55 protein-coding genes (2 of these 55 cut by a window edge) are annotated in these 57671 nt (G+C 45.7%); 34 read left to right on the forward strand and 21 right to left on the reverse strand.

All coding sequences use genetic code 11. The annotated features are described in order from the left end of the window. The 3 genes in view from BT112_RS12070 to BT112_RS12080 are tightly spaced (at most 24 nt apart) and all read right to left on the reverse strand, a layout consistent with a single transcriptional unit that may run on beyond the window. Window positions 1–648, reverse strand: partial view of an ABC transporter ATP-binding protein gene (locus tag BT112_RS12070; protein WP_245777034.1) — the 5' portion only. 156 nt of this gene lie to the left of the window's left edge; the window shows 648 of its 804 coding nt (coding positions 1–648); its start codon is at window positions 646–648; the stop codon falls past the left edge of the window. A 24-nt stretch (window positions 649–672) separates the two neighbouring features. Beyond that, entirely contained in the window at window positions 673–1695 is a 1023-nt protein-coding gene (locus BT112_RS12075) for a FecCD family ABC transporter permease (RefSeq protein ID WP_072317635.1), read from the reverse strand. A gap of 11 nt (window positions 1696–1706) precedes the next feature. Next, entirely contained in the window at window positions 1707–2843 is a 1137-nt protein-coding gene (locus BT112_RS12080) for an ABC transporter substrate-binding protein (protein ID WP_072317636.1), read from the reverse strand. 254 nt (window positions 2844–3097) lie between these two features. Between BT112_RS12080 and BT112_RS12085 the strand changes: the two genes are divergently transcribed. Then, a complete protein-coding gene (locus BT112_RS12085) occupies window positions 3098–5035 on the forward strand; it encodes a M1 family metallopeptidase (protein WP_083564910.1) in 1938 nt (645 codons plus the stop codon). A gap of 71 nt (window positions 5036–5106) precedes the next feature. Here the strand turns inward: BT112_RS12085 and BT112_RS12090 are convergent, their stop codons facing one another. The 3 genes from BT112_RS12090 to BT112_RS12100 are packed head-to-tail and all read right to left on the reverse strand — an operon-like array spanning window position 5107 to window position 7166. Beyond that, complete coding sequence (locus tag BT112_RS12090; protein ID WP_072317638.1) at window positions 5107–5706, reverse strand: RsmD family RNA methyltransferase; 600 nt, start codon at window positions 5704–5706, stop codon at window positions 5107–5109. A gap of 1 nt (window position 5707) precedes the next feature. Continuing rightward, window positions 5708–6538, reverse strand: a complete 831-nt coding sequence (locus BT112_RS12095; RefSeq protein WP_072317639.1) for a DUF3822 family protein — start codon at window positions 6536–6538, stop codon at window positions 5708–5710. After that, entirely contained in the window at window positions 6516–7166 is a 651-nt protein-coding gene (locus BT112_RS12100; protein ID WP_072317640.1) for a hypothetical protein, read from the reverse strand. The genes BT112_RS12095 and BT112_RS12100 overlap by 23 nt, the downstream gene beginning before the upstream one ends. A 253-nt stretch (window positions 7167–7419) precedes the next feature. Here BT112_RS12100 and BT112_RS12105 point away from each other — a divergent pair, with 253 nt between their 5' ends. The 7 genes from BT112_RS12105 to recQ all read left to right on the forward strand — a co-directional run bounded on the left by BT112_RS12105 (window position 7420) and on the right by recQ (window position 15249). After that, window positions 7420–8847: an ATP-dependent DNA helicase gene (locus tag BT112_RS12105; RefSeq protein WP_072317641.1), complete on the forward strand. Its 1428-nt coding sequence runs from the start codon at window positions 7420–7422 to the stop codon at window positions 8845–8847. Window positions 8848–8886: 39 nt separating this feature from the next. After that, window positions 8887–9459, forward strand: a complete 573-nt coding sequence (locus BT112_RS12110) for a DUF4126 domain-containing protein (protein ID WP_072317642.1) — start codon at window positions 8887–8889, stop codon at window positions 9457–9459. A gap of 221 nt (window positions 9460–9680) precedes the next feature. Continuing rightward, window positions 9681–10409 (forward strand): 3-deoxy-manno-octulosonate cytidylyltransferase, encoded by a 729-nt coding sequence (gene kdsB / locus BT112_RS12115; protein ID WP_072317643.1) that lies wholly within the window; start codon window positions 9681–9683, stop codon window positions 10407–10409. Then, window positions 10400–11098 (forward strand): HAD family hydrolase, encoded by a 699-nt coding sequence (locus BT112_RS12120; protein WP_072317644.1) that lies wholly within the window; start codon window positions 10400–10402, stop codon window positions 11096–11098. Before kdsB ends, BT112_RS12120 begins: the two co-directional genes overlap by 10 nt. Window positions 11099–11248: 150 nt before the next feature. Then, window positions 11249–12328, forward strand: coding sequence for an iron-containing alcohol dehydrogenase family protein (locus tag BT112_RS12125; RefSeq protein ID WP_072317645.1), 1080 nt, complete (start codon window positions 11249–11251; stop codon window positions 12326–12328). Window positions 12329–12686: 358 nt separating this feature from the next. Further along, entirely contained in the window at window positions 12687–13019 is a 333-nt protein-coding gene (locus BT112_RS12130) for a single-stranded DNA-binding protein (RefSeq protein WP_072317646.1), read from the forward strand. Window positions 13020–13161: 142 nt separating this feature from the next. Next, on the forward strand, window positions 13162–15249 hold the full coding sequence (gene recQ / locus BT112_RS12135) for a DNA helicase RecQ (RefSeq protein ID WP_072317647.1): 2088 nt from the start codon (window positions 13162–13164) through the stop codon (window positions 15247–15249). A gap of 9 nt (window positions 15250–15258) precedes the next feature. Here recQ and BT112_RS12140 read toward each other — a convergent pair whose 3' ends face one another. Beyond that, a complete protein-coding gene (locus BT112_RS12140) occupies window positions 15259–16107 on the reverse strand; it encodes an AraC family transcriptional regulator (RefSeq protein WP_072317648.1) in 849 nt (282 codons plus the stop codon). A gap of 236 nt (window positions 16108–16343) precedes the next feature. Here BT112_RS12140 and BT112_RS12145 point away from each other — a divergent pair, with 236 nt between their 5' ends. The 11 genes from BT112_RS12145 (at window position 16344) to BT112_RS12195 (ending at window position 27704) form a co-directional block, all read left to right on the forward strand. Further along, on the forward strand, window positions 16344–17966 hold the full coding sequence (locus BT112_RS12145; protein ID WP_317039593.1) for a UxaA family hydrolase: 1623 nt from the start codon (window positions 16344–16346) through the stop codon (window positions 17964–17966). A gap of 84 nt (window positions 17967–18050) precedes the next feature. Next, window positions 18051–18806 carry an SDR family NAD(P)-dependent oxidoreductase gene (locus BT112_RS12150; protein WP_072317650.1) on the forward strand — a complete coding sequence of 252 codons (756 nt, stop codon included), beginning with the start codon at window positions 18051–18053 and terminating at the stop codon, window positions 18804–18806. A 43-nt stretch (window positions 18807–18849) separates the two neighbouring features. Further along, window positions 18850–19710 (forward strand): fumarylacetoacetate hydrolase family protein, encoded by an 861-nt coding sequence (locus tag BT112_RS12155; RefSeq protein ID WP_072317651.1) that lies wholly within the window; start codon window positions 18850–18852, stop codon window positions 19708–19710. A 74-nt stretch (window positions 19711–19784) separates the two neighbouring features. Then, complete coding sequence (locus BT112_RS12160; protein WP_072317652.1) at window positions 19785–20609, forward strand: amidohydrolase family protein; 825 nt, start codon at window positions 19785–19787, stop codon at window positions 20607–20609. Between the two features lie 35 nt (window positions 20610–20644). Beyond that, window positions 20645–22060: an alpha-L-fucosidase gene (locus BT112_RS12165; RefSeq protein ID WP_083564907.1), complete on the forward strand. Its 1416-nt coding sequence runs from the start codon at window positions 20645–20647 to the stop codon at window positions 22058–22060. 187 nt (window positions 22061–22247) lie between these two features. Continuing rightward, a complete protein-coding gene (locus BT112_RS12170; protein ID WP_072317654.1) occupies window positions 22248–23030 on the forward strand; it encodes an L-fucose dehydrogenase in 783 nt (260 codons plus the stop codon). 110 nt (window positions 23031–23140) lie between these two features. After that, a complete protein-coding gene (gene fucP, locus BT112_RS12175; protein ID WP_072317655.1) occupies window positions 23141–24445 on the forward strand; it encodes an L-fucose:H+ symporter permease in 1305 nt (434 codons plus the stop codon). 188 nt (window positions 24446–24633) lie between these two features. Continuing rightward, window positions 24634–24975: an L-rhamnose mutarotase gene (locus tag BT112_RS12180; RefSeq protein WP_072317656.1), complete on the forward strand. Its 342-nt coding sequence runs from the start codon at window positions 24634–24636 to the stop codon at window positions 24973–24975. Beyond that, on the forward strand, window positions 24975–25703 hold the full coding sequence (locus BT112_RS12185; RefSeq protein WP_072317657.1) for a (Fe-S)-binding protein: 729 nt from the start codon (window positions 24975–24977) through the stop codon (window positions 25701–25703). The genes BT112_RS12180 and BT112_RS12185 overlap by 1 nt, the downstream gene beginning before the upstream one ends. Window positions 25704–25735: 32 nt before the next feature. Further along, window positions 25736–27112: a lactate utilization protein B gene (locus BT112_RS12190; RefSeq protein WP_072317658.1), complete on the forward strand. Its 1377-nt coding sequence runs from the start codon at window positions 25736–25738 to the stop codon at window positions 27110–27112. A gap of 10 nt (window positions 27113–27122) precedes the next feature. After that, a complete protein-coding gene (locus tag BT112_RS12195; protein WP_175545791.1) occupies window positions 27123–27704 on the forward strand; it encodes a LutC/YkgG family protein in 582 nt (193 codons plus the stop codon). Window positions 27705–27816: 112 nt separating this feature from the next. Here the strand turns inward: BT112_RS12195 and BT112_RS12200 are convergent, their stop codons facing one another. After that, window positions 27817–28926, reverse strand: coding sequence for a TlpA disulfide reductase family protein (locus tag BT112_RS12200; RefSeq protein WP_072317660.1), 1110 nt, complete (start codon window positions 28924–28926; stop codon window positions 27817–27819). A gap of 194 nt (window positions 28927–29120) precedes the next feature. On the opposite strand from BT112_RS12200, the gene BT112_RS12205 reads away from it, so the two are divergent. The 6 genes from BT112_RS12205 (at window position 29121) to BT112_RS12235 (ending at window position 35828) form a co-directional block, all read left to right on the forward strand. Beyond that, window positions 29121–30017, forward strand: a complete 897-nt coding sequence (locus tag BT112_RS12205) for a LysR family transcriptional regulator (protein ID WP_072317661.1) — start codon at window positions 29121–29123, stop codon at window positions 30015–30017. Window positions 30018–30086: 69 nt separating this feature from the next. Continuing rightward, window positions 30087–31085: a YeiH family protein gene (locus BT112_RS12210; protein ID WP_072317662.1), complete on the forward strand. Its 999-nt coding sequence runs from the start codon at window positions 30087–30089 to the stop codon at window positions 31083–31085. A gap of 208 nt (window positions 31086–31293) precedes the next feature. Next, window positions 31294–32133, forward strand: coding sequence for an alpha/beta hydrolase (locus BT112_RS12215; protein WP_072317663.1), 840 nt, complete (start codon window positions 31294–31296; stop codon window positions 32131–32133). 1322 nt (window positions 32134–33455) lie between these two features. Next, on the forward strand, window positions 33456–34232 hold the full coding sequence (locus BT112_RS12220) for a LuxR C-terminal-related transcriptional regulator (protein ID WP_245777035.1): 777 nt from the start codon (window positions 33456–33458) through the stop codon (window positions 34230–34232). 265 nt (window positions 34233–34497) lie between these two features. Next, a complete protein-coding gene (locus tag BT112_RS12225; RefSeq protein ID WP_072317665.1) occupies window positions 34498–35157 on the forward strand; it encodes a helix-turn-helix domain-containing protein in 660 nt (219 codons plus the stop codon). Window positions 35158–35444: 287 nt separating this feature from the next. Then, window positions 35445–35828 (forward strand): hypothetical protein, encoded by a 384-nt coding sequence (locus tag BT112_RS12235; protein WP_139276164.1) that lies wholly within the window; start codon window positions 35445–35447, stop codon window positions 35826–35828. A gap of 70 nt (window positions 35829–35898) precedes the next feature. Here the strand turns inward: BT112_RS12235 and BT112_RS12240 are convergent, their stop codons facing one another. From BT112_RS12240 to BT112_RS12275, 8 genes are all read right to left on the reverse strand, one after another. After that, the gene (locus BT112_RS12240) at window positions 35899–36894 is read right to left on the reverse strand and encodes an aldo/keto reductase (protein ID WP_072317668.1); all 996 of its coding nucleotides are present in this window, start codon (window positions 36892–36894) and stop codon (window positions 35899–35901) included. A gap of 72 nt (window positions 36895–36966) precedes the next feature. Next, window positions 36967–37446, reverse strand: a complete 480-nt coding sequence (locus tag BT112_RS12245) for a c-type cytochrome (RefSeq protein WP_217652385.1) — start codon at window positions 37444–37446, stop codon at window positions 36967–36969. Between the two features lie 111 nt (window positions 37447–37557). Next, a complete protein-coding gene (locus tag BT112_RS12250) occupies window positions 37558–38877 on the reverse strand; it encodes a PQQ-dependent sugar dehydrogenase (RefSeq protein ID WP_072317669.1) in 1320 nt (439 codons plus the stop codon). 258 nt (window positions 38878–39135) lie between these two features. Next, on the reverse strand, window positions 39136–40230 hold the full coding sequence (locus tag BT112_RS12255) for a Gfo/Idh/MocA family protein (protein WP_072317670.1): 1095 nt from the start codon (window positions 40228–40230) through the stop codon (window positions 39136–39138). A 171-nt stretch (window positions 40231–40401) separates the two neighbouring features. After that, window positions 40402–42564, reverse strand: coding sequence for a xanthine dehydrogenase family protein molybdopterin-binding subunit (locus BT112_RS12260; RefSeq protein ID WP_072317671.1), 2163 nt, complete (start codon window positions 42562–42564; stop codon window positions 40402–40404). A gap of 18 nt (window positions 42565–42582) precedes the next feature. Beyond that, a complete protein-coding gene (locus tag BT112_RS12265; RefSeq protein WP_072317672.1) occupies window positions 42583–43044 on the reverse strand; it encodes a (2Fe-2S)-binding protein in 462 nt (153 codons plus the stop codon). Window positions 43045–43371: 327 nt separating this feature from the next. Continuing rightward, window positions 43372–43548: a histone H1 gene (locus tag BT112_RS12270; RefSeq protein ID WP_072317673.1), complete on the reverse strand. Its 177-nt coding sequence runs from the start codon at window positions 43546–43548 to the stop codon at window positions 43372–43374. Window positions 43549–43778: 230 nt separating this feature from the next. Next, the gene (locus BT112_RS12275; protein ID WP_072317674.1) at window positions 43779–45200 is read right to left on the reverse strand and encodes an aminotransferase-like domain-containing protein; all 1422 of its coding nucleotides are present in this window, start codon (window positions 45198–45200) and stop codon (window positions 43779–43781) included. A gap of 195 nt (window positions 45201–45395) precedes the next feature. On the opposite strand from BT112_RS12275, the gene BT112_RS12280 reads away from it, so the two are divergent. From BT112_RS12280 to BT112_RS12290, 3 genes are all read left to right on the forward strand, one after another. Further along, window positions 45396–46790 carry a GNAT family N-acetyltransferase gene (locus BT112_RS12280; RefSeq protein ID WP_072317675.1) on the forward strand — a complete coding sequence of 465 codons (1395 nt, stop codon included), beginning with the start codon at window positions 45396–45398 and terminating at the stop codon, window positions 46788–46790. A gap of 18 nt (window positions 46791–46808) precedes the next feature. Beyond that, entirely contained in the window at window positions 46809–47156 is a 348-nt protein-coding gene (locus BT112_RS12285) for a nuclear transport factor 2 family protein (RefSeq protein WP_072317676.1), read from the forward strand. A gap of 504 nt (window positions 47157–47660) precedes the next feature. Beyond that, window positions 47661–48242, forward strand: a complete 582-nt coding sequence (locus BT112_RS12290; protein WP_072317677.1) for a DUF1572 family protein — start codon at window positions 47661–47663, stop codon at window positions 48240–48242. A gap of 12 nt (window positions 48243–48254) precedes the next feature. Here BT112_RS12290 and BT112_RS12295 read toward each other — a convergent pair whose 3' ends face one another. After that, on the reverse strand, window positions 48255–49244 hold the full coding sequence (locus BT112_RS12295) for a helix-turn-helix transcriptional regulator (RefSeq protein WP_072317678.1): 990 nt from the start codon (window positions 49242–49244) through the stop codon (window positions 48255–48257). 104 nt (window positions 49245–49348) lie between these two features. Between BT112_RS12295 and BT112_RS12300 the strand changes: the two genes are divergently transcribed. From BT112_RS12300 to BT112_RS12310, 3 genes are all read left to right on the forward strand, one after another. Beyond that, a complete protein-coding gene (locus BT112_RS12300; RefSeq protein ID WP_072317679.1) occupies window positions 49349–50014 on the forward strand; it encodes a class I SAM-dependent methyltransferase in 666 nt (221 codons plus the stop codon). An 87-nt stretch (window positions 50015–50101) separates the two neighbouring features. Then, a complete protein-coding gene (locus BT112_RS12305) occupies window positions 50102–50452 on the forward strand; it encodes a DUF6176 family protein (protein WP_072317680.1) in 351 nt (116 codons plus the stop codon). Window positions 50453–50471: 19 nt separating this feature from the next. Beyond that, on the forward strand, window positions 50472–51290 hold the full coding sequence (locus tag BT112_RS12310) for a siderophore-interacting protein (RefSeq protein WP_072317681.1): 819 nt from the start codon (window positions 50472–50474) through the stop codon (window positions 51288–51290). Window positions 51291–51355: 65 nt separating this feature from the next. On the opposite strand, the gene BT112_RS12315 is transcribed toward BT112_RS12310, so the two are convergent. Next, a complete protein-coding gene (locus BT112_RS12315) occupies window positions 51356–51640 on the reverse strand; it encodes a zinc-binding dehydrogenase (RefSeq protein ID WP_083564908.1) in 285 nt (94 codons plus the stop codon). A gap of 194 nt (window positions 51641–51834) precedes the next feature. Here BT112_RS12315 and BT112_RS12320 point away from each other — a divergent pair, with 194 nt between their 5' ends. From BT112_RS12320 to BT112_RS12330, 3 genes are all read left to right on the forward strand, one after another. Next, on the forward strand, window positions 51835–52677 hold the full coding sequence (locus BT112_RS12320; protein ID WP_072317682.1) for a bifunctional helix-turn-helix domain-containing protein/methylated-DNA--[protein]-cysteine S-methyltransferase: 843 nt from the start codon (window positions 51835–51837) through the stop codon (window positions 52675–52677). Between the two features lie 112 nt (window positions 52678–52789). Further along, window positions 52790–53503: a 2OG-Fe(II) oxygenase gene (locus BT112_RS12325; protein ID WP_072317683.1), complete on the forward strand. Its 714-nt coding sequence runs from the start codon at window positions 52790–52792 to the stop codon at window positions 53501–53503. 2 nt (window positions 53504–53505) lie between these two features. Further along, entirely contained in the window at window positions 53506–53754 is a 249-nt protein-coding gene (locus BT112_RS12330) for an Ada metal-binding domain-containing protein (protein ID WP_072317684.1), read from the forward strand. Window positions 53755–53980: 226 nt separating this feature from the next. Here BT112_RS12330 and BT112_RS12335 read toward each other — a convergent pair whose 3' ends face one another. The 3 genes from BT112_RS12335 to BT112_RS12345 form a co-directional block, all read right to left on the reverse strand. After that, window positions 53981–55117 (reverse strand): alkaline phosphatase, encoded by a 1137-nt coding sequence (locus BT112_RS12335; protein ID WP_072317685.1) that lies wholly within the window; start codon window positions 55115–55117, stop codon window positions 53981–53983. A gap of 95 nt (window positions 55118–55212) precedes the next feature. Continuing rightward, window positions 55213–56940, reverse strand: coding sequence for a RagB/SusD family nutrient uptake outer membrane protein (locus BT112_RS12340; RefSeq protein WP_072317686.1), 1728 nt, complete (start codon window positions 56938–56940; stop codon window positions 55213–55215). A gap of 21 nt (window positions 56941–56961) precedes the next feature. Then, window positions 56962–57671 carry the final stretch of a SusC/RagA family TonB-linked outer membrane protein gene (locus BT112_RS12345; protein WP_072317687.1) on the reverse strand. 2578 nt of this gene lie beyond the right edge of the window, so 710 of the gene's 3288 nt are visible here — the last part of the coding sequence; the start codon falls outside the window, past its right edge — the gene reads right to left on this strand; it ends in the stop codon at window positions 56962–56964.

Below are 57671 nucleotides of genomic sequence, written 5' to 3' on the forward strand. Positions count from 1 at the left end.
AAGATCAATTTCGTGTGAAGAGTACAATATACTCTTTTGTGTTGTGTGGGCCAGGTCGCGGAGGAGCTTCAGTATATAGGTCTTGTGGTACACATCGAGGTGTGTAGTGGGTTCGTCGAGGATAACCAGTGAGGTATCCTGAGCGATAGCCCGGGCTATCATAACTTTTTGAAACTGTCCGTCGCTCAATGTATAACACTTTTTGTGCTGTAGAGTTTCGAGATGGAGCAGGGTAATGGCTTCCCTGACTTTGCGGGTATCCTCGGCAGTGAGATTGCCTATCCAGTTGGTATAAGGTTGCCTTCCCAGGGCAATGGTTTCGGCAACGGTAAGGTTGCGGGAAGGTATTTGTTCGGTGAGCACGAGGCTTATTTCCTGTGCCAGTCGGATATTGCTGTAGCTGTCCAGGGTTTTTCCGGAGAGGGTTAGTGTTCCGGACAGTGCGGACTGTATTTTGGAAAGCGTTCGCAGTAAGGTGGATTTTCCGATCCCGTTGGCTCCTATGACGGCGGTAAGTTCTCCCCGGCTGAGTTCGAACGATATGTCGCGGGCGATGGTCGTAGTTGCTTTTCGGGAAAGATAACCGATAGCGAGTTTTTCTGCCCGTAAAACCGGATGTCCGGTGATGGATGTCATAGCTGTGGTCATAGGAAGTCCCTTTTTTCTTTCGCTTTAAAAAATCATTTTTTTCTTTCGTACCAATAACCAGATCACTACCGGTGCTCCTACGATCGAAGTGATCGCATTGATGGGCATGGTATGTTCGCTTGCCGGCCACTGTGCGATAGTATCGCAGATGAGCATCAGTACTGCACCGTAAAGGATAACGGCAGGTAGCAGGATACGATGATTGGTCGTGTTAAAAACCTGCCGGGTAAGGTGCGGTACCGCAAGACCTATAAAAGCAACCGGTCCGGCAAAAGCGGTGATACTTCCGGCAAGGAGACTTGTTGCTCCTATGATGAGCAGACGGCTCTGCCTGATGTTGGTTCCCATACTTCGCGCATAATTTTCACCGAGTAGCAATGCATTAAGGCTTTTTAATGCAGCGATGCTCATCAGTATACCGGTCGAAAGGATTATGAAAAGCAGCAAAAGTTCATTCCAGCTCATATTTCCCAGGCTGCCGAAAGACCAGAAGATATACTGTTGTAATTTTTCGGCACTGCTGAAATAAGACAATACACCGACCACAGCAGAAGTTATACTCCCAAACATCAATCCTATAATGAGTATGGCCATCGTATCGCGCACTCTCAGGGAAACGGAGATAACGGCCAGGAGCACAAGAAAACTACCTGCTGTGGCAGCGATGGCAAAAACGGTACTGCTCAGAAACACCGAAATCCCCAGTGTGGCTGCTCCCATAATAAGTATAGCGACCCCGAGACTTGCTCCGGAACTTATACCCAGTACAAACGGACCGGCCAGGGGATTTCGGAACAGGGTTTGCATCAGCAATCCGCTTACCGCAAGCCCGGCGCCTGTCAGCACGGCCATAACGGCTTTCGGAAGGCGATAGTTCAGTACGATATAGGTCCAGGATGGTTTTTCGGTCTCTCCGCCAAGCAATACGGATAAGATCTGGGAAAACGGAATACGGACCGATCCCATGCTGATGTTCGTGAGAAAACACAGCAGGAGCAATAAGGAAAACAGTATAAATGGGATTTTGTATGATCGTACTGCAGGCAAACCGATTGTTTTTAAGGGTTCAGGGGCTTAAAGAAAAAAGGCTCGTAGTCCGGGAGCTTGTCCGGATGGAAAATGCGGATCAGGTCTTTCAGGATAATATCCGGACGATTCGGTCCCAGTTCAAAATACAGCATACCGATGCCATCCCCTTTGGTCTTGCTGTAGGTATATATGGTTTTATTCTGAAAGGGTTTGAACTGCGTATAATGCGGATTGGCTTTTTCCAAAGCCGTATAGCTGTCAAAAAGGGTAGGCGATATCCAGAAATCGGCCGGAGCGGCTTTGTCCAGCACACTTTCCATGCTGAGGAATAAACTGCCGGTATCTTCCGTATCGGCCCAGGGATAACTCCCCCCGGCATCTTTTATAAACTGTGCAGCCCAGCTTTTCCCTCCCGGTAATATCCACACGGCTTTGTGCATGGCTCCGCTAAGTACCACAGGCCTTTCTTTTATATCCTGCGTAAGTGCCCTGGCCCTGGAATATTCACTTTCGATATGAGCAAAAATACGGTCTGCCTCTGCCTGTTTATCAAAAAACGGAGCAAAGAATTTAATCCATTCGGCTTTTCCAAGTGGTGTTTCTTCCACCCAGTCCGCGTTGAAAACTACCGGGATTCCGGAGTTTTTTATCGTTTCGTAAGCTTTGTTATTCGTGTCCAGTGCAAAACCTATAACGACATCCGGCTGTAGATCAAGCAGCATCTCGGTATTGATACTTTCGTTATTTCCAAGCTCTTTGACGCGTCCTTCGTCGACATTTTTCCTGGTTTTTTCGGAAGAAATATATTTTGTGGAGGGAAAACCTGTTAGCCGGTCTTCGACCCCGAGGGCTTCGAGGGAAGGAATATGCGTAGTGGAAGTAACCACGAGACTTTGTATCGGAACATTTATTTTAAGATCATAATCAAGATTTTCCGGTACATCGGCCCCTTTTTCCGTAAGCAGATAAGTAATTCCTTTTTTGGCATCGGGCCAGGGCGTACGGACTTCGACAAGCGTATAGCCATCAAAACGGGTAATACGGAATCCTTTTGCATATTTTATGGAAACCTCTGTTCCTTCCGGAGCAGATTCCTGTTGTTTTTCACCCTTACAAGAAAACAGTAAAAGGCCGAAAAACAGGCAAATGGTAAAGCTTCTTATCATAGTTCAAAAGTAAGATAAATTATGCAATATACCGGGATTTGAAGACAGGGCCAATGCAGGATGTGTGAAAAAAGCAGCAGGGTGATCTGGTTTCCCGGGTGGAAAAATACAATACTAACAAAAGTGTGCTTCGGAAATTCCGGAAGCGGAGTTAACCCTTTGTTAAATCTCTTACGTAGACTCCGAATGTTTGTGTATTTTAGCACGAAAGTTTCTAATTGACTAAAATAATCACTTAAACCACAAACGAAATGATGAGACACTTATTGGAAAAAGTCCTCGTGGTTATTGCTTTGTTCTCTATGAGTGCGTATGCACAGCAGCCGGGCGATAACAATCAGGGACTGTTTGACGAATTCATGTTTAACCGGGGGAATACATACCGATCTGCTTCGGGGGTTCCGGGACCGGAATACTGGCAGAACGGCGCCGATTATAAAATTGAAGCGGAACTCGATGACCAGACCAATTACCTGAAAGGAAAAATAACGATCACATATCATAACAATAGCCCGGAGCCTCTCGATTTTATCTGGCTTCAGATGGATCAGAACCGTTTTATGGAAGATTCCAGGGGAACACTGACTACACCAGTAGAAGGAAACAGGTATTCCGGTGATGTGGACGGAGGGTATAAAGTATCCGAAGTTTCCGCAAAAACCGGGCGCAGGGGTAAAACCTCTTCACGATATATCATTACAGACACCCGTATGCAGGTTTTCTTTAACGAACCTGTTCCCGCAAAAGGTGGGGAAGCCACGGTTTCGATGAATTTCGAGTTTAAGATCCCCGAAAAGGGGATGGACAGAATGGGGCGCCTGAATATGAAAAAAGGAGAAGTGTATTCTATGGCACAATGGTACCCGAGAGTCGCTGTTTTTGATGATATCAAAGGATGGAATGTGGAACCTTATCTGGGGGCAGGTGAGTTTTACCTGGAATACGGCGATTTCGATTATAAAGTTACCGTTCCTTACGATCATATCGTAGTGGGGTCCGGAGAACTGGTAAATGCGGGAGATGTGCTCACCAAAGAACAGCAGAACCGTATGAAAGAAGCTGCAGGAAGCGATAAGACCGTGTATATCGTAAAGCCCGAAGAAGTAGGAAATACTACAGTAACGAGGCCTAAACAGGATGGCAAAATTACCTGGCATTTTAAAATGAAAAACTCCAGGGATATTGCTTTTGCAAGCTCTAAGGCATTTATATGGGATGCGGCCCGTATCAACCTGCCAAGCGGGAAAAAGGCTATGGCCCAGTCGGTCTATACCGATGAGAGTGATGGCGAGATGGCATGGACACGCTCTACCGAATACACTAAAGCTTCTATAGAACACTATTCCAACATGTGGTACGAATATCCTTATCCGGTAGCCGTGAACGTTGCTTCCAACGTAGGCGGTATGGAGTATCCCGGAATTGTATTCTGTGGGTATAAGGCAAAAACTGCCGGGCTGTGGGGAGTTACCGATCATGAATTCGGACATATATGGTTTCCGATGATCGTAGGGAGTAACGAAAGATTGTATGCATGGATGGATGAAGGGTTCAATACTTTTATCAACCATTACAGTACCCTGAACTTTAACAAAGGCGAATACCCTTCAAGACTTGAAGCCAGAAGGCTCGTAGGATGGCTTACCGACAAAGGACGCGAAAGTATTTCCACCTACCCGGATGTGGTACAGAGCCAAAACCTTGGAATGGTTGCTTATTATAAGCCTGCCATAGGCCTGAAAATGCTGCGTGAGTATATTCTCGGACATGAGCGTTTCGACAATGCCTTCAAAGCGTATATCAATGCCTGGGCTTACAAGCACCCGCAGCCATCGGACTTTTTTAATATTGTGGAGAATGTTGCCGGTGAAAACCTGAACTGGTTCTGGAAAGGATGGTTCTACGGTAATGAAAATATAGATCTTTCCATGGATGGAGTACGTCCGGTAGACGGAGGATACCTGCTTAATTTTGGCAATCGTGGCGGACTTCCGATGCCCGTTGTTTTTGAAGTAACATACTCAGACGGAAGCAAGGAAACCAAGACATTGCCCGTAGAAGTATGGCAACGTGGTGCGGAGTGGACACACTTACTGCAAACTACCAAAGAGATCAGAAAAATAGAGATAGATCCCGGAAAAGAATTGCCGGACAGCAATATTTCCAATAATACCTGGCCTTCCGAATTTTAGGATTCGGAAGAATCGGTTATAAAGTAAAAACGCGGGATCCGAAGAGCCCGCGTTTTTTTATGCCTTTTTTGTTACACTATTCTAAGGGGAGATTTTTCCTGGTTTTCTTCCTCCTCATCGCTTTCATCTTCATCCGGCCATTCAAAAAAACTGAATACGCAGTTTCCGTATTTTCTTGCAAAACTGAAAAAGGGAAGGTGTTCCATATTAGTGAATTTGGAATGTTCGACAATGAGAAAACCTTCTTCCTCGAGGAGTTCATTGGCAAAGACCAGTTCGGGTATTTTTGCAAATTCCTCATGGGACATATCATAAGGCGGATCAGCAAAAATAATATCCGTGCCGGAACGCGATTTGTCGAGAAACCGGAAGACATCACTCCTGATCACCCGAAGGGGCATATCGAGCTCCTTTGATGTTTTCTGTATAAATTGTATACATCCTGCATGCATATCCACGCAGGTAATGGAATGAGCTCCGCGGCTGGCAAATTCATAACTGATATTGCCCGTACCCGAAAACAGATCGAGAACCGAAACGTCCTGAAGGTAGAAATGATTTTCGAGAATATTGAAAAGCGCTTCCTTGGCGACATCCGTAGTAGGACGTACAGGTAGTTTTTTCGGAGCCATTAATCTTTTTCCGCGGTATTTTCCCGAGATGATTCGCATGCTAAAAAGAATTTAAGGAAATAAATTCCCGGTGAGGTTCCAGTAATTCCAGTCCCCCGGTTTGTTGATATTTACAGTAATTTCTGCCGAAGCGGATGTTTCTGATATAAGTATATACCATGTCGAATAGCGGATCGCCTTCCGCGATATCCCCGAGGAAATATAGCGGGAATACTTCGGGATCGAGTTCGAGTTGCTCGGCCGTAAACAGGATGTAGTAAATGAAATCTTCTTTATTGGTGTAGTGAAATGTATTGTAAAGAAGCAGTTTTTTACGGTCTGTCACCACGATCTCAAAATGCTCTTTTTCTACATGCACATACATGGTAGTCTCTTCTTCCGTGTAGTTTTGCAACAGGCTCTCTACCAATACGGTAGAGAAATGACGGTATTCGAACTCTCCGAAACGGTCAAAAATGTAGTTATTGATATTTACAAAGGGAATATACACATTGATGAGCCCCAATGTTCCGATATCATCGTAGGTGATAAAATCGGTTTCGAATATCTTCACATTAAATTTCAGGTATTCTGCAAGGTGTTTCTCGCTGAAAATGGGTTGGGGAACCAATGCAGAAAGGTTATTGTCGTGTATGACATGTACCTTTTTAAAAGGTTGATCGAGAATGTCCGGTCCGTCGAATATTTTTTCGGTTTCCCTGAGCATGGCCTGCGGAGTACCGGCATCGGAAAAGGAGTGCCGCTCCAGGGCAAAGATGGTTTTGCTGAGACCGTCCAGGATACAAAAAGAAAGTCCACTCAAGCTTACCTGAATGGACAATTCGTTATAATTTGTTGTAGGATATGTGCTACTTTCTCTTTTTAGAGTCATAGATCATTGGCCAGTTACCTGTTGTTTTCACTTCATCCATAGAACCTACGATGATTTCCGGACCGTTAACATCATCCACAGAGATGACCTGCTTTTCTTTAGCAACGAGAGCTTTGGGCTGATCGTGGAGTATAACACTCTTATCTACTTTAGCTTCGAAAACAGCAGCCTGAAAACCACTTCTGCTTATTGTTCCGGCTTTCATGGCAAATTGCTCATCGCCGGTAGCATAAGGAACTTTAGCGAGGTTTTTATAACTGTCGGAGTTTTTAAACAGCGAATCTTTCACGGAAACAAAACCTAAAGTATCGATGATTTTTCCCTCTTTTGGCATGTCAATACGATATACCGGATCGTATTCTACCCAACTTGTGTCTCGTTGCGTAGTAATAGCGAATTCCGCAGTATCTATAAACGTAATCAGACTATTGAAATCTTTGGCGAATTTACCGGTAACAGCTCTGTATGCTTCCTGTGAATCCCTGATGTCTTTCAGTTTGTCAATAACCTTGGCATAACGTTCTTTTTTCACTTTATCAAATTCTATAGGGTCGTTAACGGACCTGTAAATTTTGTAGGCGAAGAAAATACTCAGAAGCCATAAAGCAATTTGTATCGCTGTTTTCATTTTAATCTTTTGATTTTAGTTTAAAGAGGTTTTACGCAAAACTACAATTTTTTTTTATTCGGAAAAGTTTTTCCCATTAAAAATGAGTTTGACTTTCAAAACTTGAAAAATTGTATAATATGATTACAAAAACTATACCTTTCCCGGTTTAATTCTTAAAAATCTTTATTTTTTTTAATAAGGTGATGTATGCGTATGATGATCTGGCTAATCCTAAATCAATTTGTACTTTTGGCAAAAGAAGTACTTTCGTATGGATGCACCTTTGTTTTATCGAACCGTAATCAAAACCTTTCCGCATAGTCCGACCCTGAAACAGGAGATGGCATTGCAACAGTTATCGGAGTATATTTTTTCGGTGTCGAAAGACAGGCTGTTCCTGCTCAAAGGATATGCGGGTACCGGAAAAACGACTATTATAGGTGCCCTGGTAGAAAATATGCGGGGCAATTTTAAAAAGACCGTTCTGCTTGCACCAACCGGAAGGGCGGCAAAGGTGATCACTTCGTACGCGGGCACCACGGCTTTTACGATTCATAAGAAAATATATTTTCCGAAGAAGGAAAAAGGTGGCGGAGTGAAATTCGTACTGCAGCCCAATAAACACAGAGACACCTTATTTATCGTAGATGAAGCATCGATGATACCGGACCTGCCGGGCGATTCCAAACTTTTCGAGAACGGATCGCTTCTCGACGATCTTATGTATTATGTGTATTCCGGCTACAACTGTAAATTGATGCTCATCGGGGATACGGCCCAGCTTCCCCCGGTAAATCTCGATATCAGCCCTGCACTCGATGAAAATACCCTTTCCTTACATTATAACAAGGAGGTGAATAAGGTGGAGCTCGATGAAGTCGTGCGGCAGCAACTGGATTCCGGTATATTGTATAATGCCACCAATATAAGAGAATGCCTGTCCGGGGACAGTTCTTTTGATTTTAAGTTCGAGCTCAGCGGCTTTAAAGATATGGTCAGGCTCACCGACGGGTACGACATTCAGAATGCCATAGATGAAGCGTATGGCCATAGCGGAAAGGAAGAAACAGCTATCATTGTCCGGTCAAACAAAAGAGCAAACCTCTATAATCAGCAGATCAGGGGGCGCATTCTTTTTCTCGATAACGAACTGGCCACAGGAGATTATCTTATGGTCGTGAAAAACAATTATTTCTGGGTAAAAGCAACCAGTGAAGCCGGTTTTATTGCTAACGGGGATATTATAGAAGTACTGGAGATCTTTGCGATAAAGGAACTTTACGGGTTTAAGTTTGCAGAAGTAAAAGTGCGTATGGTGGATTATCCGGATATGCCACCGCTGGAGACCGTATTACTGCTCGATACGATAGATGCCGAAACCCCTTCGCTGTCCTATGAAGATTCCAACAGGCTGTACCAGGAAGTGATGAAGGACTACGAAGAAGAAACCGCCAAATACAAAAAATTCCTGAAAGTAAAGAATAACAAGTATTTTAATGCTTTGCAGGTTAAATTTTCCTATGCGATTACCTGTCATAAAAGCCAGGGCGGGCAATGGGATACCGTATTTATAGAGCAGCCTTATCTGCCCGATGGTATAACAAGAGATTATCTGCGCTGGTTGTATACGGCAGTAACCCGTGCGAGGCGTAAAGTATATCTCATAGGATTTAAAGACGACTTTTTTATAGAAGAATGATTTCTTATTTTTGAGGATAGCTATTGAAAAACTCAGGGAATGGATACCGGAACAATTGTCAGTATTTTTTTGGGAGTCGGACTGGCCGCAAGTGTTGGCTTCAGAGTGTTTTTGCCACTTCTCGTACTGGGAATGGCATCTCATTTCGGTCTGTGGGAACTCAATGAGAGCTGGCGGTGGATAGGTAGTATCCCCGCGCTTACGATATGGGGTGTCGCCGTAATTGCCGAGATATTCGCATACTATATTCCCTGGGTGGACAACCTGCTCGACAGTATAGCTCTTCCGCTGGCCGGGATAGCCGGTACGCTTGCCGTGGTGTCTACCGCTGCCGGAATGGATCCTGCTATGACCTGGACCATTGCATTGATAGCCGGGGGAGGTACGGCAGCAGCCATTAAAGGAGCATCCTCTGCGACAAGACTGACCTCTTCCGTAACAACGGCCGGCTTTGGTAATCCGATCCTCTCTACTATAGAAACTATAATCTCGGCAGTCTTATCCGTGCTTTCCGTGCTGCTTCCCGTCATAGCTATTATTCTGGTGATTATTATTCTCTTTATGGTGTTGAGGTTTTACAACAGGATTCGGCCGGGGAGAAAAGCAAAATAACCGCTGGATAGGTTTAAAAGGGAGACAGCCCTAATTTCCCGTAAAACAGGATGCAATAATTTTCGGAACTGGACGGAAATAATTATTTTTGATCCTTTAAATCCGGAAATATCCGAACAGCAGTACGCTGTTTTTCTTTCAGAGAAACAGGCAGCGACGACCCGCAAACAGAATTTCGGGTTTTCTTTTTGATATAAATTCCGCTTATTCGACAATATCGTATGAAGATCATAGCTATGATACCGGCGCGTTATGCCGCTACACGTTTTCCTGCCAAGCTGATGCAGGACCTCAATGGTAAACCCGTAATTCTGCGGACGTACGAAGCTACGGTAGCCACGGGCCTTTTTGATGATGTCTTTGTGGTCACCGACAGCGATATCATTTATAAAGAGATTACCGGTAACGGAGGAAAGGCCGTAATGAGTATAAAAGAACATGAGTGCGGAAGTGACAGGATAGCCGAAGCCGTGGAAAACCTGGACGTGGATATTGTGGTTAATGTTCAGGGAGACGAGCCGTTTACCGAACGGGAAAGTCTCGGTAAGGTGATTGAAGTGTTTCGGGACGACCCCGATAAAGAGATCGATCTGGCCTCACTGATGACCGAGATCAGGGACTGGGACGAAATAAACAATCCCAATATGGTAAAAGTGATTGTCGATCACCGGAATTTTGCACTTTATTTTTCACGTTCCCCCATACCCTATCCGAGGGCAAAGGATGCAGGGGCAAGGTATTTTAAACACAAAGGAGTGTATGCATTCCGTAAAAGTGCGATTATGGATTTCTATCGTTTACCGATGCTACCCCTTGAAGCATCTGAAAAGATCGAAGCTATACGATATCTGGAATACGGGAAAAAAATAAAAATGGTAGAAACCGGGGTAGGAGGTATCGAAATAGATACTCCGGAAGATCTCGAACGCGCCAAAAAAGCATGGAAGTGAAATACAAAGGAATAAAAGTCATCGGTTTTGATGCGGACGATACGCTCTGGGTTAACGAAACTTATTTCAGGGAAACCGAACAGAAATTCGCCCGCCTGCTATCGCAGTACGAAACCGAAAACAAGGTAGATCAGGAATTGTTTAAAACAGAGATCAGTAATCTCGAATTATATGGCTACGGGATCAAGGGGTTTGTATTGTCTATGATAGAAAGTGCCATAGATCTTTCCAACGGGAAAATTAATACTGCAACCATATCGGAAATCCTGCATCTTGGAAAAGAGATGATCGCGAAACCTGTAGAACTGCTGGACGGTGTAGAGGATGTGCTTCGTGAACTCAGCGGGAAATACCGGCTCATTGTACTGACCAAAGGCGATTTGCTCGATCAGGAACGAAAGATGGAACGTTCCGGACTTTCGGAGTATTTTCATCATATCGAAGTGCTGAGCGACAAGAAAGAAGAGAATTATCAGAATCTGCTGGAACATCTGCAAATAAGCACAGGAGAGTTTCTCATGGTAGGGAATTCCCTGAAATCGGATGTGCTTCCATTGGTGAATATAGGGGCCAGGGCCATACATGTGCCTTTTCATACTACCTGGGTTCATGAAATAGTGGAGGCTGACGATAATAATGGTGGATATCATACCATCGGTAACATCCGGGAAATCCTGGAGTTTTTATAATCTCATTTTCCAGATACCGCATATTTAGGTTTTAGGACGGCTATCGGAAAACCGGAAATCCCTTGTCGGTGTTCAAAAGTGTAAAAAACATGAAAGAGCATTTCCGGCCAGGGAAAAGCCGGATAGTACAGAATAAAAAAAGCAAGACTTATGAATTTTAGAAATTTTCCAATGGTACCAAGAGTTGTTTTTGGCCGTGGAAGTTTTGACCAGTTGGACGAAATTATCAGTCCTAAAAGGAAAAGCGATAATGCCCCTTTTATCTTTCTGGTAGATGATATTTTTAAAGATACCGGACTCGAAAAGAAAATTCCCTTAAAGCATAACGACAAGATTATCTTCGTCAATTCCGATACCGAACCGAAAACTTTCCAGGTCGATACCCTTCGGGATACTATAGTACAGGAGTTCGGAGCATTGCCTTCCGGTGTTTTGGGGATCGGGGGCGGAACTTTGATGGACCTGGCCAAGGCAGTAGCCATAATGCTGGCTAATCCCGGATCTTCGGCCGATTACCAGGGATGGGATCTCGTGAACAAACCTGCGTTATATCATGTTGGTATCCCTACGATAAGCGGTACCGGAGCTGAAGTATCGAGAACTACCGTACTTACGGGACCGGAAAAAAAACTGGGGATCAATTCCGATTATACGCCTTTCGATCAGGTTGTATTGGATCCCGATTTGTGTACCGGCGTTCCCCGGAATCAATGGTTTTATACGGGTATGGATTGCTTTATACACTGTATTGAATCGCTGACGGGAACTTATCTGAATGCTTTCAGTCAGAGTTACGGGGAAAAAGCATTGGAACTTTGCCATGAAGTATTCCTCAATGGAGCACTCTCCGAAGAGGAATCGAGAGATAAACTGATGATGGCTTCATGGCACGGAGGGATGAGTATCGCGTATTCTCAGGTAGGAGTTGCCCATGCCATGAGCTACGGTCTGTCTTATCTTCTGGGAACAAGACATGGTGTTGGAAACTGTATTGTCTTCGATCAGCTCGAAGAATTCTACCCGGAAGGTGTCAAAAACTTCAAGCAGATGACAGACAGGTATGAAATAGAGATCCCCAGAGGATTGTGTGGCGCACTTAGTGATGCCGAATTCGATACTATGATCAATGTCTCCATGGGGATGGTCCCGCTATGGGAAAATGCTATGGGGAAGGACTGGAAAAAAGTTATTACACCCGGAAAACTCAGGTCAATGTACGAAAAGATGTAGTCGTATCGTACTACGGAACGTAATATTAGGTCCCCATGGCACAAAGCCATGGGGATTTTTGTTGGTAAGTCCTTTCTTCTCCATTGATAAAGCCTTTAAAAGCTATTTTCACCATACTTCACTTGTTTAGGTCTCAAACAAATAGAATTTCTCTAAAAAAATAATTCAAACGCATTTTTTGTAAATGACTGATATTTAGGTTTAAAAAAGTTTATAACCATTTGTACTTGATTTCAAACGGGTACAAACGAAAGTAAATGTTTATTAACCGACTATGAGATCCGGCGGGGTCTAAGTTTGTCCTGTCAAACCAATAGTGTCATTAATATCAACTGTTTAACTTTAAAATTATATTACAATGAATGCAATCAGAAACAAAGTACAATTGATCGGAAGACTGGGGCAGGACCCCGAATACGTAAACTTTAAGGATGGTGGCCGTATGGCCAGGTTTGCGCTGGCTATAGATGATAGTTACAAGAGTAAAGATGGCGAAAAGGTAGAGCGTACATACTGGCATAATGTAGTTGTTCGGGGAGGCCTTGTACAGGTTGTGGAAAGCTTTGTGTCCAAGGGAAAGGAAATTGCGATAGAAGGTAAGCTGGCTACGCGTTCCTGGGAAGATGATAAGGGCATCAAGCGGTATATTACCGAAGTCATCTGTAATGAGCTGCTCCTGCTCGGTAAGTAAAAGAAGCTCCGGAAATGCCCGTTATTTTGAAATGTAAATTTTACTTTAGCGGGCGTGGTTCCGGGGACCTTTCCGGGTTTATGAAATAATCCGGAACTTTGAAGCCATACTCCGGACACAAATTAACATCAAAGTATTATACATGATAGAGAAAAAGACCGTATATGAGTGCCTGAAAACCTATTTTGGTTATGATACGTTCCGCCCTAACCAGGAAGAAATCGTAACGGATATCTGCGAGGGTAGGGATGTTCTCGCTATTATGCCCACCGGGGGAGGGAAATCGCTGTGTTTCCAGTTGCCGGCTCTGATGCTGGAAGGAACTGCCGTAGTCATTTCCCCACTTATAGCTTTGATGAAAGACCAGGTTGACGGTTTGCGTGTCAATGGGGTGGAAGCGGCTTGTTACAACAGTAGCCTTTCTTCCGAAGCGCAATCCGGATTATGGGAAAGCCTGCGCGACGGAAACCTGAAACTTTTATATGTGGCTCCCGAGAGCCTGTCGCAGCTTATACCGTTGTTGTCCGGTTGTAAAATAAGTATGGTCGCGGTCGATGAAGCACATTGTATATCTGCCTGGGGCCACGATTTCCGTCCGGCCTATACCAGGCTTCACGATCTGAAAGACCATTTCCCCGGGGTGCCGGTAGCTGCTTTTACAGCAACGGCAGATGCTGCTACGAGAGAAGATATCGTACGGCAATTGAATATCCCTGCAGCAGTACGGTATATGGCTTCTTTCGATCGGAAAAACATCTGTCTTGAAGTCCGGCCGGGAACAGACCGTCTGAAACAGATTCTCAGTTTCCTGGACAACAGAAAGGAGGAGAGCGGAATTATTTATTGTACAAGCCGTAAATCTACCGAAAAACTTGCCGCCCGTTTACAAAAGAACGGTTATGAGGCAGGAGCTTATCACGCCGGCATGCCTCCTGAGGAACGTATTTCCGTACAGGAGGATTTTATCAACGACAGGATTCATGTGGTCGTGGCTACTATTGCCTTTGGGATGGGAATAGATAAGAGTAATGTGCGATGGGTTATTCATTATAATATGCCCAAAAATATCGAAGGATATTACCAGGAAATAGGACGTAGCGGAAGGGACGGACTCCCGGCACATGCGCTATTGTTCTATAGCTTTGCGGATGTCGTACAACAGCGGAAGTTTATAGACGATTCTTCAGCAAAGGACGTTCAGCTTGCCAAACTCGAACGTATGCAGCAATTTGCCGAAACGCTGCATTGCAGGAGAGGGACTTTGCTCAATTATTTCGGTGAGCAGTTGCCGCAGGATTGCGGAAACTGCGATGTATGTATGTCGCCTCCCGAATATTTTGATGGCACTGTACTGGCCCAGAAAGTATGTTCGGCGGTAGTGCGGTTAAAAGAAAGCGAATCGCTCGGAATGCTTGCCGATGTGCTTCGCGGAGCACAGAATGCAGCCGTTCTGGAAAGAGGGTACGATAAAATAAAGACGTATGGAGCCGTGAAAGAGGTATCCTGGAAAGATCTGCAACAGTATATTATACAGATGATCAACCAGGGGATACTCGATGTACGGTTTCAGGAAAACAGCAGGCTGGTCCTTACATCTTTGGCCAGGGAGATCCTTTTTGAAAGCAGACCGGTAAGACTGGCCAGATTGGTTCGTCCGGATAAAGAGACTTCCCGGAAAAAGCAGCAAAAAAAGAAGGAAGGAGAGACACTTTTCGGAAAACTTCGTGCCTTGAGATCGGAAATAGCCGTAGAAGAGCACGTCCCTGCCTACGCTGTTTTTAATGATGCCACTTTACGCGATATGGAAGAAAAACAACCGGAAGATACAGATGCTTTTGAGGGTATAACCGGGGTCGGGAAAATCAAAAAAGAGAAATATGCCGATCGTTTCCTCCATGTAATCCGTGTCTATAAAGCATCCCGGCAAAAAAAGCTTCCCACACACGAAGAAACCTATGTGTTGTATCAAAAAAACATACCGCCCGAGGCGATTGCGGCACAGCGCGAACTCCGTATAGATACGATTATGGGGCATTTGCTTAAAAAGAAAGAAGAAGAAGGAACTGCCATAGATCTTATGGAGTTTATGACACCCGAAGAGGTTACCGCTGTAGGTGAAGCCTTAAAGGAAATCGGTGATACGGATGCTTTGAAGCCGTATTTCGATCACTTTGACGGAAATATGCCCTATTGGAAAATAAGATACGGGCTGTACCTGTTGAATACCTGAAGACAAGGCTCAGCCTTCGCGGTACTCGGACGGGGAAACACCCTTACTCCGTTTGAAGATGCGGTGGAAATAAGAAAGACTGTTAAAACCGGAAGCATAGCATACGTCCGAGATCGTGAGCGAATTATGCGCATCGAGTAACGATTTACAGGCAAACCCCACACGGATATCATTCAGAAATGATACAAAGGACTTACCGGTCTTTGCTTTAAAATACCTGCAAAAAGCGGTTTTATTCATCCCGGCGTAAGAAGCGATATCAGCCAGGCTCAGTTCTTCATGAAAATGAAGCATGATATACTGGAGGATTTTGTTCAGTTTTCTGTCGCTCGAATTAAACTGGTCTATCCATGCCGGGGTGGCGAGATGAACCTTTTCTTTGTGCTGAAGATGGTACAATATTCGCATAAAATGTAAGGTACTTTCCTGTATGCCGCCTTTCAGGGTTTTCCGGAATATTTTAAAGGCTTTTTTACCGGGATCGGGGAAGAGTAATCCTGTGACGGCATGTTTGACCAAAGATGGGATATATCCGAATTCGACATTGTTTTCGAAGAAGCTCCTGATAAAGGGATCTCCGAAATGCACGACATAGGCTTCGGAGATTTCCTCATCATCCGGGTTTAGAGAGGCCGGAGACGATTCGAACATGTGAGGCAGGTGTGCTCCGATCAGGAAAACATTACCGGGCTGATACGGGCCTATATAGTCTCCTGCGTAGATCGTGCCCCGTCCCCTGGAGATGTAAACCAGTTCGTATTCCGGGTGGTAATGCCAGAGTTTCAAAAATTCTTTTTCCCGGTGAAGTGCAACTTTAAGATTTGTTTCCAGGTTTTTATGCAGGAAATGTAAATCCATATACCATTTTTTAACGACAATACGTTTTGAGCAAATATTGTACAATTGATGGCAAAGATATAAGAACTTTTCGTTACGAAAACTATTTACTTTTGATATTCGGGAAATGGTGTTTTCCTGAAATGGAGTCATAACGACTTATAATGGCATGATAAAGCCTCTTGAAGGAAGATGACATTTAGGGATAGTCCGTTATGCAGGTCTTATTTTTTAATACTATATTATTTTATATCCGGTTGGAAAAAATTTTAAGAATTCATCCGGGGGACAACGTTGTTGTAGCCCTTACGGATCTGGACAAAGATGCTGATGTTGTCGTAGCCGGAAAAGCGCTTCGATTGCGCGAGGCGGTTCCGGTAAAACACAAGTTTACACTCGAACCTATGCGGGAAGGAGATACTGTTTTTATGTATGGAGTTCCTGTAGGTAAGGTCGTAACGGATTTATCTGCCGGGAGCCTTCTCACTACGGAGAATACCAGGCATGTAGCCGCTCCTTATGCAATAGGTTTACAGAACTATACCCATGAAAAACCGGATGTAGATCGGTATCTGAACCGTACTTTCAACGGGTTTCACCGTAAGGACGGTCAGGTAGGTACCGGGAATTACTGGTTGTTCGTGCCCCTGGTATTCTGTCAGAACCGGAACCTGAAAGTGCTGCAGGAAGCTCTGGAAACCGAACTCGGTTTCCGGAAAGAAAATCCGTATAAGCTTCTCGTCAGGGATCTTGCGGATAAATTCAAAGGTGGGGAAAAGGAAGGTCATTACGAAACGAAAAAGAGCCCGAAACTCTTCCCGAATATAGACGGAATTAAATTCCTGCTCCACGAAGGAGGTTGCGGAGGAACGCGACAGGATGCGCAGTTGCTGGTAGATCTTCTTGCCGGATATATCCGGCATCCCAACGTAGCAGGTGCTACGGTGCTGAGTCTGGGGTGTCAGCACGCCCAGATGACGATGCTCGAAGAGGCTATCGCCAGGCATAGGCAGGAGCTCGGAAAACCTCTGTTGTTTTTTGAGCAACAGAAATATCCTTCGGAGCATGCGATGCTTCAGGATATTATCCGGGACACTTTCGAAGGCCTGAAGGAAGCCAATGAAAATTCGAGAAAACCCGCACCATTAGAAAAACTGACTATCGGGCTCGAATGTGGGGGATCGGATGGTTTTTCCGGAATTTCAGCCAATCCGCTGATCGGCGTTATAGCCGACCGGATCAATGCGCTTCGGGGTAAAAGTATCCTCTCGGAATTCCCGGAATTGTGCGGGGTAGAGCAAGACCTTATCGATCGTTGCGAACGAAAAGAAACAGCGGAGAAATTTGTCCGCCTGATGGAAAACTATGAAGCCAGGGCCCAGGAAGTAGGTTCAGGGTTTGATATGAACCCGTCTCCGGGAAATATCAGGGACGGACTGATCACCGATGCCATTAAATCGGCAGGAGCGGCGACGAAAGGTGGAAGAAGTGCAGTTGCCGATGTACTCGATTATGGAGAGTATGCAACCCGGGAAGGGCTGAACCTGCTCTGTACCCCAGGAAACGATGTGGAGTCTACCACAGGACTGGCAGGTGCAGGAGCCAATATGATTCTCTTTTCTACCGGACTGGGGACACCTACCGGAAACCCGGTATGTCCGGTTGTGAAAATTGCATCCAATTCTATGCTTCCCGAAAAAATAAACGATATTATCGACTTTGATGCGGGAAGACTTTTTTCCGAAGGGATATCTCAGGAACTGTTAGCCGATGAGCTTATGGAGCTGATTATAGCAGTAGCAGGCGGAGAGAAGCAGACCTGTGCACAAAAGTTACAGCAAGACGATTTCATTCCGTGGAAAAGAGGAATATCTTTGTAAAGACTCCGGATATATCACAGAGTTCGGAAACCTGGAGATTCCGGGGAGAGAATAGCCGTTGAATTCAGATAAAATTAACAGAATATGTCAAAAAATGTAATTATAACCGGAGGTGGATCCGGTATAGGAGCAGCGATAACCAGGATATTTCTCGAAAAAGGGCACAAGGTTTTTATGCTCGAGAGAAATACCGGGGGGGCAAAAGAGGCTTTTGCCGGAACCGAAGACACCCGGCTGCAGATTATTCCCTGTGATGTAAGCAACCAGGCACAGGTGGTAGAAATTATCAACGGGATAGCTGGTAAAACGACCATAGATATTCTTATCAATAATGCCGGGGTATCTCATATAGGTACGGTCGAAACGACTTCCGAACAGGATATGGATAACGTATTTGCCGTCAATGTAAAAGGAGTTTATAACTGTATCCATGCCGCTATACCTCACATGAAAAAGAACGGAGGAGGGGTCATACTCAATATGGCATCTATCGCATCTCATGTAGGGATAGCCGATCGTTTTGCCTATTCGATGACCAAAGGAGCCGTATTGGCCATGACATACTCCGTGGCTAAAGATTATGTAGCCGATGGTATTCGTTGCAACAGTATTTCTCCGGCAAGGGTGCATACCCCTTTCGTAGACGGTTTTCTGGCAAAGAATTACCCGGGAAAAGAAAAAGAGATGTACGATAAGCTTTCCAAAACCCAGCCCATCGGGCGAATGGCCAAGCCGGAGGAAGTCGGTAAACTTGCCTATTTCCTGTGTTCCGAAGATGCTTCTTTTACAACCGGTACCGATTATCCTCTGGATGGCGGATTTATAAGACTAAACAGCTAAGGAAAAAAAAGTTCAATTACATAAATTCATAAATACACAACGAATGAGATTATTCAGATTTGGACCGGAAGGCGAGGAGAAACCCGGAGTGGAATTGCAGGATGGCACTGCGCTGGACGTAAGCGCCTTCGGACAGGATTACGATGAAGATTTTTTTGCCGGAGACGGTGTCCGCAAACTGGGGGCCTGGTTAGAACAACACAAAGACAACTGCCCGGTAGTTGAGGGAGAATTCCGTTTCGGTCCTGTAGTCAAACGACCTTCCAAATTGATCTGTATTGGGCTGAACTATGCAAAGCACGCTGCGGAAAGCGGAATGGATGTGCCCAAAGAACCGGTGGTTTTCTTCAAAGCCACTTCTTCGATCACAGGGCCCAACGATCCGGTTATTATTCCGAGAGGTTCGGAAAAGACCGATTGGGAAGTCGAACTGGCCGTAGTTATCGGTAAAAAAGCTTCTTATGTGAATAAAGAAGAAGCTATGGATTATGTTGCCGGATATGCGCTGCACAACGACTACAGTGAAAGAGCTTATCAGCTCGAACGCGGAGGACAGTGGGTAAGGGGAAAGAGTTGTGATACTTTTGCTCCGCTCGGGCCATACCTGGTTACGGCTGATGAAAAACTCGACCCGCACCATCTCAATCTCTGGTTGAAAGTCAACGGAGAAACATTACAGAATTCCAATACTTCCGATTTTATTTTTGATATCCCTACGGTAATAAGTCACCTCAGTGAATTCATGACGCTGCTTCCCGGAGATGTGATCTCTACGGGGACGCCTGCGGGAGTGGGACTCGGTTTTCAACCACCGCGGTATCTCAAGGCCGGCGATGTGGTAGAACTCGGAATAGAAGGGCTCGGTTCCTCAAGACAGGAAGCTGTCGCTTATAAAGCAAAATAAATCCGGTAAAAGGCTCAGGAGATGTGTTTCCGGAGCCTTTTGTATAGTATCTAACACCTAAAAGATCAATCAGAATGTATATCGATTCACATCAGCATTTCTGGCAATATCACCCGGAGAAGGATGCCTGGATAGACAAAACCATGCAGGCCATACGCCGGGACTTTATGCCTTCCGATCTTGAGCCCGTTCTTCATGCCAATGGGGTCTCGGGATGTGTAGCGGTTCAGGCCAGTCAATCTGAAGAAGAAACGTCTTTTCTTTTGGAATGTGCCGATAAAAATCCGTTCATAAAAGCGGTAGTTGGCTGGGCAGATCTTCAGGGAGATAATATTAAAGAAACGTTACTCCGGTTTTCGGAGCATAACCGTTTTCGGGGTGTACGCCATGTCGTACAGGGTGAACCGGACGATTTTATGTACCGTCCGGCCTTCCGGAGGGGAATTGAAGAACTCGAGCCCCTGGGGCTTACTTATGATATTCTCGTTTTTGCCAGGCAATTGCCTGCCGCCATAGATCTCGTACGCCGGTTCCCGAAACAGCGTTTCGTACTGGACCATATCGCCAAACCGGTTATCTCTGCAGAGCCTGATAAAGCCTGGGCAGATCATATTCGTATTCTTGCCGGGCATGATAATGTGTGCTGTAAGGTGTCGGGGATGGTAACGGAAGCTACGGACCGGACATGGAAACAAGAGGAGTTTACACCTTTTATGGAGGTTGTAACCGAGGCCTTCGGAACAGACCGGGTCATGTACGGATCGGATTGGCCGGTATGCCTGCTGGCTGCATCCTATGCAGAAGTCATAAATATTGTCCGGGCATTTTACAGCGAAGATGAACTTCCTAAAGTTATGGGAAAGAATGCAGCGGATTTTTACGGGATTACAGCTATTTAAAAGTATGAACCAACCATAAATTAAAAACCCGATATATGAAAACTTTACGATGGACAGTATTGATCGTCTTATGGATGGCAAGCTGCAAACAAAAACCGGCGGCAAACACTACAACTGAAAAGGTTGTTCCCGAAAAAAGTGTCAATTACCTGGAGGAGTCCGAAGAAGATTTTGACGAACGTATGGCCTGGTGGAGAGACGCGAGGTTCGGAATGTTTATTCACTGGGGGGCTTATGCCGTTCCGGCAGGAAGGTACCAGGGGAAAGAAGTGGCAAGCGTGGGAGAGTGGATTATGCAAAATGCCAAAATACCGATAGAAGAATACGAAGAATATGCCCGGAAGTTTAACCCGACTTCGTTTGATGCCGAAAAATGGGTTGCTACAGCAAAAGATGCGGGAATGAAATATATGGTGATTACCTCAAAGCATCACGATGGGTTCTGTCTTTGGGATTCGGAGGTAACCGACTACGATATCGTGGATTATTCTCCTTACGGAAAAGATATTCTGAAGGCTCTTTCCGAGGCCTGTAAGAAGCAGGGCATAAAATTCGGGCTTTATCATTCTATAATGGACTGGCATCATCCCGATTCACATGCCGATACTTACGCAGGAGGAACGCCCTCGGAAAATAACGAAGCCCGTTTTGCAAATTACCTGGAAAATTACCTGAAGCCGCAACTCAAGGAACTGGTGGAAAATTACGATCCTGCAATTCTCTGGTTCGACGGGGAGTGGGAGAAAGAGTTTACACACCGCCAGGGACAGGAACTTTATCAGTACGTAAGGACGTTGAAACCCGAAATTATCATTAATAACCGGGTAGACAAAGGGAGAAAGGGAATGCAGGGCATGAATAAGGAAGACAGTGATTATGCCGGAGATTTCGGAACCCCGGAACAGGAAGTTCTGGCAGGGACCTCTGCGCTCGACTGGGAATCGTGTATGACCATGAACGATACCTGGGGGTATAAGACAGATGATAAGAACTGGAAATCTTCACAGAATCTTATCCGTCACCTGGTAGATGCTGCAGCCAAAGGCGGAAACTATCTGTTAAATATAGGGCCCGATGCGGCGGGTAATATTCCTGAAGCCAGTTTGGAAAGACTGGACGATATAGGGCGCTGGATGAAAGTGAACGGGGAAGCGGTTTACGGTACGGAAAGCCCGGAATCCGGTTTTGAAGAAGGAGACGATATACGGTTTACGGCCAAGAAGAGTACGCCTTTCTGTTATGCGGTGACCTTTAAAAGACCAGAGAATACTTTCCGTCTTAAAAATCTGAAACCCGAAGCCGGATCGGAAATCAGGCTGCTCGGATATGAACAGCCGCTGACATGGGATTACCAGGAAGATTCCGGACTCGCCATTTCCGTTCCCGCAACCGTTTTAGAGCAAGTAGGAGAGACACCTGCCTGGACATTTAAGATAGAGACCCGGAAATAGAATAGGGTAGCTAAAGGTCGGTTTTCTGTAATCAGGAAATCAAGGGCCCAAATTTTGCGAAGCATATCATGGGAGGAGAATAAAACAATATAAAATGCAAATGTTAAATCCTTAATATTAGGGTGTGGAAATTTTTTTTAAGCTAATTTTAGCCCTTAAATTGTGTCGGAAATAGGAAAATGAAGGTATGAACTTACATTTAGATAAAAAAGTGATCATCGTTACCGGTGGAGCCAAGGGGATAGGTTTGGGTATATGTGAAGTTTTGGCGGCTGAAGGGGCGATCCCGGTATTAGTAGGAAGAAATGAGGCAGATAACGAGAAGGCTGTGCGGGCTATTCTTGACAACGGAGGGCAGGCTGATTCGGTCATAGGTGAACTCACCGACCCGGAAGCCTGTAGGAACGCGGTAGCACAGGTAGTGTCCCGATACGGTAAAATAGATGGTTTGGTCAATAATGCGGGGGTTAATGACGGTGTGGGGCTCGAAAACGGATCGTATGAGCTTTTTACGGCCTCCATACAGAAGAACCTGACACATTATTACCTTATGGCACATCATGCCTTGCCCGAACTCAAAAAGACAAAAGGGGCAATTGTAAACATAGGTTCCAAAACATCGCTGACCGGCCAGGGCGGGACTTCCGGTTATGCTGCCGCTAATGGCGGACGTAATGCGCTGACCAGGGAATGGGCTGTGGAACTGCTGCCGTATGGAATCCGGGTCAATGCCGTGATCGTTGCGGAATGCTATACGCCCCTCTACGAAAAGTGGATCAATACCTTTCCGGATCCCAAAGAAAAGCTGAACACCATAACAGAAAAAATCCCATTAGGTCACAGGATGACTACCGCAACGGAAATTGCCGATGCCGTAGCTTTTCTGTTATCCGAAAAATCGAGTCATACCACCGGGCAGCTCTTGTTTGTCGATGGAGGCTATGTACATCTGGACAGGGCACTGACCTGAAAAAACAGGAAATAGTTTCCGGATGCTCCCCGGAGCATCCCCAAACCCGCTTATTAGATTACCCGTAATTACACCCAATATCAATCAATTTAATTAAAACTCATAACATAGTGAAGAAAGACACATTACCTCCTGTGGTTTCGCGGAAAAACCTCATTCCATTTATTTTAGTAACCTCTTTATTTGCCCTCTGGGGCTTTGCCAATGCGGTTACGGATCCCATGGTACAGGCTTTCAAGAAAGTCCTTGAACTCAGTAATTCACAGGCTGCCTGGGTACAGATGGCATTTTACGGAGGATATTTTTGTATGGCCCTGCCCGCTGCGCTTTTTGTCCGAAAATACTCTTATAAAACAGGAGTACTTATAGGGCTCGCTTTGTATGCAGGTGGAGCTTTGTTGTTTTATCCTGCAGCCATCACCGAAAAATTCTGGTTTTTTTGCCTGGGATTGTATATCCTGACATTCGGACTGGCTTTTCTCGAAACTACGGCAAATCCTTATATTCTTGCTATGGGAGATAGCAGGACAGCTACACAGCGACTCAACCTGGCTCAGGCCTTCAATCCGCTGGGACTGGTACTCGGCCTATTGGTAGCTCAGCAGTTTGTGCTCAGAAAGCTGCAATCTGTGGATGTGCAAGATTTCGGGGCGCTGGACGAGGCTTCCAAAGTGATGATCCGTACCTCCGATCTTATGGTAATACGCGATCCGTATGTAGCTCTCGGCCTGGTGATTCTCGCCGTATTTGTGTTCATATTTGTCAGTAAAATGCCTCAGGTCAAGGACGAAGGTGGTATTCCGGGGCTTGCCGATACGTTTTCCGGACTTTTTAAGAATAAAAAATATACCCTCGGCGTACTGGCCCAGGTACTCTATGTAGGAGCACAGATTATGTGCTGGACCTATATCTACCAGTATGCGGAAGCTATCAATGTGAGTAGTGATGATGCGGCTTATTACCAGTTTATAGCCTTTATTCTCTTCCTGGTAGGACGTGCCATAGGAACCTATATGCTTCGTTTTATGAGTTCCGGAAAGTTACTGATGTTATTCGCTTTCTTAGGGATAGCATTTGCTGCAGGAGCCATCTGGATAGAAGGAACTTTAGGAATATATTGTATCGTAGGAATATCTTTTGCCATGTCTTTGATGTTCCCCACCATTTACGGGATTGCTCTGGAAGGACTGAGTGAAGAAGAATCCAAGATAGGTGCAGCGGGTCTGGTTATGGCTATTGTAGGAGGTGCTTTGATGCCGCAGTTGCAGGCTCTTATCATCGATATAGGAGGTTCCGGGGTGGCAGATGTCACTATTGCCGGAGTACCTGAGGTTAATTTTTCGTTTATATTGCCTTTGTTGTGCTTTGTGTATATCAGTGTGTACGGAAAATGGGTACACAACAAGGTATATTAGTACACCGGGAACCAACCGAGGTGTAGTAGGCAGTATTCGGGAAGGCAACATAAGAATCGGAGAACACTATTGTATTTATGGGGCTTCGTAGCTCCGGACTTTGAATAAAACGGAGGAGAGAGACTGTGATACTACACGAACAGATAACTGAACTATAAATTGTGGAGAATCCCGAACAGTGAAAAAAGATGAAACGGTATTGTTTAGCTTTAGATTTAAAAGATGATGAACGGCTGATTGCCGAATATGAAACACATCATCAAAAAGTTTGGCCCGAGGTGCTGAAAAATATTTGTAAAAGCGGTATTATCGATATGGAAATATACCGTATTGAAAACCGGTTGTTGATGTTGATGGAGACAGATGACGGTTTCAGTTTTGAGCAAAAAGAAGAACTCGATGCGGCCAGTGAAACTGTTCAGGAGTGGGAAAAGCTCATGTGGAAGTACCAGCAGGCTATTCCGGGAAGCAAACCCGGTGAAAAATGGCGCCTGATGAATAAGATCTTTGATTTTAAAACAGCATTGTAATGACCGTAGGATTATTTGTCCCCTGTTACATAGATCAGCTATATCCCAAAGTAGGGAGAGATACACTGGAAGTTCTGGAAAAAGCAGGTTGTAAAGTCGTTTTTTTGCAGGATCCGTTGTGTTGCGGACAGCCTATGGCGAACAGCGGATATGAAAGCAAGACCCGGGATTTTGAAAAACCTTTTCTCAAAGTACTGCCCGAGGTAGATTATCTCGTAACGCCATCGGCCAGTTGCTCATATCATTTGTCCCATCACTTGTTGAAACCCTTTGTAGCAGCAGAAGAACTTGCCAAGGTAAAAGAACTGACGGAGTTTCTGCATGATATAATAGGACCGGATAAAATTCATGCTTCTTTTCCGTATAGGGTAGGTCTGCACCTGTCCTGCCATGGTTTACGCGGGCTCAATCTCGGTACACCTTCCGAGCTAAAGGTGCCCTATTATTCCAAAATAGAGAAAGTGCTTGCTGCTGTGGACGGACTTGATCTGGTGGTCCCTTCCAAAGCCGATGAGTGTTGCGGATTCGGGGGAAGTTTTGCAGTTTTCGAATCGGCCGTATCTGTAAAAATGGGATGTGATAAGATGAAGACGATGTCCGGGGCGGAAGTATCGTATGTTGCCGCAACCGACATGTCCTGTCTTATGCATCTCGAAGGTGTTTTTCGTGCCGAAGAAAGTACTATGAAAGTGATGCATATCGCAGAGATACTCAATGCAGGAGCGTAAACATTTTGTTTAACCGACGAAAGAACAAACTGATGAAAGGAACACATGCGAATCTGAGTAAGGGGTTTATAACCGGCTCCGAGAAGACGGACTGGCATAATAATGCACTCTGGTTTTTAAGGGCCAAAAGAGATATGCAACGGGATACGATTCCCGACTGGGAAAAATTACGAGCCACTGCCGCTGCAATAAAAGACCATACCCTGTCGCGTTTACCGGAATACCTCCAACGTTTCGAGGAAAATGCCATAAAGAACGGTATACAGGTACACTGGGCATGGGACGATGCTGAACTTCGTGAGATTACAGCTTCTATTCTCCGGGAAAACAACGCAAAATCCGTAGTAAAGAGTAAGTCCATGCTCACAGAAGAGTGCGGCCTGAACCCTTACCTGGAAAAAGAGGGATTCGATGTCGTAGATACCGATCTGGGAGAGCGGATCGTACAGTTGCGAAAAGAGCATCCGAGCCACATTGTGGTGCCTGCCATTCACCTGAAAAAAGAAGAGGTGAGTGATACGTTTCACGAAAAAATGAATACGGAGAAAGGAAATTCGGATCCCGATTATCTGGCTTCCGCCGCACGGGAAGCACTTCGTAAGGATTTTATGAGGGCCGATGCCGCTATTACCGGGGTTAATTTCGGAGTGGCTGAATCCGGTACGGTGGTAGTGTGTACCAATGAGGGGAACGCCGATATGGGAGTACACAGTAAAAAAACGGTCATTCACTGTATGGGGATGGAGAAACTGGTGCCCGGGTATAAAGAACTGGCGGTTTTTACGCGTTTGCTCGCGCGTTCCGCTACGGGACAACCCGTTACCGTTTTTACCTCACATTACAGAAAACCCCGTCCGGAAACTACCGAACATATTATTATAGTAAATAACAAGCGTACCGATATTTTTGAAGATCCGGAATTCCGGCAGGCCATGCGTTGTATCCGTTGTGGCGCCTGTATGAATACCTGTCCGGTGTACCGGCGCTCGGGCGGGCATTCCTATCACCATACTGTTCCGGGGCCTATAGGCAGTGTGCTCGCTCCTTTTTACGGGAAAGAAAAAAATAAAGATCTTCCCTTTGCTTCGACATTATGTGGCTCCTGTAATAATGTATGCCCGGTGAAAATAGATCTTGCAGGCCTCTTGTACCGGTGGAGACAAAAACTTACGGACGAAACATCACCCGACCTGTCCAAAAAGATAGGGATGGATATCGGGAGCAAAATACTAAAAAGCCGTACAACTTACAGCCTGGCGACCAGAGCCTTTCGCTGGGTCCCCGGAAGCGTACTGCAATCCGGCCTGAACCCTTGGAATGTCACGGCGAAAAACGGGCATAAAGAACGCATATTTCCGGATGTGCCCGGGGAGAGTTTCAGGGAATGGTACAAAAAAAATCAGGAGTAATCGCACAGAAATGATGAACAGTAAGGAAAGAATATTAAACACGCTGAACAAGGTTAGCAGGGACGCGCTTCCCAGACCCGAAATAGAGCTGCAGTATCCTCCTGAGGTTCTGGTGGAGGATTTTGTACGGATAGCAGAAGCATCGGGAACGGAGGTATTTCTCGCTACCCCCGACACGGTTGCCGATACCGTCCGGAAGTGGAGCAGAGGGGGAGACATACAGTCCTGTGTTCCCGGCTTACAGGATGAGTTTCCTTTGATATTTGACGAACAAATACCTTTCGACCGGGAGAAAATGCCGGAAGTCTTTGTTGCCGAAGCTGCTTTCGGGGTGATCGAAAATGCAGCGCTGTGGCTTACGGACAGCGAACTTCGTGCCCGTTTACTGGCTTTTATCCCCGAACGTATTGTCGTATTGCTCAAAGCCGGGTCTCTGGTGTCTACCATGCACCAGGCCTATGCTATTATCGCTGAAAATGATCCTTTCGGTTTCGGGCTCTTTATGGCGGGAGCATCCAAAACAGCCGATATCGAGCAAACCCTTGTAAAAGGGGCACAGGGAGCAAAAGAACTGGCCGTAATCCTGTATTGATTTAAAGAAGGAAAGACAAAAGGATTACCATACGATCAAAAAAAGCGAAGGCTGTCCGATAAGGTACAGCCTTCGCTTTTTTACTTATATGATGGTTTGTTCCGGAAACCGGTTACATTTCAAAAAGTTCAGCCAGTTTGGCATCGAGTGCTTCACCACGGAGATCTTTAGCGATGATTTTTCCGTTTTCATCAAGTATAAAAGTAGCGGGGATTGCCTTTACGTTATATAGCTGAGCTATAGGGTCCTGCCAGAACTTGAGGTTAGACACATGGTGCCAGGGAAGCTGATCTTCGGCGATAGCCTTTTCCCAGTCCTCTTTTTTTCTGTCGAGAGAAACACCGATGATGCTGAGTCCCTGATCTTTATATTTTTCATAAAGTTTTACGACATGAGGGTTTTCGGCACGACAGGGTTTGCACCATGCAGCCCAGAAATCTATGATCGTTATTTTTCCTTTGATATCTTTCAGAGCAAGCTCTTCACCTTCCGGAGTAGGAGCGGAGAATTCGGGAGCTGTAGCCCCTACGGAAACCTTGGTGAGGTTTTCTATCTGCTTGGCAACCCTTTCGGCAACTGCTGTTTTCTTTACGTCTTCGGACAAGGAAGAATAAAGTTCTTTGAGCTCTTCGGGAGTCTGCGACTGTGACATCAGCATTTTTTCCAGTACAAGAGCGGAAATATACGAATCCGGATGTCCTTCGACAAAATTAACCTCATACTCCTTGGCCTCTTCCTGGATATCTCCGTAAGTGTCCTGCAGAGTTGCAATAGTTACGGTATCTCTTTCCTGAGAAGCTTTCATCATTTGCTGACGCAATGCATTGATACGCTCACCGATACCGCGGGTACCTGAAATAAATTCGTAAAAATCATCATTAGACGGGGAACCACCCATCTTGGAGAAGTTGATACTGTCTTTATAAGCTTCTATTTCGATGTCTCCGTTTTCTACAATAACAGGAATGTTACCTACCTGGTCTATGAGAAGAAAGTGAATTTCAGGAGTGTCTGCTTTTCCCGTAAAGGTAAACTGCCCCTGCTGCACTGTTGTGGAATCGACATCCACCGGCTGGTTGTTTACATCCGCTTTTTTCATGAACACGGTTTTGCCGTCTTCCACACCGTCTATTTTAACGGTAATTGTGTAGCTGTCTTTATGTTGTTGGCCACAGGAAGCTGCAATTAGCGCCATGAGAAATAATACGCCGATCTTTTTCATTCATCTGTAATTTTAAAAGGTTTATGTGCAAAGTTAAACTTTCCGACCATAAATCGATGATGTTTAGGATAAAATTAAGTAAAGGGGTAGCATATCATAAATTCATAAAATGCATTTATTTTGGTCGATTGCTTTAATACCGGGAGATACGGTAAAAAATAACGTAGTAAAATTTAAATTTATACTTTTACATCATGCTTGATTTTCGTTTAAAGGTGTTTCATACCGTAGCCAGGCGGCTCAATTTTACCCGGGCTGCCCGTGAACTCTATATATCGCAGCCTGCCGTGACCAAGCATATCAAGGCCCTTGAAGAAGAGTATAGCACGCGTTTATTTGATCGTAACGGCACCAAAATACAACTTACCTATGCAGGTAAATTGTTTCTGCAACATACCGAACGCCTTTTTGAAATACACCGGAAACTGGAAATGTCTCTGCATGCCTTATCCGGTAAACATACCGGTAAATTGCGTATAGGAGCCAGTACGACCATTGCAAGTTATATTCTCCCGAGGGTGTTACCCGCTTTCCTGAAGAAATATCCGGATATGGAGATCGAGCTACGCTCCGGGAACACAGAACAGGTGGAGCAACTATTACAGGACAAAGCGGTCGACCTTGGGATCACCGAAGGATTTTCCAAACTTCCCGCTTTCAGATATACGTCTTTTCTGCGTGATGAGATTGTACTTACCACCGGTGCCGGACATCCGTTGACCAAAGAAGAAACGATAAATCCCGAAGTATTGAAAACACTTCCGCTATTGCTCCGGGAACCGGGTTCGGGAACTCTTGAAGTCGTAGAACACGCCCTTCGCGGAATTCGGATAAACCCTGCCGATCTTCGCGTGTCCATGCAACTTAGCAGTAGTGAGAGTATCCGCGAATACCTTTTGCATTCCGATAGTTTTGCCTTCTTATCCGTATATACTATTCTTCACGAATTGAGGAACGGGAGCCTGAGTATTATCGATGTAAACGGACTGGAGATCGAGAGGTATTTTTATTTCATGCAGTTGCAGGGACAGGCCGATCCGCTTTCCGGCCTGTTTATGGATTTCGCCCTTCATCATAACTACAGGTTATAATGCATAGCTATTAGTGATTTCCGAAATTTTCCGAAGACCCGGAACTTTGTATTCAGAAATCATAAAATCATGCACCACAAATTAAGAGACCGGCGGGTTCATTATAACGATTATCTCCGAAAAACACTGAACAAACGGATAAGTGTCCGGGAACTTGTATTTGCAGGACTGGCCATACTTTGTATTTCTTCCCTGGTATCTCCGCCTATGGCATTACTATTCGGGATACTGACCGCCTGGTTTATAGGACATCCTTACCTGCATCTGAATCATAAGATCACTCATTTTCTGCTTCAGGCTTCCGTAGTAGGACTCGGTTTTGGTATGGATGCCGGTAATGCCTTTAAAGCGGGGCAGGAAGGCATAATGTTTACCATAGCGTCCATTTTGGTGACACTGATCATGGGATATCTGCTATGCAGGTTATTTGCTATCGATAAGAAGACAGCCTACCTGGTAACGGTAGGTACTGCAATCTGCGGAGGAAGTGCTATAGCAGCTATTGCTCCCGTGATCCGTGCAAAAGAAAAACAGGTATCGGTAGCACTTGGCGTAGTGTTTATGCTCAATGCTCTTGCTCTTTTTGTATTTCCCCTCATAGGACATGCCCTCGGAATGTCGCAGGAGGCATTCGGGTTATGGAGTGCGGTAGCTATTCATGATACCAGTTCGGTAGTAGGGGCCGCAGGCAGGTATGGTGCTATGGCCCTGGAAACCGCAACGACCGTAAAACTGGCAAGAGCTTTATGGATCATTCCGCTGGCCCTGATTTCTTCGATGGCTTTTGGCAAAAAAGGCAGGAAAAGCAAAATAAAGATACCCTATTTCATAGGATTATTTATTCTTGGTATGTTGCTTCATACGTATGTGCCTGCTGTCCGGCATGTAAGTCCGTATATTACGTCCATAGCTTCCTCCGGATTAACACTTACCCTGTTTCTTATAGGTTGTGGTCTAACCCGCAAAGTGATAGGGACCGTAGGGGGGAAGTTGCTTCTGCTGGGACTCGTACTCTGGATTTTCACAGCTGTTTTATCGCTCTGCGGAATTATTTTCTTTGTTTCATAAAGGTAGGGGGAAGGGTGGAAAACAGCACTCCTGTTTTTTATCCTTTCGTTAGAGAAAACACCATTGTTTTTGGGAATATCTATTTGCAATCCGTAATTTCCTTCGTTACTTTTTCCACCTGTTTTTCGGATATTTTAGGGTGGAAAAGGGTATATTAGCAGGGTAAATCATAGGACTGCGTCCCAGGGCAGTACTGAAAAAATAAATTATGAAGGGGATTCATCTTTATGTCATGAGTATTGTTTTTTTTCTGGTTACAGGAAGATTTACGGGCTATGGCCAGGCTACGTATAATTCGGATTCCGATATATTGTATTATAAAAATACAGGGAAGGACGAGGATGCTTACAGATCGGAAATGTGCAGGCTCGATGTCTACTATCCCGAAGCGACAAGGGATTTTCCGGTAGTGTTATGGTTTCACGGCGGTGGTCTTACCGGAGGGAGTAAAGAAATCCCCGAAGATTTAAAAAACCGTGGTTTTGCCGTGGTGGGTGTCGGATACAGGCTTTCCCCGGTAGTGAGGTCGGAACAATGTATCAAAGATGCTGCCGCTGCGATAGCATGGGTGTTTCAACATATCCGGGAATACGGGGGAGATCCGAAACAGATCTTTGTTTCCGGACATTCTGCAGGTGGGTATCTCGCCATGATGACCGCCTTAGACAAATCATATCTCGGGGAACACGGTGTGGATGCCGATAATATTGCGGGGATCGTACCTTTCAGCGGACAGGCTATTACGCATTTTAATGTACGCAAAGAAGCAGGGATACAGGACACACAGCCGGTAATAGATCGTTTTGCTCCGTTATGGCACGTACGCGCCGATGCACCTCCTATGCTGCTCATTACAGGAGACCGGGATATGGAAATGCTCGGGAGGTATGAGGAAAATGCCTATTTAAAGCGGATGATGGAGATCTCAGGACATCAGCATACCGAACTTTATGAACTGGAAGGTTACGGACATAATATGGTAAAACCTGCTTTGCCTTTGCTGATCCGGGAGATCAGAAAACGAAGTGCTGAGATCACAGCCAGATAAGGATATATAGCCGCATCGGAAGCTATGACGATGCTTTTCCGGTTATACCTGGTTATGCTGGTCGGAACTATGTACACCTTGGTTTAGCGGTATGTTTTTACCCGATCTCCGGGCAGCAGGATACTTCACGGGACCTATATTTGTGTGATTTTATTCTTATATCACAGTATTTCATTGATTTACATAGGTTCTTATGTTGTTTTTCATCTTTTTTATAATGCTTTTGGTGTCTTTTTGAGAGGTGGGCTTTCCGGACTCTTTACAGGATTACTCAGATCGAGATTTACAGGTTTTCAATAATGTCTTTTTGCGCTTCGTCAAGCGTAAAGTGTTGAAAACTTAGGGAGTATCTGGCGGGCTTATGTGAGCCATAATACTAATTTTGTACCGTTATAAAACCCGTAAACCTTCACCCCGTGATACTTTCCTGGCCCGTGCATGTTCCGGTGTGATGACAAGGATGCCTATACGGAGGATAGTAATATGATGCTGTTGACCATATCGAGTCGCTCCGGACACGCGATAAAACCGAGTAGTTGCGAGGAAAGTACAATAAGAATTGTAACATGGCAAAAAGTTTTAGAGTCTTGAGAATTAGTAATAATCCCGGGCAATTCATTAATCCGTCAAAAGCATCACGACAGATATATCGGCTGGTTATTCCGGACTTTTCCGGTCATACCGGGGTAATGAGCTAAGTATAAGTCTGTCGATAATGGTTGGCGTTCCGGTCTTTTTTTGAACGGCTAAAGCTTCCTGACAAAGTGTTGATCTTCGTCAGAACCCGTTTTTACCACGTGTTTTCTCCGGACAATGGATACCTGTTTCTTCATGGCATTCATGTATATGTTGATTGAAAATTGTTCTCAGGCATTGATTTGGTCTCATTTGGCAAGGTGTAGTATATGTGTAACCTTCAATGCACGATACCTTATGATTTTTTTTTCACCTTTATCCGTTGAATATCTGCACATACCGAAAAGGTGTTTTTTTAGTTAAATATAAGTACCGGTAGGATAAGGCAGGACTATTAAAAATTCAACAAAACTTCCGGGTATACACGAAGCTTATGCTTTTATGTAATAGGTATGGTGCTCTGCATCCCGGAATATCATATACCTGATTTTAATGTATGAATCTCGTGAAACAAAAAAGAGATAAAACAACATTCGAACGCTATTCAACCAATAATGAGTTAAATGAATATGTACTGATCCTGTCGTTTGATGAAATTCCTTTTCATTATAAGTAGGTATGGTTGCCTCATGGTATTATTATGCTTTTTATTTCCCTTACTTTCTTTCGGTAAGGAGTATGAAAATGTGTGGGATAATTCACCCGAGTATAACTCCTTGTTCCTGACCTTCCATACAGAGTATGAGCTTCTTCTGGTTTGGGATACAAGTCTTTTAGAAGAAGTTAAAGTGCATTGTCCTGAAACCTTTGGGTGGCGGGCGTATCGGGCTGTAAAGCTGTTCTGTGGCATCCGGACTGACGAAAGTGAGCTTCATAAGAATCCGAAAAACGATATGGTACCCCAGCCAAGACAGGAAAATGTAGTCAGAGATAATAATAGTATGGAGGGGAAGGATGCCATTTCAAACCATCCGGAAAAGGAACACATGGTCGTAAAGACAATGGTGTATTACATCATTGCCGGAGGGCTTATTTTCTGGTCGGTAACTTTTCTTTTATTGATCATGTTAAACAGGAGAGAGCATTTACATCACCTGGAAATCATACGGGAACAAAGGCGGATTATAAAAGAAAAAGAAGAAGAGCACGAAGCTCTGAAGAAGAAACTGAACCTTGCTTTTAAGGAAGTGGTGACGCTTGCCAAGAAAAACTCCCCGTCTTTTCTGGCCCGTTTCCAGGAGGTTTACCCGGAAGTTTGCGAAAAATTACTGGAGGTCAATCCGAAACTGGTCAATACAGAGCTTAGTTTTTGTGCCATGATCTGGTTGAACTTTTCCAGTAAGGAAATTGCCCGTTACACTTTTATACAACCCAAAACAGTACAGATAAAAAAGTATCGTTTACGTAAAAAGCTGAAAATTCCCCGTGATGAAGATATTTATATATGGATTAAAAACCTGTAATCCGCGGTAATGCTCAGAAATTTGTTTCTGAAGTGATGCAGTACATGTGTAACCCTTTGTATTTGGTGTACCTGACACTTTATATGCATTTTTGACAGGACAATCCTAAACAACCCTTTTAACCTTGTGTAACACATTATAAACATGAGAGCAACCACCCCGGCCTACAGATATTTATCTGTGAATAATGAAAAATATAGCTGCCTTTCCCCGGCAGGGAGCGGACAAAACGCGATAGGTGTAAAACACTTCTTTTGTATATGACATGGAGAAGGTATATGAAAAAAGAGAGCTGTCCGTAGCGGACATCCTGAAGAATGTGAAAAAACATCTTGGTATAAAAACCAATAAAGAACTTGCAGTTTTGCTCGATGTGCAGCCCAACACGATTTCCACATGGAAAACCAGGAACAGCCCGGACTATGAAAAGCTCATTACGATTATCCGGGAGGCCAGGGGAGACCTTAACAAATTCTTCTTTGACGAATCGCATTGTCACAAAATAGTGAAGAGCGAGCAAAGATTGGTGACGGTCCCGTTAGAATATCAGTACGAGTACGTAACAGCGTTTAAGAATGATGTTTTTTTTAAAAAACTTCCGAAACATCATTTTTCGATAGTTACGGGCGAAGAAAAACTACGTGCATTTCAGGTTTCGGACCTTAACTCTTGGTACGCGTTTAAAGGCGCTTTTTATGCCATAAGCAGCTTGTCAAAGAATATCAGGGTCGGAAATGTCTATGTCATCGTCAATAAGGTCAAAGGGATATTTACAGGACTTATAGAGCGCGATGCCGATGACCCCGACATTATTTATGTTCTGGGAGACAGCAGGTGGATGGTCGGAAATAAAATAAAAATGAGCCTGAAAGACGTCGTAGAAGTGTGGAAAGTAAAACACATTGTTCTGAATGACAATGCCTGAGGCTGTATGGAATATGTGGTATGAAAAAGGATTTGCTTTAATACATGCAGATACTTTCCGACTAATTCCTCTCCCGGATAATAATTACTTGCTTTCCGATGATCAAAAAAGAACAACCCGGACCTGTTTCGGGGCATGCTATGAAATCTGTCAATTCACTTTATTCCGCCGTTATAATCCGATCTGCAGCTTGCTTACTGCTTCCTGAAAATCTCCGGTACGGATAGTAAGAAGCACCTTCCGATCCAAACATTAAACATATACCTAATCAATAATAACCCCGTAAAATGAAAAAAAAATTACTACTCACAGGTTGCATGATATGCAGCTTTGTTGTTTTCTCTCAGGAATCTTCAGACCAAAAAAAGCTAAAGAGGTACGATAAGTATACGTATATCGAAATAAGCGAGCTGCCGAGGCAACAGGCAAGCAGAGACCGTGTACTGAATGATCTCTCTTCGGCAGATATGAACAACTACACGCTTAAAAATTACCTGGAGCTGCTTTCTTACGGAGGCAGGATGAAGCCGTTGAGCTATAACAATATCAAGAAAACAATGGCAAAGCCCAAGGTGAATATGAAAAGTACGCTGGAGATGGGTAAAACCCCGTCTTATTACGGAAAACCTTTGGATTTGAAAAGTATAAAGTTGGGGTCTATATGGAATTAGATCGCTAAGAAAAGCCCCGGAGGCACACTATATTATTGCTTCCGGAGCTTTTTGTTTATTAGCCTGTTTATTACAGATCGAGCTCGAGTTTATTAAGTTTTGCTGTAATCTCGGAAATCTCGCTTTTGGAAAGGGATTTTTCCATGGCTTTGGCATTTTGTACAGCCTGAGACTCGTTTCTGGCCCCCACAAGCGCAATAGTGATGGCGGGTTGTTCCAGCGTCCAGAGTATGGCCAGCTGTCCGAGGCTCAGGCCTTTGGCATCGGCTATAGGTTTGATGCTTTCCAGGAAAGCGTTGGTTTTCTTTAGGTTCGTATCCTTGAAATATGGATTTGAAGCCCTGTGGTCACCTTCTGCAAACCGGTGTCCGGGTTTCAGTTTGCCTGTGAGTAACCCTCTCTGCATAGGGCTGTATGCCAGTATCCCTTTATGATGTTCCTGGCAGTAGGGTACGACGTCTTTTTCGATGTCTCTCTGCACCATGCTGTAGGGAACCTGGTTCGAGGCCAGGGAAACATAGTTTTCGGCTTCGGCCATTTGTACGGCATCGTAGTTACAGACCCCGGCATGTCGCACTTTTCCCTGTTCGATGAGCTGTGCCACAGCTTCCATCGTTTCCTGTATGGGAGTCGTCACATCGGGCCAGTGTATCTGGTAAAGATCAATGTAGTCCGTGCCTAACCTTCGGAGACTGTCCTCACATTCTTTAATAATACTCTCCTTTCCTGCGTATTTATAGATGTCTATATCCTTACCGTCGTTATTCTTGCTGCTGAACCCGAAATTTCCTTTTTTAAGGTCCCAGCGCATACCGTATTTGGTGAGGATCTGTACCTGATCTCTCGGAATATCTTTTATAGCTTCTCCTACGATCTCCTCACTGGTGCCCTGTCCGTATATGGGAGCAGTATCTATAGAGGTTACACCATGGTCATAAGAAGCTTTTATGGCCCGTATGGCATCGTTGCGTTCCGTACCTCCCCACATCCATCCTCCGGCAGCCCATGCGCCGAAGGTAACTGCAGATATATTCAGATCCGTCTGGCCTAATTTTCTGTACTTCATAACTGTTGTTTATACGTTTTCAATTTATTTACGGTGTGTTTGTTGAGCTTTCCGTAACGCGTTTCAGACCGGTTACTTCAAAATCTCATGGCGAACCGTCCGGACTTCTTCTGCTGTCACCGGTCCTGCCGTATTACCAAAAGCGGTTCGTATGTAGGCTAACAGCTCCGCAACCTGAGTGTCGTCGAGAAAGTCATGGGCAGGCATGGTATTGGCATACGTTTGCCCATCGACCTCCAACCCCTCGTCCGAGCCTTTCAGGATAATACGGATGAGCCGGGATGTGTTGCCTGTCACATAATCTGTATTTCGTAACGGTGGATTGAGGTTAGGCACTCCGCTACCATTGCGCTGATGGCAGGTAGCACAATACTGTCCGTAGAGTTTTTTCCCTTCCGGATACGCTGTTTCCTCTATTTCAGGGGCTGCTTTTTTTACCGTTGCAGCAGGGGTTACGGGATCTGTTTTTTCTTTTTTATCTTTTTCGCCGCATGCGGATACCATCAGGGCAAACACGATGGTAAGTACTTTCAAATACCTAAGGTTTTTCATATACAAGGCCGGAATTTATTGGCGCCGCCAAAGGGTTTAATACCCCGAGACTTGCCTGGAAATTAAAATTCAGTTTCGTAGGAATGCCTCGTGTGCTTGCACCGAGGTAGTTTACTTTCCGTTATACACGATCCTGTATATCGTACCTCCCGCATCGTCCGAAACGTAGAGCGAGCCATCAGGGCCCTGTGCCAGTCCGCAAGGGCGGTGTTTGGCATCTCCGGGCGATAATACCGGATCGACCCCGGCAAAACCTTTGGCAAAAACTTCCCATTCTCCGGCCGGTTTTCCGCCCTTGAACGGAACAAAAGCAACCATAAAACCTTCCTGCTCTTCCGGAGCGCGGTTCCACGAACCATGGAAAGCGACAAAAGCCCCGTTTTTGTATTTCTCCGGAAACATAGACCCGGTGTAAAACAATAAACCGTTCGGGGCCATGTGTGCAGGGAAAGCTACAAGAGGATCTATGGCATTTTTACCCTTGCCCTCTTCCGGTTCTTTTTGTCCGTCCCCACCGTATTCCGGGCTCAGTATCTTTTTTCCCTGGTTCTGGTCGTAATAGATGTATGGCCATCCGGCATCGTCACCTTCTTCTATTTTGTAAAGGGTCTCCGCAGGAAGATCTGCAGAGGCCTGCGCATCGTATAAATCCGGAAACAGGTCATGGAGGTTATCCCTGCCATGCTGCATGACGTAAAGCGTGTTGTCTTCTTTGTTCCAGTCGAGCCCTACCACGTTTCGCAATCCTGTAGCGTAACGTGCGCCCTCTCCATAAGACTGCTTCATGGCATTGGCCCTGAATTTCCAGATACCCCCGGCGGAATCGAGAATAGTACAGGGATACATGCCGGGAGAATCCTTGGTACGGTCCCGTTCCTGGCAGGCATTGGAGTAGGCCCCGATATTTACATAGAGGTTATTGTTGTCATCGAGAGTGATCGATTTGGAGTTGTGCTGGCGGCGATCGATAAGACCATGGACAATCGTATCCGGGGTATTGGTATTTTCGGGGAGCTCATTCTCATCAAGGGCATAGCGGAATACGGAGGTATTGGAAGAAGCATACAGGTAATTGCCTTTTAAGGTAATTCCCGTTCCGCCGTAATTTCCAAAACCTGTTTTGCTTTCCGCTTTACCGTCCCCGTCTTTGTCCGAAAGGATGAGTATCCCTTTACCGTCCTTGGGTTTGTTGAGCTTTACGAGAACATCTCCGTTTTTATTTACGGCAAGATGCCTTGCTTCGCCGACACTGTCAGCCACGATAAGAGCCCCGAAACCTTCGGGAAGGGTCAATGCCGCATTATTCTTATCCGGTATAATATCTCCGTTATCATTTTTTTTATCTTCTTTATCCGAACACGACAAAGTACCTAATGTGAATGCCGTGACCACCGGAATATACCACCATGAGGAGGAGAATTGTTTTTTCATAAAAAGCGTTGTTTTTAAGTTTTTCTGAATTGCTGTTGTGATACTAATATGGGTACTATATTGAATGTTCTGAAATTTTTCCTCAAATTGAAATTTTACTTTTAGGGTGCTCTGAGCGTAAAAATGTGATGCTAAAAATAGCACGTAGTACAAAAATCAACATTTTTCACTACAATCAAAAACCCTGGAGAGGGTTCGTCAAAAAAAGTTACGCTCCTGCCGTAATGATCCTCAAAGCCAAAAAACAGAAACGGCTGTTTACAGTACGATACGCTTTCCTTCTTTTGCCGATTGACGGGCGGCCTGCAGGATTTCGACAACGATAAGGTTGTTTTCCAATGAAGAAAGGTCATTTTTTGTAACCGCTTCTCCCGTAAATACGGCTTCGAGATAGGCGATCTGGTCTTTAAAATACGCATCGGAAACCTGTAGTTTCTGCACATTTTCTATGCTTTCGGCCCTGATGAGCGTATTGGCGTCCGTGGCATGGAGCGACAGTTGTGTTCCGTAGACTTCAAAACTCTTTATCCCATAAGGCCAGTTCCAGGAAGCTTCTATAATACCGGTAGCCCCGTTTTTATATTCGAGCAGTATGGTGGCATCATCATCTACATCCGGGTATACAGCGGGTTTAACCTGTCGTGTAACGGCGGTTACGGCTACGGGGCGTTCCCCGTTCATGAGCCAGGTCATGAGGTTTGCACCGTAACACCCGAAATCGATGAGTGCCCCGCCACCGTTTTTTTCCGGATCGGTGAGCCAGTCCAGGAAAATTTCACTGCAACCTATTTCCCTCGGACCCTGGTGGCCGTCTTTGGCAATCATACGTTTCAACGGTCCCGAACCCGATTGTTCCAGATGTTGTTTCAGGGCATGATTGCTGCCGTACCAGGTAGTTTCATAGTTTGTAAATACAGGAGTACCGTACCTTTTCGAAAGGTCAGAGATCTTCCGGGCCTGCTTATTAGTTATGGCCAGAGGTTTTTCTACCATTAACGGAATCTTTTGCGGCAAACAGGCTTCCGCTACGGAAACATGTTCGGAAATGGGGTTGTAAGCGAGTACCACATCCGGTCTGGTAGCGCTTAACATTTCTGCTACCGTATCATAAAAGAGCGAATCCGGAAGCATATAGTGTTTACGGAGATTCGCTATCCGTGTTTTGTCGGGTTCCGCTATACCCGTAATAACAACCCTTTTTTGTTTGTATTGCTGTAAGAGCACATGGATATGATCATGGCTCATACCTGCGACGGCTACGCGGAGGAGTTTTTCCTGTCCGAAAACGGGTGGAACATACAGCATAAAGATGATGAAGAAGGAGACCCCTCCGGATATTAATTTGTGTATCATGACATTTAAAGTTTACAGACCGTGCGATACGGCTGTGAAAGTACAGGAAACAGGATGTGATCAACAGCCCTTTCTTTTAAAGAAAATAAATACAGGTTACCGATTTATAAGGATAAAGGTTGTCGCTACGGACAACCTCATACATTATAGAGCAGGAAAAAGCTTCAAGTCTTAACCGATCACTTTTTCTTCGGTTCCGAGATATTTGGTAAAGGGCTGTGCCAGTATTCTTTTTCCCGTAGCTTTTTTTATGGCATTGGCCAGGGCCGCTCCTGCGGGAGGCAAGGCAGGTTCCCCGAGTCCGGTGGGAGAGAGGCCGTTCTGTATAAAGTGAACGTCGACCTCCGGCGCTTCTTCCATACGGATAAGTCTGTAGGCCCCGAAGTTTTTTACTCCCGGGGTACCGTTTTCGAAAGACAGGTCGCCATACATGGCATGTCCTATACCATCAATAACACCACCTTCTACCTGGTTTCTGGCTCCTGTAGGGTTAACCACGATCCCGCAATCTACGACGCAGGTCACCTTTTTTACCGAAGGCATTCCGTTTCCGTTCATGGTAACATCCACTACTTCCGCAACATGACTGTTGTGACAGTAGTAGGCAGAAAACCCACGGAAAACTCCCGGAGAAGCAGGGACATTCCAGCCCGACTTGGTAACGGCGGTACGGATTACTTCCTGCATGCGTTCCGGCGAATACTGTATCCTTTCGTCTGTAGTACCTTTTACGTTGTCCAGTAGGTCGAGCCGGGCCTGTATCGGGTCCGTTTCCATAATCTCAAAGAGTTCGTCCAGGAAACTCTGTTCGGCAAAAGCCAGAAAATTGGTATAAGGTGCACGCCACGGTGCGGTAGTGATGTGGCTTTTGTAGTTGGCCACATCGACCTGGTAATTTTCGATAGCTCCTGCCGGAAAGAAGTTGGGGATAAGACCATACATATTACTGTTAACAGCAGCCTCTTTAAGGTGATATCCCGTTATTTTTCCATCCTTCAGGGAAGCTGCAATCCTGTATTTTATAGCAGGGCGGTATTGTCCGCAGGTCATATCGTCCTCGCGGGTGTAGAACAATTTTACCGGTTTGCGTACCACATCCGATATTTTAGCGGCTTCCAGTACAAAATCACCTATAAGTCGTCTTCCGAAACCGCCACCCATACGCGTCATGTTTACCCGGACTTTAGCAATATCAACACCCAGGGCTTCGGCCACTGCTTTCTGGCTTCCTTCCGGGGTTTGTATCGGGCCGGTGAGTTCTACCTCCTCGTCCGTGACATCGGCAAAGAAATTCATGGGTTCCATACAGGAGTGGGGGAGAAAAGGCGATTCGTAAGTACGTTCGATCACCCGGTCGGCTTCTGCAAATGCTTTTTTAACATCACCGTCCGCACGGAGTGTTTCAAAATCCTTTCCGTCCAGGAGTCCCAGCAGAATCCGGTCGTGGTCTTCCGTACTCTCCAGTTTTTCGTCGTCCCATCGTGCCTGTAGCTTTTCTTTACCTTTTTTTGCCGCCCAGGTATTCGTGGCTACCACGGCGATCTTATCTTCAAACCGGAACACATCGGTAACTCCGGTCACCTTTTTCGTTTCGGAATCGTCAAAGGAAACCAGTTTACGGCCAAATGCAGGCGGGCGCAATACACAGGCATAGTGCATACCCGGCTTGCTGTAATCGAGTCCGAAAAGCGGTTTGCCACTGATAATCTTATCGATATCCACATTAATGGCATCCCTGCCGATGATTTTGTATTGAGACGGATCTTTCAGTGGAGCGTTGTCCTGGATGTCGAGGGCAGCAGCAGCCTTTACCACATCACCGTATCCCAGTTGGTTGCCTTTGCTATCGGAGATCACACCTTCCGAAACCTTACAGTCGGCAGGAGAGATCTCCCATTGTTTTGCGGCGGCGTGTATGAGCATCTGCCTGGCATTGGCCCCGGTTTGTCGGAGAATATCCCATCCGTGTCTTATGGACTGGCTTCCCCCGGCTACCTGGCGGGTAAAATTTTTCGTATCGAGAGGCGCCTGTTCCACATAAACGTCTTTCCAGGCCACATCGAGTTCTTCGGCGACGATCATGGGCATGGACGTTTTTACCCCCTGGCCGATCTCGGGGTTGGGAGAGAAAATGGTGACCTTACCGTTGTCGGCAATTTTTATGTATGCATTAAAATTATTGAAATTCAGTTGAGAGATATCTTCGGGCATTTTCGCTTCCGGTTTACACGAATTCAGGAAGTTAACACCAATAAGGAGACCTCCGCCGGCAAGTGCAGTCGTACGCATGAAAGAGCGTCTGCTAAAGGCAGGGAGAGTGATTTCGTTTTTCATAAGGATCAGGTTTTGGGGTTAACTCATTTTTTCTGCGGCAAGAGATACCGCTTTTTCAATACGTGTATAGGTGGCACACCGGCATATATTTCCCTGCATGGCACCCCGGATATCTTCGCTTGTCGGATTGGGATTGCTGTGCAGAAATGCAGAAGCTGTCATGATCTGTCCGGCCTGGCAATATCCGCATTGCGGAACATCTATTTCTTTCCAGGCCTGCTGTACCGGATGTGAGTTGTCTTCCGAAAGCCCTTCGATCGTTGTAATTTTCCGTTCCCCGGCCTGTCCTATGGTTAGCAGACAACTTCGGGTAGCTTCACCGTCCACATGCACGGTACACGCGCCGCATTGTCCGATCCCGCAACCGAATTTGGTACCCACCAGTTGCAGTTCATCACGCAGCACCCACAACAACGGGGTGTCGCTGTCGGCATGCACCGTATGTGCCTTACCATTGACTGTAATGTTAAAAGCTGGCATAATAAGTTTAGTTTAGTTAATGATTTGTCAGTGTATTTCTAATTGCTCCAATAAGATACGGATAATTTGCTTTACCCCGAATTTGTTAAGGGTTGTTTAACACTTTTAACAGGTTGAGCATAGCCTCACCCGGACCGAAATACAGGATGTCTCTTTATAAAGCCATGTAGTGAAAAAGTGGAGGATTGAAGGAAATTAATGGTTTTATGGTAAGTGAGGAGGTAAAAAAATCCCGGAGCTATACGAAAAGCCCCGGAATTGTTTCTAAGCTTTGAAGTACAGTAATCCGGTGCGATTGTATTTCCGGGTATACTGCAGGTCAAAAAATTACTTTTTAGACTCTTCCAAAGATACTTTACGGAAATCTTTCATAAGCTTGCTGATCTCCAGGGCAGCTTTACGAGCTCTTGTTCCTGCAGCCTTGTTTCCTTTTTCCACCTGAGCCTGCGCTTCAGTGTTGAACGTTTCAATCTCTGTTTGGATTTTTTCTAATAACTCTTTCATTTGAATTTGAATTTATACAATGAGAGGCGAAAATAAATAATTTTGAAAACATGAGTAGCATAGAAAGCCTGTGTATTTGCAGTATTTACGACAGATAACACGTTTTTTAGGGCAACTGGTATCTGTTTGGGGTATGAAAAGGCATATCGGGCAGGTTTCGGGAGGGTAGAATAGACATTTCCGACATCATCGCCGATCGTAGAAGTATTTGCCCGGTAACGGTACGGAAATCAGATCATTTGTTGTAATGTGGCTCCTATCTGCTTCAGGGCATCGTCGATCTCGGGGGTAAAAGGAGAACCGAAACTGACCCTGAAATACGTTCTGAGATCCAGCTTTTGAGAAAACAATTGTCCGGGGGCAATACTGATCTTCTTTTTTATCAGTTTCCGGTAGAGTTTTACACTGTCACATCCCATCGGGAGCGCTACCCAGATCACAAAACCCCCTTTCGGGGCAGAGACTTCAATAGGGCCGGGAAAATATTCGTAAATGGCCTGGAGGTATTGCAGGCATTGGGTATGAAGATCTTTTCTGAGTTGTCTTATATGCAGGTCGTACCTGCCGTTTTTCAGAAAATGGGCCATGGCCATTTCGGTAACGGAAGCCGTTGTTACGGAGTGGTTCATCTTGTATTCGAAAATCTCACTCCGGTATTTTCCCGCGATAAGCCAGCCTACGCGATATCCCGGAGCAACAGATTTGGAAAAGGAAGAACACAAGATCACATTTTGCTGCAGGTCATAAGCCTTACAGGCATTCAGGCGGTGAGGATCAAAATGGAGTTCGCCGTAAATATCATCTTCGATAAGCACAATATCCTTACGGGTCACCAGGGCAACCAGGGCCTTTCGCTTCTCTTCGGTAAGATGGGCCCCCGTGGGATTTGAAAAACTACTGGTTACAATACAGGCCTTGACATGGTGCTGTGTAATACAGGTTTCCAGGCTGGGAATATCTATTCCCGTTACCGGATCGGTAAGTACTTCTACCGGGATACGGCCGTGGGCTTCTATGGCCTTAAGCAGGCCGAAATAGGTAGGACTTTCTATGGCCACGGTATCGCCGGGGCTGGTGGTAGCCAGAAGTGCATAGTGTATGGCTTCCAGGCAACCGGAGGTGGTAATGATATCGTCCGGATACAACAGCAGGCCTGCAGCATAGGATATCCTCGCTATCTGTCTGCGAAGTTCCTCATCGCCCTGGAGATTGTTGTAGTTGACCAGCCTGTCCGGCCGTTCGCGAACAGTGTGCAACAGGGAATTTTTCAGCTTGGTTACCGGTAGTATGGAGGTATCGGGCTTATTGATGGAAAGTTTGATCAGCGTAGGATCGCTGAGCGGTACATAAACTTCTTCCTGGAGCGATTTAACTTTCTGACGGCGGGTTACTGCCTGTTGCCTGATATGTGTGATCTTTTGGATCTGTTTGGTACTGAACCGGACGTAATAACCCGATTTTGGCCGGGCTTCCACCAACCCTCTGCTTTCCAGTTCTATATAGGCCTTATACACACTGCTGATGCTCACTTTCTTTTCTTTGCTCAGTTGCCGTACCGAAGGTAAGCGTTCGCCGATGCGCAAAGCTCCGGACAAAATAAGTGTTTCGAGCTGCCGTGCGATGTCCTGGTATAAAAAAGGGTCGCTTTTCATGGATATGGTGTCATCTGTTATGCTGTAAAATTATAAATCTGAATCTGTTTTTGAATTAAAAACGCTATTATTTTTGAAAAATCAAATCGTTTAAAGGACGGCTGGGAAATGTGCGTTAACACATTTACCGGCCCCGCGATAGGTTGTCCGGGGATGTTATGACCGGTGAGAATACTAAAAAACAGAAGATAACCAATGAAAACAAAGGCTTATATAGCACTGTTGCTGGTATGTATAGTGTGGGGAACCACTTATTTTGCCATAAAGATCGGGATAGATCATTTTCCGCCTTTTGCTTTCCTGGGTATTCGCCATACTTCGGCCGGACTGTTACTCTTACTGGGGATGTGGTTTTTCCGGAGAAAGGATATTTCGTTTTCACGTAAAACCGTGAGGCCCCAGGTACTTCCCGGAATATTCATGGTAGGCCTGGGAAACGGGCTGCTCGGATGGGTAGAACAATACGTGCCTACGGGGATCATCGCTATACTCTTTGCACTTGTACCCGTATATGTGGTGGGGTATAACCTGTTTGTCGAAAAAAGAGAAGTATTCCCGAAGGCCGGAATTGCCGGGATCGTTACCGGTTTTGTGGGTGTTTTGCTTATTTTCGGAGACAGCCTGCCGCGGTTGGCGGACCGGTCGTATACTTTGGGCCTGCTGGTCGCTTTTTGTTGTACAGTATTCTGGGCTGCAGGAAGTATGATAAGTAAAAAGAACCGGTCTGCCACCGGTCCTGTATTCAATACAGCCATACAACTGCTTAGCGGAGGAATTTTTCTGTTACTCCTCAGTCTGGCTACGGAAAACCGGATGGCACTGCCCCCTGTGACCCCGGCTGTGGCCTGGGCGATGTTGTACCTAATAATTTTCGGGTCCCTTATCGGGTTTATGGCCTATGTATATGCGGTGACCTATCTCCCGCTGGAACAGGTTACCATTCACACCTATATCAATCCCCTGGTGGCTATTCTGCTGGGATGGGCTTTTCTCGGGGAAAAGATCTCCGTAAACAGTGCTGTAGCTGCCGTACTTATACTTTTCGGGGTTTACCTGGTCCATGCTGCGCTGCGCCGGAAGAAATTCAGGATAGTACATACAAAACCCGGTGATGTTCCTGAGGTCCTGGAACTGTACAGGGCGGGTATTGCCTTGCAAAAACTCCGGGGAGAAGTGTACTGGCCCGATTTTACAGCCGATGACGTGCTGGGAGAAATACGTCGCAGAGGGCATTACAAGATCATGTCGGGCCATCGTATGGCAGCTGTTTTTTCTATCGTGTATAACGAACCTGTCATCTGGGAAGATACCCCGGAAGACAAATCGGTGTATATACATCGTTTGACGGTACATCCGGATTTTCGCGGTAAGGGCTTGTTCGGTATCGTAAAAGCGTGGATGATAGAAGAAGCAGTCAGGTGCAATGTCCGTACCATCCGTCTGGATACCTGGTCGGGAAGCGAAAGATTGACAGCGTATTACCGCAAATCGGGATTCGATCTTGTCGGTACGCGAAAAATAGTGGAAACCAAAGGACTGCAGCAGCATTATAAGAATATAGAAGTAGCCCTGTTCGAAATAAAACTTTAACCTGAAATCAAGACAGCAATGATACATGAAAATTTTACAACGGTATGGCTGGAAGCCTGGAACAGCCATAACCTCGACGCCATCATGGCACATTATGCCGACGATGTTTCGTTTTATTCCCCTGTTGCTGCAGAGCTAAGCCCGGAAGGCAAAGGTCATATTAGCGGAAAAGAGGCGTTAAGAGAATATTTTTCGATGGCTTTGCAAAAGTATCCCGGGCTCTGTTTTACCCTGCACAAGGCGCTGAAGGGAGTAGATTCCGTAGTGCTGTATTATACCAGTATCCGGCATCTGAAATCTGCGGAATGTATGATTTTTGACCGCGAGGGAAAAGTGCGGGAGGTGTATGCCCATTATGCCCCGTGATATTCATGCCCTGGTCCCGGGATAACATCGTATTCGGTTTTATCCGGAGTTGATGTTTTGGAATTTGGAGGTTATGTTCGAAGTTAAACCTATATACTTCAGTGTATCCGCTTTAGCTTCTGAAAAAGCTATGATCCGACTGGGTTGGGTCAAGTGATGGAGTTATTTAGTGGGTTAGTTCGTAATTGGTTATGGGGTATCAGACCTATTTGGGCATTCAGTTATTGACTACCCGTATAGGATCTTTGATTTTTTATGAGCCCGGGGCGGCTGCGTGCTCCGGCTCTCCGCCGGAGTATAACGAAGTCCCGGATTTAAGGGAGGGGATGGTGAAGTCACGGAGTGGTTAGATCGTTGTCTTAATAACCTGATGACGAGTAACCGGTATATCAATTTTACAGCTTGTCTCAACCTGTGTATTTCAGGTGAGCGTAGTTTAGTATCTTTAAATGCTACGGGGCAGGCCGCATTTCAATAGAAGTATAAACTCTAAACCAGGGAAATATGGAAGAAAGTAATTATCTGGAAAGTGTACGGAAACTTTTTGAGTACTATAAAAAGCTGGGAGAGAAAGCCATGGAACAGGTCCCGGACCCGGCCTTGTTCTATCAGCCCGACGAGACGTCGAATAATATTGCTGTTATTGTAAAACACCTGTCGGGCAATATGCGTTCGCGGTGGACGGATTTCCTCACTTCGGACGGAGAGAAGGAATGGCGTGACCGTGACGGTGAATTTACGGATACTTTCGGGAGCAGGGAGATATTGATGCAGGCCTGGGAAGCCGGCTGGCACTGTCTTCTTGGTGCCATAGGAGATCTCGGACCTGCCGATCTCGACAAAACAGTTTACATCCGCAACGAGGGCCACACGGTTACGGAAGCAATAAACAGGCAACTCGCGCATGTACCCTATCATATCGGGCAGATCGTGTATATCGCCAAAATGCAATCCGGTAACCACTGGCATACCCTGAGCATAGCCAGGAATGCCTCGGCGGATTACAACCGGGACAAGTTCCGGAAGGAAAGGGCAAAGAGATTTTTTACGGATACCGGGGAGCATGATGCTTCCGGTCATTCCTGAGCTGATTATGCGTTACCCGTTCCTGAGCCTGCCCGGCGATATCCCGTATTTCCTGCGGAAAGCCGTGGTGAAGTACTGCGGAGTGCTGTAGCCACAATATTCGGCTATTTCCTGTATGGTGCTTTGCCCGTCCAGCAGTTGCCTGTAGGCTTCCCGGAGCCGGATGTCCCTTAAATAGCCGAATACCGTGGTCCCGAAAAGCGATTTGAAACCTTTTTTGAGCTTAAATTCGTTCATACCGGAGTATCGGGCAAGGGTGGGTAGCGAATAATGATCTTCAAAGTTAGTTTCGAGCATGGTTTTTACGTGATGCAGTTTTTCGACATCGCTCCTTAACAGTATTTCCGGATGGGCGATACCCGAATGGTAGTCTTCAAGTTGCAGCATGAGTAATTCCAGAACTTTGGCCTCGATATAAAAACGTTTGAGCGTTCCTTTTTTATCGCAATGGATAATCTGGTGAAGTACCATCTGCATTTCGGGAGTGATCTTACGGTTCTTCCCGTGGAGAAAAGAAGCCCTTTTATTTTCTACAGCAGCGAGGAAGCGGTCCGTCAGTTGAGAATGACCTTCGGTGACCCGCTTGAGGAATTTTTCCGAAAGGTGTATTTCCAGCATTTCGGAAGGCTCCTTTTGGCGGGGATGGTAAAAGTAACCGTCGAAATAAGGCATGTAAAACAGGTTGTGTTCTCCGCGGTTAAAGGTGGCCCAGGAAGCAGGGTTTCCCGAACTTCCGGCACTGCTCGATCCGGATATGGCAAAGTGCATTTCTATAACCGGTGTGTCACAATCTGCTTTGAGTTTGATGTCGTGTATGGTATGGGAAACCCCATAGGTGATATGAATGCCTTCAAACCATAATTCCCTGTAGCGGCCGTTTCCCGAGACCATGTCAAAACCAAACTCCGTTTCGGCCATCCCTGACAAAACCTGGTAATCGGGAGCAAGCTCCCTTTCGTAAATAAGCTCCTGCAGGTCGGATGTTCTTAAACTGAATCGCATATGCTCCTTATTTTATAAAAAAACATCCCGCAATTGTAAACGAAATGTACGGGAATGTACCAAATTTGTACAAAGATAATTATTTAGAATAAATCTAAATTGATATGTCCGAAATAAACGAATTTCATACGCTGGCGGCACAGTTAAAGTGCCCTGACGGAGCAGAGGGGATCGCCGTGGGAGAGCAGATGTTCCGTACCAACGGTAATATGATCCGTAAAACCGTGGCACAAATGGATATTTTACCCTGCGACCGCGTCCTCGAAATAGGTTTCGGGAGCGGGAAGCACCTGAAAATGTTATACCAGAAGCAACCCATGCTCACCTATTACGGGGCTGATACCTCTGCAGTAATGGTAGCACAGGCCACTGCAAATAACATGAGCCATGTACGCGAAGGAATGGCTGTATTTGATCGTACCGATGGTATACAATTACCCTATGACACTGCTTTTTTTGACATGATTTTTACTGTAAACACCGTATATTTCTGGGAAAACCCCGAATTGCAGTTGCGCGAGATCTACCGGGTACTGGCACCGGGAAGGAGTTTTTATTGTGCCGTAGTAGACCGTTTGTCTATGGAGGATCTTCCTTTCGTAGATGATCGTTTTAGGTTATACGGTAATACAGAACTGGAAGAATTACTTCACAAGCATGGCTTCTCCGGTATCACTTCCCGGGTTTTTAACGAACAGGTCCGCAGTAATGCCGGGACAGTAACCGACCGGAAATTCCGGATCGTTAAAGCACAGAAGGCTTCGCTATAACCGAAAATAGATTGTTTATTATGCCCTGTCCTGATGTTTTAAGTACCGGACAGGGGAAATATCAGGTATCATAAGTTCGTAAAAAGGATGAATACAAAACAGCAGGAAGTCCGTCTCGTACGTTTTCCGTTAAAAAAAGGCAAACTAACCCGCTTTTATGAGTGGATGCAGTATCTTAACGAACCCAAAAACCGGGGAGAGATCATTGAAGGGATAGGTGAGGCGGAAATCTTTGCCGAATCCGTTTTTCTGTCCGAAGAAGCCGGGCATTATTATGTCTATTACTATATGAATTCGGAAAATCCGTTCCGGGGCCATAGGGCTGTCAGTTCCGGAAACCGCTCTGCGGATATAAGACATTTCAGGTTTTTTGCCGAATGTATCGATATGGAGAACCATGTAGTACAGGAAGCCCTGTTCCATGTTAACAAACCGTAATTAATTATAAAAAAAGGTGATGAACAAACCAGCTGTCCCCGATATCATCAGGTCGGTATTTACCGTAAGCCGTAAAACCTATATAACACCGCATTATCTTCGTGTCTATTTTACCGGAAAAGACGTTCCGCTGATAGCCAATACCACGGTAGGGATAAATAATAAGATACTGATCCCGCCGCCGGGTGTAAAGGAAGTCTGTTTTCCGGAATTCGACAGCGAAAAAGGAGAGTGGCTCCATCCGGATGAAGCAGTCCACCCCTCGGTCCGTACCTACACACACCGCGGAATAGATCCGGAACATCATGAAATATGGATCGACTTTGTCGTTCATGGCGATGAAGGGCCGGCATCGGCCTGGGCAATCCGTGCACAAAAAGGAGATCGGTTGGGAATTCTTATGAAAAACGGTAGAAGCACACTTTATCCTGCTGCCGCTCATTATCTCCTTGTAGGGGATGCAACGGGAATTCCCGTATTGGGCAGTATTCTCGAAACGCTGCCTCCGGACGCGCAGGGAATTTGCATTCTGGAAGTTCACGGCAAAGAAGATGAGCAACCTCTGCAGACCAGGGCAGATATCAGGTTTGTGTGGTTGCACAATCCCTATCCCCAACGTGGAAGCCGTCTTCCCGAAGTCGTGCGGCAACAGTCCCTCTGGAAGTCGTCGAGATTTGCGTATGTGGCTGCCGAATTCTCTTCCGTAAAACAAATCCGTACCTACCTCCGAAAAGAATTGTTGTGGGAGCGGGAAGAGCTCTATGCCTACTCGTACTGGAAATCGGGAGTGTCCGAAGACCGGTCTCAGGACGACCGCAGGGCAGAGAAAGATGTCTGATCCCGGTATAGGGAATAATTTTCACGGGCAGCCGGGCGTATAGGATCTGCCCATGGCTTTTTTAGTCATTCCAGAAATAGGGTAACCTTACCTACAGTTCTGCCACTTTCCACATGGGTATGGGCTTCGGCCATGCTTTCAAAAGGATAAACTTTATCCAGATGCGCTTTTAGCTTATCTTCTCCGAGCATTCCGGCTATCGCCTGCATATCCTCTCCGGAAGAACGGACCAGCATGGTATAGCCTTTTGCCCCGATTTCAGCAGCCTTTTCCGTAACGGTTTCGTTCAGCCCTGTGGGAATACTGATGATGGTTCCGCCTGTTTTGGTTACGTACAGCGATTTGTCGATCGTGTCGCCGCCTTATCGGTAAGGAGTGTTTTAATAAAATTATCGAATTCGAATATGAGGGAAATGACTATGACCAACTTTACAAAAGACCACACCGTAATTCTGCCCCACAGTACCCGACAGGCAGAATTTAGCAAGTTTCGGATTTTATAACAGCGATTTAGTTGTGACATTTGCAATATAAATTCAGAGCGATGAACGAACAACAACAAATTAATTATCACAGAATTGCCGGAGCAATAGAGTATATAAAAACCAATTTCAAAGCACAACCCAACCTTGACGAAATTGCGGAACAAGTACATTTAAGCCCGTTTCATTTTCAACGTTTGTTCAGTGAATGGGCAGGAACGACACCCAAAAAGTTTTTACAGTACATCAGCATTGAACATGCCAAAAGATTGCTGATCAGCCAACGGGCCACACTTCTGGACACCGCTTTTGAAACAGGGCTTTCAGGTACGGGACGGTTACACGATTTATTTGTAAACATTGAGGGAATGACACCTGCCGAATATAAAAACGGGGGCAAAAATCTTTTCATCAATTATAGTTTTACGGAAAGTCCTTTTGGTAATCTAATTGTTGCATCTACACTAAAAGGTGTTTGTTATATGGCATTTGAAGATGAAGAAGAAAAAGCGTTGAACGACCTTAAATCCAAATTTCCCAATGCCGTATTTCAACGAAAATTAGACTTGTTACAACAAAACGCTTTATTCGTTTTTCAAAATGACTGGAGCAAACCCAACGAAATAAGACTACATTTAAAAGGCACTGATTTTCAGTTGAAGGTTTGGGAAACGCTTTTAAAAGTTCCAATGGGCCAATTGTCTACGTATGGCAACATTGCCGAACAAATCGGCAATTCAAGTGCTTCGAGAGCAGTAGGAACAGCCATCGGAAGCAATCCTATTGCATTTCTAATTCCGTGCCACCGTATTATACAGGCTTCGGGCAAATTTACCGGGTATCGTTGGGGGACCATACGAAAAACAGCCATAATAGGCTGGGAGCAGGCAAAAATAAATCTGTAACGTTATGGTGTTATGGATATGGATAAGAAATATTGGTGATGCCCGACAAATTTGGATAATCTGACCAAATCCGATTGTGGTTATCCGTATTAAAAACCAACTAAAGAGTATAATGAAGGATATTATCCAAAGAATAGAAAATACAGATTGGCAAAACATAACCGAAACAATGCACACCAATGGTTATGCAATTATTCCAAACCTGTTATCGGCTGAACAATGCGAAATACTTAAATCGGAATACTACAGCCAGGACGCTTACAGAAAAACGGTAGTTATGGAGCGTTACCGTTTCGGTTCGGGCGAATACAAGTATTTCAATTATCCGTTACCCGAGGTTATCCAGCAAATCAGAACAAAAATTTATCCGTACCTTTTACCTGTTGCCAATACCTGGTTTAGGGTGTTGAATATGAATAAACAGTTTCCATTGGAACATGCAGAATTGCTGCAACAATGTCATCAAAACGGGCAGCGGAAAGCGACTGTTCTGATATTGAAATATGGTAAAGGAGGTTTCAATACATTACATCAGGATCTGTATGGTGAAATTTATTTTCCGATACAGATCGTCTTGTTTTTGAACGAACCCGACCAGGATTTTACAGGTGGAGAATTTGTATTGACACAGCAAATTCCAAGAGCGCAATCCAAAGCAATCGTGTTGAAACCAAAGAAAGGTGATATGTTGATTTTTACAACCAATTTTAAACCTGAAAAAGGTGAAAAAGGTTATTACCGGGTAAATATGAAACACGGTGTAAGCAAAGTACATAGCGGAGAACGTTACACTTTAGGCATTATCTTTCACGATGCCATCAGTTAGCAATGATAAGACATAGTGAGATATCCGACATCGACTTGCGAAGTAAAATCAAACAACAGAAAATTTGTTTTGGTGGCAATCGTAAACTGAAAATTTACGGCACTTTGTCATGTACTTCGGGAAAGAAAATGAAACGGGAAAACAGGATTTTCTTTTTATCGGAAAAGGAAGCAAAAGAAAATGGTTTTCGTCCATGCGGACATTGCTTCAGGGAAAAATATCAGAGATGGAAGAAGAATGGAACTATTTGATGGCATCACAGACAACACAAAAAATTGATTGCCAAAGAGACGTAGTGGTAAACTATTATGGCCAATTGTTTTAATCAAAGAGAAGCCGACAATTATTTGGAAAAGTTGCTTAAATATTCCTGATTTTCAAAGTGCCGGAGTAAGCGCATACTGGCACGTCGCACCACCAAAAGCCCTGCTTATACACAGGGCTTTTCCGGAAACATCTTATAAAAATAAACAGGGGTTAGTGCATAGCTGCGGCTTTCATCATTTTGTGAAAGATCTCGTTGTTCTCGTAGATCCCGGAAAACAGTTCTTTTCCTTTTCCTGTTGCAAAGACCGGTACGTGTGTTCCGGTATGCTGGTCGGTGATAAAGTACACTGCGACCTTGTCCGGGTCTTCTGTTTTTTTCCCGGTGTTGCTGTCCGTATCGTAGTATTTACCTACGGCGGCACCTCCGGTTTCGTGGTCTGCCGTGACGATGAGCAGCGTGTTGGGATGGGTGTTTACGTAGTCGAGGGCCACACCTATGGTCTTGTCGAAATCGAGGACTTCCTGTACCATCATTTCCGGGTCTTTGGCATGTCCGCCCCAGTCGATATACGATCCTTCGACCATAAGAAAGAAGGGTTTGTCGTTTTCTTCGAAATACCCGAGGGCTTTGGCGGTGGCTTCCGGCAGAAAATCGCCTCTTCCCTGTGTTTTGGATGGCATGCTCTCCGGGGCCAGTAAGAAACCGTTTCGTACGGCGGGGTCTACGGTAGCCATACCGGTAGAGTCCATATGGTATCCCAGGTCCCGTAGCCCGGCATACAGGTTTTTTCCATCTTCCCTTTCGGTAAAATATTTCAGGCCTGCCCCGGCAAAGAAATCGACCTGGGCTTTCATCATGTCCAGGGCAATGGCCTCATGCATATCGCGGTTTTCCACATGGGCGTAGAAAGCGGCGGGTGTGGCATGGGTAATAGCGGTAAGACTTATGAGCCCGGTACGATAATCTTTCGCTTTCAGAAGCTCGAGTATGGTAGGCAATGCTACAGTGTCTGCGGATACCCCGATCGCTTTTTTATACGTCTTTTCGCCTGTAGACAGCGCAGTAGCCCCTGCGGCGGAGTCTGTAATACGATGGCTGGTACACGAGGTTTTGCTGAGTCCCGTAACGGGGAAGCGTTCGAAGTTGGAAACCGTGTCTTTAAAATAGGAGGCCGAGGATACCTGAGACAGTCCCATACCATCACCGATCATAAGAATGATGCTCAACGGGGCTTCGGTAGCGGGAGTCGGGTTGGTTTCGGTATTTTCTTTATTTCCGGGCGATTGGCATCCCAGGGTAAGCATGCTTATGGAGGCGAGTGCAAAAGTCTTGAAGAGGTATGGCATAATGTATACAGGTTTTAATGAAAAAAAAGGATACGGCAGGGCATAGCTCCTGCCGCATCGTGTATAGGAAACAGTAAAAACATTTAATGATAATATTAATAGCCGGGGTTTTGTTCCAGGTATCCCGGGGCATTCGAGGACCCGTCTATGGCTGCCTGTGGTATGGGGAACAAACGGTGGCGCACATCCGTATCCGTTTTTTCCGTCCATCGGTCCTCATAGCGCCCGAAGCGGATCATATCGGTACGCCTGGACATTTCCCAGTACAGTTCAAAACCGCGTTCGCGGTACATGATATCCAGATCTATGGCCTGTAGTGCTGCCGGGATGGGGGCGCGGGCCGTACGGGCGCTTCGCATAAGGTTTACATCGGCCAGGGCCCCGGCGTTATCTCCTTTTCGCAGTCTGGCTTCGGCCCGCATCAGGTAGATCTCCGCATAGCGCAGTAGTACGAGGTCTACGCTGCTGTAATTATTACCGTTATCCGAGGTATGGCTAAACTGGTATTTGGACACGCGGTACCCGCTGGCATAACCGTTGTTGCCGGTAAAGTCGATATCGAGCGTGTGGTTTACGTAATATTCCATACTGGCTTCTCTTCTTTCGCCCACGGCATAGATACGATACCCGCCGTCGCAGGTGTAGAAATTCCCGTCTGCGTCTTTACGTGGTGCCCATGGTGTTCCCCTGAGGATCCCGCGGTCGATTTCAAAATCTTCGGCTGCGACACAGAGATAACGGTCCTGGTCGTTCTGCGGGGTATAGCCGGTAAGGTCTTCAAAGGCCGCAGGTACTGCCACGTTCTTCTGGTAAAAACGGGCATCGGCCTCTGCAGGGTCAACGTTGCCATAGGCCTCGGTCCAGGTCCGGTAAAAATCCGGGGTAATGGCCGGTCCGTCCGTTCCATCTGCGTTGGGGTATTCCGGGCGTGGAAACATGGACCCGGAAATAGACCAGTATGCCCAGCGGCTGTGGTCGTTATTCAGTATACCGCGCTGGTCGAGTGCAAAAATGAGTTCCTTGTTATCGTGATTATCGTCGTTGAACAGGTCGAAATACTCCGGAGAGATCACGAAATCACCCGAGTTGATGATGTGGTCCGTATACTCGATAACCTTGTCCATATCTTCGGTAGTGAAGCTGGGTGTACCGTAGGGATCGCGGTACACGGCAGCATTGAGGTGCAGTTTGGCAAGGAACCCCCACACTGCGGCCTGTGTCATCCTGCCGGGGCCCTTATCGGTATTAATAACATCTACAACAGATGTAAATTCGCTTTCGATATACGCTATGGCATCCTGTGTACGCAGGATTTCCGACATTTCGGAAGACGATTCTTTTTTAAAGGCGATCCCCCAGCTGTCGAGCATCAGCATATTCAGGTATGCCCGCAACGCTTTCATTTCGTACAGGGCTTCCTGTGCTTCGGTATTGGTTTCTGCCAGTGGCGTAAGGACTTCTATAGCGGTTACGGTCCGCGATATGTTGGTGGTCAGGTAGTTCCAGGCATCACCTACAAGACCGTTGCTTGCGGTGGTCTTATGGGTGTGCAGTTCGAGGAAGCGCCCCCCGTCGTACCATTGGTCCCCGCCACGTGCCGGGAGAATGGCTTCGTCCGACGGAATGAGTTGCAGCCCGAAGTAACGGGTATGCCGGAAGGTCTGTGGCATCAGTCCGTAAGCAGGTGCAATGGCCCCGCTGATGGCTTCCGATTGCCCGCTCCCGGTAAGGGATTCGTCCAGGACCTCTTCTTCGAGATCGGTACAGCTTGCCCCGATAAGGGAACTTATGGTTAACAGTGCTATGATGAATTTATTTTTCATGGTCTTTCTTTTTCAAAATGATTAAAAGGATACATTCAGGCCCAATAAAAATGTTCTCGCTTTCGGGTAGGTGTACCTGTCGATCCCGAAAGTCTGGATACCGCCGGAGGAGTTCCCGGTATTCACCTCGGGGTCGAAACCGCTGTAGTTGGTCAGTACAAACAGGTTTTGCCCGGTAAGGCTCAGCCGTATATTTCTCACATGGTCGCCGAGCCCCAGCACTTGCGGATCCAGGTTATAGCCAAGTGTGGCATTGTTCAGCCGCAGGTAATCCCCGTTTTCGAGATAGCGGGTAGAGACTTCGTTGGTGTTGTTTATACCTTCGTTCTCGTAGGCTATGGCTTTGTCGGTCGTGTTGAAAGACAGGGCGAGATTTCCTTTGGTAAAGTTAGACATGGCGGTGTGGTTATAGATCTGGTTTCCGGCGGCACCGTTAAAGTTCAGGTTCAGGTCGAATTTCTTATAGAAAAAATTCAGGTAGAAGGCATAGGTGACATCGGGCAGGGCCTTGCCTACCACCATTCTGTCATTATCCAGGATCTCGCCGTCGCCGTTGACATCGCGGAACTCACTAAATCCTTCCCCGTCAATACCGAGGAATTCTTTCATATAGAAGGTGCCTATGGGTTGGCCGTTGAGGTAACCGTTAATGGTGGCCCCGGTTTGTCCCGCACCCTGCGCAGCTCCGGTGGTGAGTACCTGGTAGGGAGAATTCGCTACCTTGTTCCGGG

Origin of the sequence: Sinomicrobium oceani, from assembly GCF_900119185.1 — a bacterium.
In the GTDB taxonomy this organism is placed as follows: Bacteria; Bacteroidota; Bacteroidia; order Flavobacteriales; family Flavobacteriaceae; genus Sinomicrobium; species Sinomicrobium oceani.

Excerpts from the sequence above, each read along its gene's own strand:
- BT112_RS12085 (WP_083564910.1), top strand. The coding sequence starts at position 3,098 with ATGAGACACTTATTGGAAAAAGTCCTCGTGGTTATTGCTTTGTTCTCT.
- BT112_RS12325 (WP_072317683.1), top strand. The coding sequence starts at position 52,790 with ATGAAGGATATTATCCAAAGAATAGAAAATACAGATTGGCAAAACATA.
- BT112_RS12310 (WP_072317681.1), top strand. The coding sequence starts at position 50,472 with ATGAACAAACCAGCTGTCCCCGATATCATCAGGTCGGTATTTACCGTA.
- BT112_RS12160 (WP_072317652.1), top strand. The coding sequence starts at position 19,785 with ATGTATATCGATTCACATCAGCATTTCTGGCAATATCACCCGGAGAAG.
- BT112_RS12200 (WP_072317660.1), bottom strand. The coding sequence starts at position 28,926 with ATGAAAAAGATCGGCGTATTATTTCTCATGGCGCTAATTGCAGCTTCC.
- BT112_RS12110 (WP_072317642.1), top strand. The coding sequence starts at position 8,887 with ATGGATACCGGAACAATTGTCAGTATTTTTTTGGGAGTCGGACTGGCC.
- BT112_RS12255 (WP_072317670.1), bottom strand. The coding sequence starts at position 40,230 with ATGATACACAAATTAATATCCGGAGGGGTCTCCTTCTTCATCATCTTT.
- BT112_RS12125 (WP_072317645.1), top strand. The coding sequence starts at position 11,249 with ATGAATTTTAGAAATTTTCCAATGGTACCAAGAGTTGTTTTTGGCCGT.
- BT112_RS12290 (WP_072317677.1), top strand. The coding sequence starts at position 47,661 with ATGGAAGAAAGTAATTATCTGGAAAGTGTACGGAAACTTTTTGAGTAC.
- BT112_RS12215 (WP_072317663.1), top strand. The coding sequence starts at position 31,294 with ATGAAGGGGATTCATCTTTATGTCATGAGTATTGTTTTTTTTCTGGTT.
- BT112_RS12195 (WP_175545791.1), top strand. The coding sequence starts at position 27,123 with ATGATGAACAGTAAGGAAAGAATATTAAACACGCTGAACAAGGTTAGC.
- recQ (WP_072317647.1), top strand. The coding sequence starts at position 13,162 with ATGATAGAGAAAAAGACCGTATATGAGTGCCTGAAAACCTATTTTGGT.
- BT112_RS12190 (WP_072317658.1), top strand. The coding sequence starts at position 25,736 with ATGAAAGGAACACATGCGAATCTGAGTAAGGGGTTTATAACCGGCTCC.
- BT112_RS12225 (WP_072317665.1), top strand. The coding sequence starts at position 34,498 with ATGGAGAAGGTATATGAAAAAAGAGAGCTGTCCGTAGCGGACATCCTG.
- BT112_RS12240 (WP_072317668.1), bottom strand. The coding sequence starts at position 36,894 with ATGAAGTACAGAAAATTAGGCCAGACGGATCTGAATATATCTGCAGTT.
- BT112_RS12150 (WP_072317650.1), top strand. The coding sequence starts at position 18,051 with ATGTCAAAAAATGTAATTATAACCGGAGGTGGATCCGGTATAGGAGCA.
- BT112_RS12080 (WP_072317636.1), bottom strand. The coding sequence starts at position 2,843 with ATGATAAGAAGCTTTACCATTTGCCTGTTTTTCGGCCTTTTACTGTTT.
- BT112_RS12270 (WP_072317673.1), bottom strand. The coding sequence starts at position 43,548 with ATGAAAGAGTTATTAGAAAAAATCCAAACAGAGATTGAAACGTTCAAC.
- BT112_RS12170 (WP_072317654.1), top strand. The coding sequence starts at position 22,248 with ATGAACTTACATTTAGATAAAAAAGTGATCATCGTTACCGGTGGAGCC.
- BT112_RS12320 (WP_072317682.1), top strand. The coding sequence starts at position 51,835 with ATGAACGAACAACAACAAATTAATTATCACAGAATTGCCGGAGCAATA.
- kdsB (WP_072317643.1), top strand. The coding sequence starts at position 9,681 with ATGAAGATCATAGCTATGATACCGGCGCGTTATGCCGCTACACGTTTT.
- BT112_RS12300 (WP_072317679.1), top strand. The coding sequence starts at position 49,349 with ATGTCCGAAATAAACGAATTTCATACGCTGGCGGCACAGTTAAAGTGC.
- BT112_RS12105 (WP_072317641.1), top strand. The coding sequence starts at position 7,420 with ATGGATGCACCTTTGTTTTATCGAACCGTAATCAAAACCTTTCCGCAT.
- BT112_RS12340 (WP_072317686.1), bottom strand. The coding sequence starts at position 56,940 with ATGAAAAATAAATTCATCATAGCACTGTTAACCATAAGTTCCCTTATC.
- BT112_RS12250 (WP_072317669.1), bottom strand. The coding sequence starts at position 38,877 with ATGAAAAAACAATTCTCCTCCTCATGGTGGTATATTCCGGTGGTCACG.
- BT112_RS12090 (WP_072317638.1), bottom strand. The coding sequence starts at position 5,706 with ATGCGAATCATCTCGGGAAAATACCGCGGAAAAAGATTAATGGCTCCG.
- BT112_RS12205 (WP_072317661.1), top strand. The coding sequence starts at position 29,121 with ATGCTTGATTTTCGTTTAAAGGTGTTTCATACCGTAGCCAGGCGGCTC.
- BT112_RS12130 (WP_072317646.1), top strand. The coding sequence starts at position 12,687 with ATGAATGCAATCAGAAACAAAGTACAATTGATCGGAAGACTGGGGCAG.
- BT112_RS12295 (WP_072317678.1), bottom strand. The coding sequence starts at position 49,244 with ATGCGATTCAGTTTAAGAACATCCGACCTGCAGGAGCTTATTTACGAA.
- BT112_RS12245 (WP_217652385.1), bottom strand. The coding sequence starts at position 37,446 with ATGAAAAACCTTAGGTATTTGAAAGTACTTACCATCGTGTTTGCCCTG.
- BT112_RS12330 (WP_072317684.1), top strand. The coding sequence starts at position 53,506 with ATGATAAGACATAGTGAGATATCCGACATCGACTTGCGAAGTAAAATC.
- BT112_RS12165 (WP_083564907.1), top strand. The coding sequence starts at position 20,645 with ATGAAAACTTTACGATGGACAGTATTGATCGTCTTATGGATGGCAAGC.
- BT112_RS12260 (WP_072317671.1), bottom strand. The coding sequence starts at position 42,564 with ATGAAAAACGAAATCACTCTCCCTGCCTTTAGCAGACGCTCTTTCATG.
- BT112_RS12120 (WP_072317644.1), top strand. The coding sequence starts at position 10,400 with ATGGAAGTGAAATACAAAGGAATAAAAGTCATCGGTTTTGATGCGGAC.
- BT112_RS12155 (WP_072317651.1), top strand. The coding sequence starts at position 18,850 with ATGAGATTATTCAGATTTGGACCGGAAGGCGAGGAGAAACCCGGAGTG.
- BT112_RS12305 (WP_072317680.1), top strand. The coding sequence starts at position 50,102 with ATGAATACAAAACAGCAGGAAGTCCGTCTCGTACGTTTTCCGTTAAAA.
- BT112_RS12210 (WP_072317662.1), top strand. The coding sequence starts at position 30,087 with ATGCACCACAAATTAAGAGACCGGCGGGTTCATTATAACGATTATCTC.
- BT112_RS12265 (WP_072317672.1), bottom strand. The coding sequence starts at position 43,044 with ATGCCAGCTTTTAACATTACAGTCAATGGTAAGGCACATACGGTGCAT.
- BT112_RS12100 (WP_072317640.1), bottom strand. The coding sequence starts at position 7,166 with ATGAAAACAGCGATACAAATTGCTTTATGGCTTCTGAGTATTTTCTTC.
- BT112_RS12095 (WP_072317639.1), bottom strand. The coding sequence starts at position 6,538 with ATGACTCTAAAAAGAGAAAGTAGCACATATCCTACAACAAATTATAAC.
- BT112_RS12180 (WP_072317656.1), top strand. The coding sequence starts at position 24,634 with ATGAAACGGTATTGTTTAGCTTTAGATTTAAAAGATGATGAACGGCTG.
- BT112_RS12185 (WP_072317657.1), top strand. The coding sequence starts at position 24,975 with ATGACCGTAGGATTATTTGTCCCCTGTTACATAGATCAGCTATATCCC.
- BT112_RS12335 (WP_072317685.1), bottom strand. The coding sequence starts at position 55,117 with ATGCCATACCTCTTCAAGACTTTTGCACTCGCCTCCATAAGCATGCTT.
- BT112_RS12235 (WP_139276164.1), top strand. The coding sequence starts at position 35,445 with ATGAAAAAAAAATTACTACTCACAGGTTGCATGATATGCAGCTTTGTT.
- BT112_RS12280 (WP_072317675.1), top strand. The coding sequence starts at position 45,396 with ATGAAAACAAAGGCTTATATAGCACTGTTGCTGGTATGTATAGTGTGG.
- BT112_RS12285 (WP_072317676.1), top strand. The coding sequence starts at position 46,809 with ATGATACATGAAAATTTTACAACGGTATGGCTGGAAGCCTGGAACAGC.
- BT112_RS12275 (WP_072317674.1), bottom strand. The coding sequence starts at position 45,200 with ATGAAAAGCGACCCTTTTTTATACCAGGACATCGCACGGCAGCTCGAA.
- BT112_RS12140 (WP_072317648.1), bottom strand. The coding sequence starts at position 16,107 with ATGGATTTACATTTCCTGCATAAAAACCTGGAAACAAATCTTAAAGTT.